Annotated in this window: 43 protein-coding genes; all 43 read left to right on the plus strand. The window is 67.7% G+C overall.

All coding sequences use genetic code 11. The features are described 5' to 3' along the window. Positions 1-351 precede the first annotated feature (351 nt). Positions 352-1,569, plus strand: a complete 1,218-nt coding sequence (locus tag AC5P7S_RS15020; RefSeq protein ID WP_005416451.1) for a flagellin — start codon at positions 352-354, stop codon at positions 1,567-1,569. Between the two features lie 72 nt (positions 1,570-1,641). After that, positions 1,642-2,832 (plus strand): flagellin, encoded by a 1,191-nt coding sequence (locus tag AC5P7S_RS15025; protein ID WP_095377991.1) that lies wholly within the window; start codon positions 1,642-1,644, stop codon positions 2,830-2,832. 86 nt (positions 2,833-2,918) lie between these two features. Further along, entirely contained in the window at positions 2,919-4,097 is a 1,179-nt protein-coding gene (locus AC5P7S_RS15030) for a flagellin (protein ID WP_111127724.1), read from the plus strand. A gap of 441 nt (positions 4,098-4,538) precedes the next feature. Continuing rightward, complete coding sequence (gene fliD, locus AC5P7S_RS15035; RefSeq protein WP_095377989.1) at positions 4,539-5,954, plus strand: flagellar filament capping protein FliD; 1,416 nt, start codon at positions 4,539-4,541, stop codon at positions 5,952-5,954. Between the two features lie 128 nt (positions 5,955-6,082). Further along, positions 6,083-6,499, plus strand: coding sequence for a flagellar export chaperone FliS (gene fliS, locus AC5P7S_RS15040; RefSeq protein ID WP_005416447.1), 417 nt, complete (start codon positions 6,083-6,085; stop codon positions 6,497-6,499). Beyond that, entirely contained in the window at positions 6,496-6,789 is a 294-nt protein-coding gene (locus AC5P7S_RS15045; RefSeq protein ID WP_095377988.1) for a hypothetical protein, read from the plus strand. The genes fliS and AC5P7S_RS15045 overlap by 4 nt, the downstream gene beginning before the upstream one ends. Further along, complete coding sequence (locus tag AC5P7S_RS15050; protein WP_005416445.1) at positions 6,786-7,364, plus strand: PilZ domain-containing protein; 579 nt, start codon at positions 6,786-6,788, stop codon at positions 7,362-7,364. Before AC5P7S_RS15045 ends, AC5P7S_RS15050 begins: the two co-directional genes overlap by 4 nt. Positions 7,365-7,456: 92 nt before the next feature. Further along, positions 7,457-8,089 carry a response regulator gene (locus AC5P7S_RS15055; protein WP_005413261.1) on the plus strand — a complete coding sequence of 211 codons (633 nt, stop codon included), beginning with the start codon at positions 7,457-7,459 and terminating at the stop codon, positions 8,087-8,089. A 323-nt stretch (positions 8,090-8,412) separates the two neighbouring features. Then, positions 8,413-9,822, plus strand: coding sequence for an RNA polymerase factor sigma-54 (rpoN, locus tag AC5P7S_RS15060; protein ID WP_005416444.1), 1,410 nt, complete (start codon positions 8,413-8,415; stop codon positions 9,820-9,822). A 14-nt stretch (positions 9,823-9,836) separates the two neighbouring features. Further along, positions 9,837-10,214 carry a response regulator gene (locus AC5P7S_RS15065; RefSeq protein WP_005409556.1) on the plus strand — a complete coding sequence of 126 codons (378 nt, stop codon included), beginning with the start codon at positions 9,837-9,839 and terminating at the stop codon, positions 10,212-10,214. Then, complete coding sequence (locus tag AC5P7S_RS15070) at positions 10,211-11,713, plus strand: sigma-54 dependent transcriptional regulator (protein ID WP_005416443.1); 1,503 nt, start codon at positions 10,211-10,213, stop codon at positions 11,711-11,713. The genes AC5P7S_RS15065 and AC5P7S_RS15070 overlap by 4 nt, the downstream gene beginning before the upstream one ends. A 186-nt stretch (positions 11,714-11,899) precedes the next feature. Next, positions 11,900-12,316 (plus strand): hypothetical protein, encoded by a 417-nt coding sequence (locus tag AC5P7S_RS15075; RefSeq protein ID WP_095377987.1) that lies wholly within the window; start codon positions 11,900-11,902, stop codon positions 12,314-12,316. Positions 12,317-12,645: 329 nt separating this feature from the next. Next, positions 12,646-13,011: a flagellar hook-basal body complex protein FliE gene (gene fliE, locus AC5P7S_RS15080; protein ID WP_005409552.1), complete on the plus strand. Its 366-nt coding sequence runs from the start codon at positions 12,646-12,648 to the stop codon at positions 13,009-13,011. A 13-nt stretch (positions 13,012-13,024) separates the two neighbouring features. Continuing rightward, positions 13,025-14,671: a flagellar basal-body MS-ring/collar protein FliF gene (fliF, locus tag AC5P7S_RS15085; protein WP_095377986.1), complete on the plus strand. Its 1,647-nt coding sequence runs from the start codon at positions 13,025-13,027 to the stop codon at positions 14,669-14,671. Between the two features lie 7 nt (positions 14,672-14,678). Next, a complete protein-coding gene (fliG, locus tag AC5P7S_RS15090) occupies positions 14,679-15,665 on the plus strand; it encodes a flagellar motor switch protein FliG (RefSeq protein ID WP_024958226.1) in 987 nt (328 codons plus the stop codon). Then, positions 15,662-16,303: a FliH/SctL family protein gene (locus tag AC5P7S_RS15095; RefSeq protein ID WP_095377985.1), complete on the plus strand. Its 642-nt coding sequence runs from the start codon at positions 15,662-15,664 to the stop codon at positions 16,301-16,303. Before fliG ends, AC5P7S_RS15095 begins: the two co-directional genes overlap by 4 nt. Continuing rightward, positions 16,300-17,685, plus strand: coding sequence for a flagellar protein export ATPase FliI (gene fliI / locus AC5P7S_RS15100; protein ID WP_095377984.1), 1,386 nt, complete (start codon positions 16,300-16,302; stop codon positions 17,683-17,685). Before AC5P7S_RS15095 ends, fliI begins: the two co-directional genes overlap by 4 nt. A gap of 3 nt (positions 17,686-17,688) precedes the next feature. Further along, entirely contained in the window at positions 17,689-18,156 is a 468-nt protein-coding gene (gene fliJ, locus AC5P7S_RS15105) for a flagellar export protein FliJ (protein ID WP_005416437.1), read from the plus strand. Next, positions 18,156-19,325, plus strand: coding sequence for a flagellar hook-length control protein FliK (locus AC5P7S_RS15110; RefSeq protein WP_095377983.1), 1,170 nt, complete (start codon positions 18,156-18,158; stop codon positions 19,323-19,325). Before fliJ ends, AC5P7S_RS15110 begins: the two co-directional genes overlap by 1 nt. 127 nt (positions 19,326-19,452) lie before the next feature. Beyond that, the gene (locus AC5P7S_RS15115; protein WP_005416435.1) at positions 19,453-19,968 is read left to right on the plus strand and encodes a flagellar basal body-associated FliL family protein; all 516 of its coding nucleotides are present in this window, start codon (positions 19,453-19,455) and stop codon (positions 19,966-19,968) included. A gap of 10 nt (positions 19,969-19,978) precedes the next feature. After that, positions 19,979-20,983 (plus strand): flagellar motor switch protein FliM, encoded by a 1,005-nt coding sequence (gene fliM, locus AC5P7S_RS15120; RefSeq protein WP_005416434.1) that lies wholly within the window; start codon positions 19,979-19,981, stop codon positions 20,981-20,983. Beyond that, complete coding sequence (fliN, locus tag AC5P7S_RS15125) at positions 20,980-21,315, plus strand: flagellar motor switch protein FliN (RefSeq protein ID WP_005409543.1); 336 nt, start codon at positions 20,980-20,982, stop codon at positions 21,313-21,315. The genes fliM and fliN overlap by 4 nt, the downstream gene beginning before the upstream one ends. 17 nt (positions 21,316-21,332) lie before the next feature. Beyond that, positions 21,333-21,731, plus strand: coding sequence for a flagellar biosynthetic protein FliO (gene fliO, locus AC5P7S_RS15130; protein WP_170944932.1), 399 nt, complete (start codon positions 21,333-21,335; stop codon positions 21,729-21,731). Position 21,732: 1 nt separating this feature from the next. Then, complete coding sequence (fliP, locus tag AC5P7S_RS15135; protein ID WP_095377981.1) at positions 21,733-22,512, plus strand: flagellar type III secretion system pore protein FliP; 780 nt, start codon at positions 21,733-21,735, stop codon at positions 22,510-22,512. Between the two features lie 59 nt (positions 22,513-22,571). After that, complete coding sequence (locus tag AC5P7S_RS15140) at positions 22,572-22,841, plus strand: flagellar biosynthetic protein FliQ (protein WP_005413254.1); 270 nt, start codon at positions 22,572-22,574, stop codon at positions 22,839-22,841. A 13-nt stretch (positions 22,842-22,854) separates the two neighbouring features. After that, positions 22,855-23,646 carry a flagellar biosynthetic protein FliR gene (gene fliR, locus AC5P7S_RS15145; RefSeq protein WP_049460577.1) on the plus strand — a complete coding sequence of 264 codons (792 nt, stop codon included), beginning with the start codon at positions 22,855-22,857 and terminating at the stop codon, positions 23,644-23,646. 167 nt (positions 23,647-23,813) lie between these two features. Then, a complete protein-coding gene (locus AC5P7S_RS15150) occupies positions 23,814-25,946 on the plus strand; it encodes a putative bifunctional diguanylate cyclase/phosphodiesterase (protein ID WP_095377980.1) in 2,133 nt (710 codons plus the stop codon). 204 nt (positions 25,947-26,150) lie between these two features. Continuing rightward, a complete protein-coding gene (flhB, locus tag AC5P7S_RS15155) occupies positions 26,151-27,281 on the plus strand; it encodes a flagellar biosynthesis protein FlhB (protein WP_095377979.1) in 1,131 nt (376 codons plus the stop codon). Beyond that, positions 27,278-29,386 (plus strand): flagellar biosynthesis protein FlhA, encoded by a 2,109-nt coding sequence (gene flhA / locus AC5P7S_RS15160; RefSeq protein WP_095377978.1) that lies wholly within the window; start codon positions 27,278-27,280, stop codon positions 29,384-29,386. The genes flhB and flhA overlap by 4 nt, the downstream gene beginning before the upstream one ends. Before the next feature lie 146 nt (positions 29,387-29,532). Continuing rightward, the gene (gene flhF / locus AC5P7S_RS15165) at positions 29,533-31,155 is read left to right on the plus strand and encodes a flagellar biosynthesis GTPase FlhF (protein WP_095377977.1); all 1,623 of its coding nucleotides are present in this window, start codon (positions 29,533-29,535) and stop codon (positions 31,153-31,155) included. Further along, positions 31,142-32,029, plus strand: coding sequence for a MinD/ParA family ATP-binding protein (locus AC5P7S_RS15170; RefSeq protein ID WP_005416424.1), 888 nt, complete (start codon positions 31,142-31,144; stop codon positions 32,027-32,029). Before flhF ends, AC5P7S_RS15170 begins: the two co-directional genes overlap by 14 nt. Next, a complete protein-coding gene (locus AC5P7S_RS15175) occupies positions 32,026-32,769 on the plus strand; it encodes an RNA polymerase sigma factor FliA (protein ID WP_053498623.1) in 744 nt (247 codons plus the stop codon). Before AC5P7S_RS15170 ends, AC5P7S_RS15175 begins: the two co-directional genes overlap by 4 nt. 57 nt (positions 32,770-32,826) lie before the next feature. After that, positions 32,827-33,219: a chemotaxis response regulator CheY gene (gene cheY / locus AC5P7S_RS15180; RefSeq protein WP_005413247.1), complete on the plus strand. Its 393-nt coding sequence runs from the start codon at positions 32,827-32,829 to the stop codon at positions 33,217-33,219. Beyond that, positions 33,219-33,824, plus strand: a complete 606-nt coding sequence (locus AC5P7S_RS15185; protein WP_005416422.1) for a protein phosphatase CheZ — start codon at positions 33,219-33,221, stop codon at positions 33,822-33,824. The genes cheY and AC5P7S_RS15185 overlap by 1 nt, the downstream gene beginning before the upstream one ends. A 2-nt stretch (positions 33,825-33,826) precedes the next feature. Next, positions 33,827-35,686: a chemotaxis protein CheA gene (locus tag AC5P7S_RS15190; RefSeq protein WP_088497672.1), complete on the plus strand. Its 1,860-nt coding sequence runs from the start codon at positions 33,827-33,829 to the stop codon at positions 35,684-35,686. A 90-nt stretch (positions 35,687-35,776) separates the two neighbouring features. Then, the gene (locus tag AC5P7S_RS15195) at positions 35,777-36,517 is read left to right on the plus strand and encodes a flagellar motor protein (RefSeq protein ID WP_049413360.1); all 741 of its coding nucleotides are present in this window, start codon (positions 35,777-35,779) and stop codon (positions 36,515-36,517) included. Position 36,518: 1 nt separating this feature from the next. Continuing rightward, positions 36,519-37,535, plus strand: coding sequence for a flagellar motor protein MotD (gene motD, locus AC5P7S_RS15200; protein WP_065178540.1), 1,017 nt, complete (start codon positions 36,519-36,521; stop codon positions 37,533-37,535). 4 nt (positions 37,536-37,539) lie between these two features. Then, complete coding sequence (locus AC5P7S_RS15205) at positions 37,540-38,322, plus strand: ParA family protein (protein WP_095377976.1); 783 nt, start codon at positions 37,540-37,542, stop codon at positions 38,320-38,322. Then, complete coding sequence (locus AC5P7S_RS15210) at positions 38,319-39,572, plus strand: chemotaxis protein CheW (RefSeq protein WP_095377975.1); 1,254 nt, start codon at positions 38,319-38,321, stop codon at positions 39,570-39,572. The genes AC5P7S_RS15205 and AC5P7S_RS15210 overlap by 4 nt, the downstream gene beginning before the upstream one ends. Before the next feature lie 289 nt (positions 39,573-39,861). Beyond that, entirely contained in the window at positions 39,862-40,170 is a 309-nt protein-coding gene (locus AC5P7S_RS15215) for an STAS domain-containing protein (protein WP_065184917.1), read from the plus strand. Beyond that, positions 40,167-40,532, plus strand: a complete 366-nt coding sequence (locus tag AC5P7S_RS15220; RefSeq protein ID WP_005409521.1) for a response regulator — start codon at positions 40,167-40,169, stop codon at positions 40,530-40,532. The genes AC5P7S_RS15215 and AC5P7S_RS15220 overlap by 4 nt, the downstream gene beginning before the upstream one ends. Positions 40,533-40,577: 45 nt before the next feature. Beyond that, positions 40,578-42,566, plus strand: coding sequence for a chemotaxis protein CheA (locus AC5P7S_RS15225; protein WP_005416415.1), 1,989 nt, complete (start codon positions 40,578-40,580; stop codon positions 42,564-42,566). 371 nt (positions 42,567-42,937) lie between these two features. Then, on the plus strand, positions 42,938-44,384 hold a 1,447-nt coding region (locus AC5P7S_RS15230), incomplete at its 3' end, for an MCP four helix bundle domain-containing protein (protein ID WP_495213640.1).

The raw sequence follows: 44,384 nt of genomic DNA on the forward strand, positions 1-44,384 counted from the left end.
CCTTTTTCGTTTGCGCGCCTGCCCGCCGCCACGCGGCCCTCTGGCCATCTCCGGCCGATTTTCCGTGATTGCCCATCAAGCCGGGTCGCACCCCGCCGATACCTTCATCAGCGCTGGTCAGGCCCTGCCCGACCGCCCCTCCCGGGGTCGCTTCCATCCTGGCAACAGGGCTGAAAACCCCGGGAAAACAGCTTCAGGCAACGAATTCCGGCTTCAGCGGAATTCACGGCTAAAGGTTGTTGACAAAGCGCCGTTATTCATTTGGCAACGGCGAAGCACACAGCCACACAAAAAAACAGGCGGCGCTTCGTTTCATTCACCAACGGGTTCCATATAAGAGGAGACGACCCCATGGCACAGGTAATCAACACCAATACGATGTCGCTCAACGCTCAGCGCAACCTGAGCACCAGCGGCAGCTCGCTCGCTACCACCATCCAGCGCCTCTCGTCCGGCCTGCGCATCAACAGCGCGAAGGACGACGCGGCCGGCCTGGCCATCAGCGAGCGCTTCACCACCCAGATCCGCGGTCTGGACGTGGCCATCCGCAACGCCAACGACGGCATCTCGCTGGCCCAGGTCGCCGAGGGTTCGCTGAACGAAGTCGGCAACAACCTGCAGCGCATCCGCGAACTGGGTGTGCAGGCCTCCAACGCCACCAACTCGGCCAGCGACCGCAAGGCCCTGCAGGCGGAAGTGACCCAGCTGGTCTCGGAAATCGATCGTGTGGCCAAGCAGGCCGACTTCAACGGTACCAAGCTGCTGGACGGCAGCTTCACCAGCCAGCTGTTCCAGGTGGGCGCCAACGCCGGCCAGGCCATTGCCATCAACAGCGTGGTCAACGCCAAGGCCGATTCGCTGGGGGCTGCCACCTTCGCCAACGGCTACACCGGCACCGCGCTGGCGGTGGACAAGGCCACGGCCGACACCACCTACTCCGGCCTGCAGGTCTCGGTCACCCCGCCGGGCGGCACCGCCACCACGGTCACCATCAGCGACTTCACCGTGAAGGCCGGCGAGTCGATCACCTCGGCCACCGCTGCGGCGATCAACAACAAGCTGGGTGAAACCGGCGTGGTGGCCTCGGTCAATGCCGGCGTCATCAGCCTGGCTTCGGTCAAGGATGGCCAGACCTTCGCCCTGGGCGTCAGCGCGGCAACCCCGCCGGCCGGCGTCACCGCCGCGACCATCGCCGGCCTGGGCCTGACCGAGACCAGCACCAACGGCGGCACCTTGACCGGTGCAGCGGCCAGCTTCGTCAAGGACCTGAACGTCACCACCGCCGAAGGCGCACAGAAGGCGATGTCGATCGTCGACAAGGCCCTGGAATCGGTCAACAGCGTCCGCGCCGACCTCGGCGCGATCCAGAACCGCTTCACCTCGGTGGTGGCCAACCTGCAGACCTCCTCGGAGAACCTGTCCGCATCGCGCAGCCGCATCCGCGATACCGACTTCGCCAAGGAAACCGCCGAACTGACCCGCACCCAGATCCTGCAGCAGGCCGGTACGGCCATGCTGGCCCAGGCCAACCAGGTACCGCAGAACGTGCTCAGCCTGTTGCAGCGCTGACATGAGCCGCCCCCGGGGCACGTCGGGGGCGTCTGACCCAACTCACGTGCAACCGCTCAAGGACCTCTCCTCATGGCACAAGTCATCAACACCAATACGATGTCGTTGAATGCTCAGCGTAACCTGAGCACCAGCGGCAGCTCGCTGGCTACCACCATCCAGCGCCTGTCCTCCGGTTCGCGCATCAACAGCGCCAAGGACGACGCCGCCGGCCTGGCGATCTCCGAGCGCTTCGGCACGCAGATCCGCGGTACCGACGTCGCCATCCGCAACGCCAACGACGGCATCTCGCTGGCCCAGGTCGCCGAAGGTTCGCTGACCGAAATCGGCAACAACCTGCAGCGCGTCCGCGAGCTGTCGGTGCAGGCCGCCAACGCCACCAACTCGGCCAGCGACCGCAAGGCCCTGCAGGCCGAAGTGACCCAGCTGGTCTCGGAAATCGACCGCGTCGCCAAGCAGTCGGACTTCAACGGCACCAAGCTGCTGGACGGTTCGTTCTCCAGCCAGCTGTTCCAGGTCGGTGCCAACGCCGGCCAGGCCATCGCCATCGACAAGACCATCGATGCCAAGGCCAACGCCCTGGGCGGCGCCAAGTTCGACACCAACTCGCTGGCCCTGGCCGACCCGGGCACCAACGCCGACTTCAAGGTCACTGGCCTGCAGATCAATGGCGTCACCATCGCCGACGTCGATGTCAAGCAGGGTGCCGACGCCGCTGCTACCGGCAAGGCCTCCCGCGAGGCGCTGGTGACTGCCATCAACGCCAAGATCGGTGAGACCGGTGTCTACGCCGAAGTGAACGGCACCGCTGGCGTCACCCTGACCTCGGTCAAGGACAGCGTCAACGCCGATGGCTCGTTCAAGGCCATCACCGCTTCGGTGGGCACCTGGACCGGCGCCACCGCCCCGACCTTCACCGCCACCACTGCTGCTGCAGCGCCGGCCGCGAAGTACGCCAGCAACCTGGACGTCAGCACCGTGAAGGGCGCCCAGCAGGCGATGGAAATCGTCGACAAGGCCCTGGGTGCGATCAACAGCACTCGTGCCGACCTGGGCGCCGTGCAGAACCGCTTCACCTCGGTGGTGGCCAACCTGCAGACCTCGTCGGAGAACCTGTCGGCTTCGCGTAGCCGCATCAAGGACACCGACTTCGCCAAGGAAACCGCAGAACTGACCCGCACCCAGATCCTGCAGCAGGCCGGTACGGCCATGCTGGCCCAGGCCAACCAGGTGCCGCAGGGCGTGCTCAGCCTGCTGCGCTGATCCGCCTACTGATCGACCTCCGGGCGCTGCATGACGCCGCGCTCGGATCCTGAAACACGTTCCAGCTTCGCCAAAGGAAATGCACCATGGCACAAGTCATCAACACCAACACCATGTCCCTGAATGCTCAGCGCAACCTGAGCACCAGCGGCAGCTCGCTGGCCACCACCATCCAGCGCCTGTCCTCCGGTTCGCGCATCAACAGCGCCAAGGACGACGCCGCCGGCCTGGCGATCTCCGAGCGCTTCGGCACGCAGATCCGCGGTACCGACGTCGCCATCCGCAACGCCAACGACGGTATTTCGCTGGCCCAGGTCGCCGAAGGTTCGCTGACCGAAATCGGCAACAATCTGCAGCGCGTCCGCGAGCTGTCGGTGCAGGCCTCCAACGCCACCAACTCGGCCAGCGACCGCAAGGCGCTGCAGGCCGAAGTGACCCAGCTGGTCTCGGAAATCGACCGCGTCGCCAAGCAGTCGGACTTCAACGGCACGAAGCTGCTGGACGGCACCTTCTCCAGCCAGCTGTTCCAGGTCGGCGCCAATGCCGGCCAGGCCATCGCCATCGACAAGACCATCGATGCCAAGGCCGGCTCGCTGGGCACCTCGACCTTCGCCACCGGCGCGACCGCCGCCCTGGCCGCCAGCACCGACGGCGCACGCTTCTCCGGCACCGTCATGGGCGTGGACATCGGCACGGTTGAAGTGAAGGCCGGCGCCACCACGGCGGATGCCTCCAAGGCCGTCGCCACCGCCATCAACGCCAAGATCGGCGAGGCCGGCATCTACGCCGAAGCCAATGCCGACGGCTCCCTGAAGCTGAGCTCGGTGAAGGAAGGCAAGGCCGTTGCCGCTGCCGATATCGCCCTGATGCGCAGCGACTACGACGCCACCGCCAAGACCTGGGGCGCCGCAGCGGCTGCCGGCGCCTACACTGCTGGCACCGACACCTCGGCCAACGTGCAGAAGCTGGACGTGAGCACCGTGCTCGGTGCCCAGCAGGCCCTGGAAGTGGTCGACAAGGCCCTGGGTGCGATCAACAGCACCCGCGCCGACCTCGGTGCGATCCAGAACCGCTTCACCTCGGTCGTGGCCAACCTGCAGACCTCGTCGGAAAACCTGTCGGCTTCGCGCAGCCGCATCAAGGACACCGACTTTGCCAAGGAAACCGCAGAGCTGACCCGCACCCAGATCCTGCAGCAGGCCGGTACGGCCATGCTGGCCCAGGCCAACCAGGTGCCGCAGGGCGTGCTCAGCCTGCTGCGCTGATCCACGGCAAGAAGGCGCCGCTACCGTCGGGTCGAACCGACGGTAGCGGCAACCGGGAAGCCACGATGCACGAAGGCGCGGGCCATGCCCGGCCCGGGATCAGTCCCGAACCGGCTTGGCATCGCCCGCTCCTGCGGACCTCTCTTTCAGCGCTGTACCTTTGACTGTACGTACCGGGCGGCTTCGTCTCCCCCCGATTGTCAGTAGTCTGATCCCTCCCCTGCATTGGGGGAGGGCTTTTTGCAGACTCCCGGCAGCCCGCGGTGAACCCACCCGCACCCTGCCCCAGCCCTCCTGCAACCCGCGTGCCAGAACCTGCGCCAGGCGATTGGCACGGCACGTGCATCAACGAAGTCCTCAAGACCCAGCGGCGCAGGCCGCTATTTTCGTTGACGACGGGCCACCGCACGACGGCCGGGCCCGGATACCAGGAGAAACGACGTGGCAGACTTTGGATACGGTGGCATTGGCTCGGGGCTCAACATCTCGGACATCGTCAACCAGCTGGTCGCAGCCGACCGCAAGCCCGCCGACAATGCGCTGAACCTGCAGCAGTCCAAGGCCAAGATGCAGCTGTCGTCGATCGGCACCATCACCTCGGCCTTCGACAAGCTGAAGACGGCGCTGACCGCACTGAAGGCCACCACGGCGTTCGACACGCGCACCGTGACCGCAAGCAAAGGCGGCGACAAGGGCACCGACGAGATCCTGACGGCGTCGGTCGCGCTGTATGACGTCGGCACAACCAAGGCTGCGGCCTCCAACGGCACGCACGTGGTCAATGTCACCTCGCTGGCCACCGCGCACAAACTGATCGCCGATACCTCGGTACCCAAGACCGACACGTTTGCTGCCGGAACCTTGACGCTGACCGTTGGCGTGGGCGACAAGGCCAAGACCATGAACGTGGAGGTGGAGGACGGCGACACGCTGACCACCATCCGCAACAAGATCGATGCGGCTGGCCGCAAGGAAGGCGTGCAGGCCACCCTTATCAGCTCCGGCGACAACCAGTACCTGTCGATCGCCCAGGAGAAGACCGGTGCCGCCAACGCGATCAAGCTCGAATACGCAGGCAGCGACGCCAAGCTGGGGGGACTGGTCAACAGCCTCAAGCAGAACACCGCCGCCGCCGACGCCGAGCTGACCATCGATGGCGTGAAGGTCGTAAGCGCCAGCAATACGGTGGCCGATGCGGTTCCGGGCCTGACCCTGAACCTGAAGATGCCGGGCACCAGCACGGTGACCATCAGCACCGACACTGCGGCAGCCACCAAGGTGATGCAGGAGTTCGTCACCGCCTACAACGCCGCACTGGCGGCGATCAACACCGAAACCAAGTACGACGCCAAGACCAAGGAAGCCTCCACGCTGACCGGTGATGCGCAGATGCGCGGCGCCATCAGCCAACTGCGCTCGGTGATGTCGAGCGTGCTCAAGGACCTGGCTGGTGACAAGCTCGATGCCAAGGCGATCGGTCTGGATACCCGCGGCTACCCCAATGCCGACGGCACGCTGATCCTGGACACCACCAAGTTCGCCGCCGCACTGGCCAGCCAGCCGGAGAAGATGCGCCAAGCGATCACCGGAGATACCGGCGGTGCCGGCAAGCTGTACACGCTGGTCGACGGCTATGTCAGCACCACGGTCGGCAAGGAAGGCGCGTTCGTCGCGCGGACCAAGGGACTGAACACCACGCTGGACAACATCGACAAGCGCCGCAAGGATCTCGACACGCGGATGAAGAGCGTGGAAGAGCGCTACAAGAAGCAGTTCATCGCGCTGGACAGCCTGATGGGCAAGTTGCAGCAGAGCAACACGGCGCTGCAGCAGCAGCTGGCACAGTTGAACCGCTGACGATGCGTGCGTGGCACTCAAGTTTGCCGCGCAATGCACCGATAACGGACGCAACAGCAATCATCGCCGCGCCGCCGGCACCGATCCCCACGATCGCCCGACGGCACCCCGCGCAAGGAGAATCACGAATGTACGGTTCCAGCCGTCAATATGCCGAGCAGTACCGCCAGGTGGGAGTGACCAGTGCGGTCGCCGATGCCGATCCGCACAAGCTGGTGGCGATGCTGCTGGCCGGCGCGCTGGAGCGCGTGCGTCGCGCCCTGGCCAGCCTCGAGCGCGGCGACCAGGCCGGCAAGGGCAAGGCGATCGGCGAAGTCTGCGCGATCGTCGGCCACCTCAACGGCTCGCTGGACCATGAGGCCGGCGGCGAGATCGCCGGCAACCTGTCGGCCCTGTACGATTACGTGCTGCAGCGCCTGACCGAAGCCAACCTGCACAACGACCGCGCCGCGCTGGATGAATCGCTGCAGCTGCTGGGCGAGATCGACAGCGCCTGGAACGCGATCCCGCACGAACAGCGCCGCCCGGCCGCGGTGGCGCCATGAGCCTGCCCGAACTGCACGCGCAGCTGGATGCCTTCGAGAAGGCACTGGGCGATGACGCCCTGGACCAGGCGGACAGCCTGCTCGACGGGCACTACAGCACCCTCCATGCCCTGCTCAGCCAGCCGCTGACCGCTGCGGACCACGCGCCGCTGAGCGCCCTGTTCGAGCGCCAGCAGAGCCTTCTGGGCCTGCTGCGCCAGCGCCGCGATGCAGCAGCCGCACTGATGAATGACGGCCAGCGCTCTCTTCGCGCCGCCCATGCCTACCTGCAGGCAGAATCGCTGGCATGACCCAGCTGCCGGCCACGTCGCTGCACCATCCTGCCGAAAGCGAGCTGTTCGACGAAACGCTCAGCTGCGAGCTGGCCCTGCCGGCCGAGTTCCAGGCGGGCAGCGCGGCCGGACGCACCAGCGGTGCCGAAGGCCTGCTGCGCAGCTTGGCACTGGTCGAAGACAGCCGTGTTGACGAGCACGACGAGCGCAACGAGGCCACCCTGCAGCTGCAACGCCTTGAAGCCAAGCTGGACCTGGCGATGGTGCTGCTCGGCCGCTTGGTGCGCCAGCAGGGCCTGGAACTGCCCCTGCGCCCGGTGCGCTGGTCGCGCCGTGGCATCCGCCTGCAGCTGGGCCCGCGCAGTGGTGCCAGCCCCGGACAGGCCGGCGTGGTGCGCCTGCAGCCCAGCGACTGGCTGCCCGACCACATCGACCTGCCGGTGGAAGTGATCGCCGAGGCAGCCGACGGCAGCGGCGGCCACTTCCTGTGGCTGCGCTTCCAGCGCCTGGGCGACGGCCTGGAAATGGCAATGGAACGGCACCTGTTCCGACTGCACCGCCGCCAGGTGGCCGAGGCGCGCCGGGCGCGCTGAAAGCTGCCACCATCACGCTTGGCGGGCAAGCCTTGGCGCGCCCGTTCAGCTAAGTTAAGGTGGACTCCCCTACACGGATCTGTTGCGTGCCTGTGCGAGTTCTCATCGTCGACGATCACACCCTCGTCCGCGCCGGCCTGGCGCGGCTGCTGCAGGGGTTTGCCGACGTGCAGCTCGTCGCCGAGGCCAGCAACGCCGAACAGGCACTGCAGCTGGCCCTGCAGCATGCGCCGGATGTGGTGCTGATGGATCTCTCGTTGCCGGGCCGCACCGGCCTGGAAGCGCTCAGCGACATCCGCCTGCGCGCCCCGGGCACCCGGGTGGTGATGATGACCATGCACGACGATGCCGCCCATGTGCGCGACGCCCTGGATCGCGGTGCGGTCGGGTTCGTGGTGAAGGATGCAGCACCGCAGGAGCTGGAACTGGCGCTGCGCGCCGCGCATGCCGGCCAGGTGTTCCTGAGTCCCCAGATCTCGGCCAAGATGCTGGCACCCATGCTGGGCCGCGAGAAGCCTACCGGCATTGCCGCGCTGTCGCCGCGTCAGCGCGAGATCCTGCGCCGCATCGGCAAGGGCGAAAGCAACAAGGAAATCGCCGCCGACCTCGGCATCAGCGTGAAGACGGTGGAAACCCACCGCGCACGCATGATGGAGTCATTGGGCTGCCGCCGCGCCAATGACCTGTTGCTGCTGGCCGCGCGCCACCAGCACGAGCTGGAGTGATTGCCTGCGAATGGGGTCAGATCCCTTTCCGCAGGAAAGGGATCTGACCCCTGCCCGGCACTGCACCGGCGACGGATTCCCGTCACCCTGACACGCCCCGACAGGAACCCGTACACGGCACAGCCCGGTCAACCCGGCAACCACACCGAAAATCAGCAGCTTAGGCGCGATCATCGTCAACATTCCGCGCCGATGTAGGGAATACCCCTACATCCTGTCGGGACAACCACGAATCCCCTCAGGAACCCCCCGATTCCGCCCACGCCGGATCAAAAGCAAGATGCGTTCCACAAGGCGCCGGGGAGCGGCGCCGGGGAACCACGATGAAGGCTGCACTCTCGACCCAGCTGGGCCAACAACTTCACCTCACCCCGCAGCTGCTGCAGTCGATACGGCTGTTGCAGCTTGATGGCCTGCACCTGGAACAGGAAATCCAGCGCCTGCTGGACTCCAACCCGCTGCTGGAGATCGAAGAGGCCGAAGCGCCTGCCGCTGATGCCACCGAGGCCGCCGCCACCACGCTGGACACCGCCGCTTTCGACGAGCTGCCGGAGTCTTCGATGTGGGACGTGGCCGGCGCCAGCTGGCAGGACGGCGACGACGACCGCATGGCGCGCATTGCCGCCGGTGAGTCGACCGACCCTCAGCTGCGCGTGCTGCAGCGCCTGGCGCTGGACATGGACGACAGCGAACTGGCGGTGGCCGCGTTCTGGCTCGACCACTGCGACGAGGCCGGCTACCTGCAGGCGCCACTGGCGCAGCTGCAGCTGCTGGCCAGCGCCCAGTTCGACATCGCCGCCGAAGGCGTCGAGGCCATCCGCCAGCAGCTGCTGCACGGTGAACCGGCTGGCATGGCTGCGCAGGACCTGCGCGAAGGCCTGCAGGCACAACTGCGCAGCCTGCACGGCGTGGTCCCCGCGCGTCACCTGGCCGCCCGCATCCTCGATGGCGCGCTCGAGGCACTGGCCGCGCACGACTACCCCGCCCTCGCCCGCCAGCACGACGCCGAGATCGACGACGTGCGCGAGGCGGTGCGCCTGATCCTCTCGCTGCAGCCGCGCCCCGGCGACAGCCTGCTGCCCGAACGCAATGCGGTGGTGGTACCGGACGTGGTCGCCTGGCATGCCGATGGGCAGTGGAAGGTGGCACTGAACCCGGCCACCAGCCGCCGCGTCTCGATCAACAGCCAGTACGAACAGGCGCTGGCCGAAACCAGCGAAGCCGCGCCGGCACTGCGCGAGATGCTGCAGGAGGCGCGCTGGTTCAGCCGCGGCCTGTCGATGCGCTACGACACCCTGCTGCGCACCGCGCGTGTGATCGTCGAGCGCCAGGCCGCCTTCCTGGTGCGTGGCGAAGAGGCGATGGCCCCGCTGACCCTGAAGGAAGTGGCCGAGGAAATCGGCATGCACGAGTCCACCGTCTCGCGCATCACCACCGGCAAGTTCCTGCAGACCCCGCGCGGCACCTTCGAACTGAAGCACTTCTTCGCGGTGCGCCTGGAAGGCGCCAGCGTCTCCGGCCAGGCGGTGAAAGCCATGGTCCGCCGCCTGATCGACGCCGAACCCGCCGGCCGTCCGCTGGCCGACGAGGCCATTGCCGGCCTGCTGTCACGCCAGGGGGTGAACATTGCCCGCCGAACCGTCGCAAAATACCGAGAACAACTGGATATCGCCCCGGCCCGCGAACGGCGCCGGCTCAGCGCCAGGCAACCGCAGCTGGCCCGGGTGGGCTGAAAAGGATGTTGGACATGAACAAGCTCACGGTCCTGCTGGTCGATGACCACGAGGGCTTCATCAACGCGGCGATGCGCCATTTCCGCAAGATCGACTGGCTGCAGATCGTCGGCAGTGCCGGCAACGGCCTGGAAGCGATCGAGCGCTCGGAAACGCTGCGCCCGCAGGTGGTGCTGATGGACCTGGCCATGCCGGAGATGGGCGGCCTGCAGGCCACCCGCCTGATCAAGTCGCAGGACGATGCACCGTACATCGTGATCGCCAGCCACTTCGACGACGCCGAGCACCGCGAACACGCGCTGCGTGCCGGTGCCGACAACTTTGTCAGCAAGCTGTCCTACATCCAGGAAGTCATGCCGATCCTGGAAGGCCTCAGGGAGGAACAGTCGTGAGTGAATCGCGCATCCTGGTGCTGGACAACGACGCCGTGCGCGCAGAGCGCACCGTTGCCCTGCTGGAATTCATGGACTTCAATCCGCGCTGGGTCTCCGACGCGGCCGACTTCGACCTGGGCCGGCAGCGCCAGAACGACTGGATGGCGGTGATCGTCGGCAGCCTGGACGACAGCCCCGCCAGCACCGCGCTGTACAACTGGCTGGGCGGCAGCAGCCTGCCGCCTCCGGTGCTGCTGGCCGATGGTGATGCCGCAGTGTTTGCCCAGCAGCACGGGCTGCATGAAGCGAATATCTGGCCGCTGGAAACGCCGCTGCGCCACGCGCAGATGGAAGCCCTGCTGCGCCGCGCCAGCCTCAAGCGCCTGGATGCCGAGCATCAGGCCGGCGCCGCGCAGGACCAGGGACCCACCGGCAACGGCCCGGCAGTGAGCGCCCTGCGCACCATGATCGAGCAGGTGGCCGCATTCGATACCACCGTGCTGGTGCTGGGTGAATCCGGTACCGGCAAGGAAGTGGTGTCGCGCGCCATCCACCAGCGTTCGCCCCGCCGTGACGGACCGTTCGTGGCGATCAACTGCGGCGCCATTCCGGCCGACCTGCTGGAAAGCGAACTGTTCGGCCATGAGAAGGGCGCCTTCACCGGCGCGCTCACCGCGCGCAAGGGCCGTTTCGAAATGGCCGAGGGCGGCACCCTGCTGCTCGACGAAATCGGCGACATGAGCCTGCCGATGCAGGTGAAGCTGCTGCGCGTGCTGCAGGAGCGCAGTTTCGAGCGCGTGGGTGGCAACCAGACCATCCGCTGCAACGTGCGCGTGGTGGCCGCGACCCATCGCGACCTGGAGACCCGCATCGCTGAGGGCAAGTTCCGCGAGGATCTGTTCTACCGCCTCAACGTGTTCCCGATTGAAGTACCCGCGCTGCGCGAGCGTCGCGAAGACCTGCCGGCACTGGTGGAAACCATCGCCGCGCAGCTGGCCCGCACTGGCCGTGGCGAAGTGCGCTTCACCCCGGAAGCCCTGCAGGCGCTGGCCGGCTACGAATGGCCGGGCAACGTGCGCGAGCTGACCAACCTGGTCGAGCGCCTGGCGGTGCTGCATCCGGGTGGCTCGGTGCGCGTGCAGGACCTGCCGGCCCGTTACCGTGGCGATGCGGCACTGGCCGCCGCCACGCCGGCACCGGCACAGCCGGCCGCCAGCGAAGAACGCCTGGACCTGCGCAGTTTCTCCTTCCACACCCCGGGCAGCGGCAACCAGCCGGCACTGGAGCACGGCATTGCGGTCAATCGCCCGGCGGCACCGGCAGCGCTGCCCGACGAAGGCATGGACCTGCGCAACCACATGGCCAACATCGAACTTGGCCTGATCAACGAAGCACTGGAACGCACCCAGGGCGTGGTCGCCCACGCCGCCCAGCTGCTCGGCCTGCGCCGCACCACCCTGGTGGAAAAGCTGCGCAAGTACGGCATCGAGCGCGAGCAGGCCGAACTGGCCGGCTGAAACGCATTGCCAGCATGAAGGGGGCACGAACGCCTGGGCTCGCCCGGGCGTTGGTGCTTCTGGCGCCTGGGCTCACATCCCTTTGCTGCGGAACGCGATCTGAGCCCATTGCTTTTGCATGTTTTCCTAGAGACAACACGGCCGCAGTGCGGAGCATGGCAAGGACACACCCATGGAGGTTCCACCATGCATCGCCTTGCCCTGCTCGCCAGCCTGCTCTACCCGGCCCTGGTCACTGCCGCCAACTGCACCCTGCCCGCAACGCTGGACCAGCGCCAGTTCACCAACCTCAGCGACCCGCTGTACGCGCCGGACAACCCCAACGCCGGACGCATGGTGCAGCTCAGCTTTGCCGGCAGCCAGTACGTGCTGGACATCCTCGGCACTGACTTGCGCATCGGCGGCAGCTACCGCTACCAGCGCCTGGCCCCGCATATCGCGGAAATCCAGATGACCGAGGCCCACCCGGCCGGTCCCGCCCACTACACCCTGCTGCTGACCTGCCAGAGCGACCGCCAGGGTCGCTTCATCTACACCCAGCACGACGGCCCCATCGCGCCGCGCCAGCGCCAGAATTCCGGCCACTGGACCCTGCAGCCGTAGGCCAGAAAACCGACGCCGGATAAATGGCGCCTTCAATGGGGTCAGAGCCCGTTGCGTCGCAACGGGATCCGACCCCGTGCCGACCAACGGTCGGCACCCACCATCAGTAGCAGGTTCCAACAGATCGCGGCCACCTGTCGCCGGACCCAGCCCGCCACCCCACGGATAGCCCGATTTTGACGTTGACGTTGATTCGGCGAGTGCAGGGCGCAGCCCTGCCAGCACACACACACCAGACCCTCACGTCACTGAATCGAAAACCGGTTTCGGCACGGCACTTGCACCTGCTCCAGCAGACAACCCCATCCCTGTTTCTGGAACCGTTGCAGATGTCCCACTCCGTCACTTCGATCCTTTCGCAGATCCGCTCCTATCAGACCCAGATGGGGCAGCCGGCGCTCAACCCGCTGGGCGAAACGCCGCGCAGCAACGCCCTGCCGGGCACGGTGCTGGACGCGCCGCAGGCCCAGCCGGCCAGCTTCACCGAAACCCTGCGTGGTGCGATTGCCGGCGTCAACGATGCGCAGCAGAAGTCCGGCGCCCTCGCCAAGGCCTTTGAAATGGGCGACCCCAGCGCCGACCTGGCCAAGGTGATGGTCGCCTCGCAGCAGTCCCAGATCGCCTTCCGCGCCACCGTGGAAGTCCGCAACCGTCTCGTCCAGGCCTACCAGGACGTGATGAACATGCCGCTGTAAGGAATAGAGACGCATGGCACTGACGCTCTCCAAGGACAGCCTGAACGCCGAGAAGGCCGGGCAATGGTTCGACCGCCTGCAGAGTCTGCAGATCACCCGTCGGCTGGGCCTGATGGCGATGATCGCGGTGGCGGTGGCGGCAGGCCTGTCCGTGTTCTTCTGGTCACAGAAGCCGGGCATGGTCCCGCTGTACACCGGCCTGGACCAGAAGGCCACCGCTGAGGCGACCGACCTGCTGCGCGCCGCGCAGATTCCGTTCGCGCTCGATCCGGCCACCGGTGGCATCACCGTCCCGGAAAAGAACCTGCACGACGCCCGCCTGAAGCTGGCCGGCTCCGGCCTGACCGACAGTGGCAAGCTCGGCTTCGAGCTGATGGAACGCGACCCGGGCTTCGGCGTCAGCCAGTTCGTGGAAAGCGCGCGCTACCAGCACGCGCTGGAAACCGAGCTGTCGCGCACCATCAACACGCTGCGCCCGGTACGTGATTCACGCGTGCATCTGGCCATTCCCAAGCCCAGCGCCTTCACCCGCCAGCGTGACGTGGCCAGCGCCTCGGTCACCCTGGAACTGCGGGGCGGCCAGCAGCTGGAACGCAGCCAGGTGGACGCCATCGTGCACATGGTCGCGGCCAGCATTCCGGACCTGGCGCCGGAACGGGTGACCGTGGTCGACCAGAGCGGGCGCATGCTCAGCATCACCGACCCGAACAGCGAGGCGGCGGTCAACGCCGCGCAGTTCGAGCAGGTGCGGCGCCAGGAAACCTCGTTCAACCAGCGCATCCGCGAGCTGCTGGAGCCGATGACCGGCCCCGGCCGCGTCAACCCGGAAGTGAGCGTGGACATGGACTTCTCGGTGACCGAGGAAGCCCGTGAGCTCTACAACGGTGAACCGCAGAAGCTGCGCAGCGAGCAGATGAGCGAGAACACCACCAGCACGCCGGGTCCGCAGGGCGTGCCGGGTGCCACCAGCAACAGTCCGCCGGGCCAGCAGGCCGCGCCGGCCACCGCGCAGACCCCGACCGAAAGCAGCAAGAACGCCACCCGCAACTACGAGCTGGACCGCACCCTGCAGCACACCCGCCAGCCGGCCGGCCGTATCAAGCGCGTGTCGGTGGCGGTGCTGGTGGACAACGTGCCGCGCGCCGGCGCCAACGGCAAGATGAGCCCGCAGCCGCTGTCGGCCGCCGAACTGATCCGCGTCGAGGCGCTGGTCAAGCAGGCCGTCGGCTTCAACGCCGAGCGTGGCGACACCGTGTCGGTGATGAATGCCCCGTTCGTGCGCGAGACCACGCCCGAACAAGGCCCGGCCTGGTGGGAGCTACCGTGGGTGCACGATGCCGGCCGCATGCTGCTGGGCGCGGTGGTGGTGCTGGCGCTGCTGTTCGGCGTGCTGCGCCCGGCGCTGCGCGCGATCACCGGCCAGAGCAGGAAGGCAGACGAGCAGGCGCTGGAGCCGCATACGGCGGATGTGCAGCTGGTCGATGACGATGGCATTGCGCTGCCAGCGCTGGGCACCGAGCGGGCAAGCCTGGGCGGACCGGATGCGCTCGCACTGCCGGTGGATTCATATGAGGAACGACTGCGGATGGCGCGTGAAGCCGTGAAGACCGACTCCAAGCGCGTGGCCCAGGTGGTCAAGGGCTGGGTGGCCAATGACTGAGGCACAACTGACCGGTGTACAGCGCGCGGCCGTGCTGCTGCTTTCGCTGGGTGAGCTGGATGCGGCCGAAGTGCTGCGCCACATGGAACCCAAGGAGGTGCAGAAGATCGGCATCGCCATGGCCACCATGACCGACATCACCCGCGAGCAGGTGGAGCGTGTGATGGACCAGTTCGGCCAGGAACTGGGCTCGAAGACCTCGCTGGGCGTGGGCTCGGATGACTACATCCGCAACATGCTGGTGCAGGCGCTGGGCAGCGAGAAGGCCGGCAACCTGATCGACCGCATCCTGCTCGGCCGCAACACCACCGGCCTGGACGCGCTGAAGTGGATGGACCCGCGTGCAGTGGCCGACCTGGTGCGCAACGAGCACCCGCAGATCATCGCCATCGTGATGGCGCACCTGGAAACCGACCAGGCCGCCGACGCGCTGAAGCTGCTGCCGGACCGTACCCGCGTGGATGTGCTGCTGCGCATCGCCACCCTCGACGGTATTCCGCCGAACGCGCTCAATGAACTCAACGAGATCATGGAGCGCCAGTTCGCCGGCAACCAGAACCTGAAGTCGTCGAACATCGGCGGCGTGCAGTGCGCGGCCAACATCCTGAACTTCATGGACAGCGGCCAGGACCAGGCAATCCTGGGCGAAATCGCGCGCATCGATGCGCCGTTGAGCAACCGCATCCAGGACCTGATGTTCGTGTTCGACGACCTGGTCGACCTGGACGATCGCGAGATGCAGCTGGTGCTGCGCGAGGTGAGCGGCGAGCGCCTGGGCCTGGCCCTGCGCGGCGCCGACATCAAGGTGCGCGACAAGATCACCCGCAACATGTCGCAGCGCGCGGCCGAGATCCTGCTGGAGGACATGGAAGCCCGCGGCCCGGTGCGCCTGTCCGACGTGGAAGGCGCACAGCGCGAGATCCTGGCGATCGTCAAGCGCATGGCCGATGAAGGCACCGTCACCATCGGTGGCAGCGCGGAGGCCATGCTGTGAGCAACGTCGTGCGCTGGCTTGCCCCGGACCTGCTGGCCCAGCCCGAACCAGTGCTGGAGCAGGAGGATGCGTTCGAACTCACCGAGCCGGATCCGGAACACGAACCGGAGCCGCCGCTGCAGCTGCCGACCCTTGAAGAGATCCAGGCGATCCAGGACAGCGCCGAGAAGGAAGGATTCGAACAGGGCCATGCCGACGGCTACGGCCAGGGCCAGGCCGAAGTACGTCGCCTCGCCGCGCAGATCGAAGGGATCCTGGACAACTTCAGCCGGCCGCTGGTGCGGCTGGAGAACGAAGTGGTCGGTGCACTCGGCGAACTGGCGGTTCGCATCGCCGGCGCACTGGTCGGCCGCGCCTACGAAGCCGAGCCGGCACTGCTGGCGCAGCTGGTCGGCGAAGCGATCGACGCCGTGGGCGGCAGCACCCGCGAGGTGGAAGTGCGGCTGCATCCGGATGACATCGCTGCCCTCGCCCCGCTGCTGAACCTTTCACCGGTGCAGCGCCTGGTACCGGATACCAGCCTCAGCCGTGGCGACCTGCGCGTGCACGCCGAAGCCGTGCGCATCGACGGCACCCTGGAAGCCCGCCTGCGCGGGGCCCTGGATGCGGTGATCCGCCAGACCGGAGCCACCGCATGAGCGTCGGACCGCAAACCACTCCGCCGCCGGCCGACTGGGCCGTAGCCCGCAACCTGCGCCTGGCGCGGCGCCTGGATGGCCTGCGCGTGGACACCGCGCATGGTCGTGGCCTGATCCGCGAGGGCGTGTTGCGCCGTGCGGTCGGGCTCACCCTGGAGGCGGTCGGCTGCGAAGCGCCGCTGGGTGCCAGCTGCAAGGTGGAAGTGGTCGATGGTGGCTGGGTCGACGCCGAAGTGGTCGGCTTCGCCGGCGAGCGCACCTACCTGATGCCCAGCTCCGAACTGCATGGCCTGCTGCCCAATGCCCGGGTGGTGCCATCGGCGCGCCGGGGCGGCGTGGAAGTGGGCGAAGGCCTGCTCGGCCGCGTCATCGACAGCGACGGCGTGCCGCTGGATGGCAAGGGCCCGATCCGCGCCGAAGGCCATGTTGGCATGGCCGGCGTGTCGATCAATCCGCTGGCGCGTGAACCGATCACCCAGCCGCTGGACGTGGGCGTGCGCGCGATCAACGCGCTGCTGCCGATCGGCCGCGGCCAGCGTGTCGGCCTGTTCGCCGGCTCCGGCGTCGGCAAGTCGACGCTGCTGGGCATGATGACCCGCTACACCGCCGCCGACGTGATCGTGGTCGGCCTGATCGGTGAACGTGGCCGCGAAGTACGCGATTTCGTCGAAACCACGCTGGGCGAAGAAGGCCTGCGCCGCGCCGTGGTGGTGGCCAGCCCCGCCGACCGACCGCCACTGGCGCGCCTGCACGGCGCCTACCGTGCCACCGCCATCGCCGAATGGTTCCGCGACCAGGGCCTGAACGTGCTGCTGCTGATGGACTCACTGACCCGCTTCGCCCAGGCGCAGCGCGAGATCGGCCTGTCGGTCGGCGAGCCGCCGACCACCCGCGGTTACCCACCGTCGGTGTTCGCCAAGCTGCCGGCACTGGTCGAACGCGCCGGCAACGGCGCCAAGGGACGTGGCTCGATCACCGCGTTCTACACGGTGCTGACCGAAGGCGATGATCCGCAGGATCCGATCGCCGATGCCGCGCGCGCGATCCTCGACGGCCACATCCTGCTCTCGCGCCGCGTGGCCGACAGCGGCTTGTACCCGGCCATCGACGTCGAGTCGTCGGTCAGCCGCGTGGTCACGGAAATCGCCGACGAACCGTGGCGCCTGCGCATCCGCAAGTTGAAGCGACTGGTCTCGGCCTACTCGGCCAACCGGGACCTGATCGCGATCGGTGCTTACCAGCGCGGCAACGACGCGGCCACCGACGAAGCCCTGGAACGCTGGCCGGAAATCATGGAGTTCCTCGGCCAGGACGTTGCCAAGGCCGCAGATCTCCCGCACAGCCAGGCGGCGCTGCAGCGCCTGGTGGAACAAGAGAGTTAAGCCATGAACCAGTCCAAGCGCATCGATCCCCTGCTCAAGCGGGCCCAGGAACATGAGGACGCAGTCGCCCGCGACCTGGCCGAACGCCAGCGCGTGCTCGACACCCATCTGTCGCGACTGGACGAACTGCGCCGCTATGCCGAGGAGTACGCCAACGCACAGATGGCGGCGACCAGCCCGGCACAGTTGCTCAACCGCCGCGCCTTCCTCGATCGACTGGACAGCGCGGTCGAGCAGCAGCAGGCCACGGTCAATGGCAACCGCGAAAAAGTGGAGGCCGAGCGCGCACGCCTGATCCTGGCCAGCCGTGACAAGGCGGTGCTGGAGCAGCTGGCCGCCAGCTACCGGGCGCAGGAAAAGGTGGTGACCGACCGCCGCGACCAGCGCGAGATGGACGACATTGGCGCACGGCGTGCACGCCTGGTGCAGGCCGAAGACCAGGACGGCGCCGAGCAGGGAGGCCGCTCGTGATGCCCGCCCCGCTCGCCAGCAGCGCCAACACGGCCACGCCCGCCACCAGCAACAGTGCCGCACGCGCCTCGCGCAGCGAAGGCGGAAAGGACTTCAGCCAGCTGCTGCAGGGCGGTGCGCCCTGCGCGCCCGCGTCTGCGGGAAACGCCACGACGCCGACGCCATCCACGCCGAGCCCGCCATCGACCGCCGACAGCAATGGCCAGGCACCGGGTGAACGCAATGCGGGCGCCGAAGCGGCAACTGCTGAAACGCCGTCGCTGCCGCCCGTTGCCGTGACCCCGGCTGGACCCGGCACCGAAAAGGACAAGCCCGCCCCGACCGAGGACGCCCCGTGGCCACCGCCCGGCCTGGCCGGCCTGGTGCTGGCGATGCCGATGCCTGCCGATCCGGCCGCTGCTCTGCCGACCACCGCTGCACCGGCGCTGGCCAGCGACGGTAGCGCGCTGCCTGCTGCTGCCCCCGCCACGAACCCGACACTGCCTGCAGACGCACCGGCGACGGCCACCACAACCCCAGTGGCGGCTGACGCCAAACCGGCGGCGACCAGTGCGGACGATGCCACGGCGCTGCCACTGCCGGAGATGATCCTGCCCGGCAAGCGCAGCGAGCGCGGCGAAGGCAGTGACGTGGCCGCCGTTGGCGACCGCGCCAGCACACCCCTGCTGCACGCCCCGGCAGCAGCCGCCGTACAGGACCTCAAGGCGGCGCTCGCCGCCGGCAATGCGATCTTCAATGGCGAGCCGACGCCGAAACCCGTGCTGGGTGACGATGGCTTCGACCAGGCCATCGGCGCACGCCTGGGTTGGCTGGCCGACCAGAAGATCGGCCACGCCCACATCCGCCTGAGCCCGGACGACATGGGCCCGGTCGACGTGCGCCTGCAGTTGAACGGCGACAAGGTGCATGCCAGCTTCAGCAGCCCGCACGTGGACGTGCGGCAAGCGCTGGAAAGCAGCCTGCCGCGCCTGCGCGAGCTGCTGGGCGAACAGGGCTTCCAGCTGGCCCACGCCGATGTCGGCCACCAGTCCCCGGGTGGTGAGGGCAATGCGCCGGGCCAGCCCGGTGGCAGCGGCATCATCGGCGACGGAGAACCGACGCCGGGCGATGCCAGCGTGTCGTCGGCGCAGTTGATCCGCCAGCGCGGACTGCTGGACGCCTACGCCTGACAGCCGTGCCGACCAGGGTCGGCACCCACCAGCGCAGGTTTCCGACGGAATTCCGTCGCATCCCGCTGCCCGGCCTTCGGCACGCCCCTTGCATATCCCGGTGAAGCAACCCTCAGGAGCTTCACCCGTGGCCGCAGCCGCTGACAAAACCAAGAAGACCGCAGAGAAGGACAAGGCCGCCAAGCCGCGTAGTCCAATCCTGATCACCGCGCTGGTGGCCGTACTGGCCGCCGCTGCCGCCGGTGGCGGCGTGTGGTTCTTCACCCAGTCCAAGCACGAAGAGAAGACCGCGCAGGCGCCGAAGAAGAGCGCGACCCCAGCCCCGGCACAGTACTTCGCGCTGGACCCAGCCTTCGTGGTCAACCTCAATGGCCCGGTCGACGGCCCGCGTTACCTGCAGCTGGAGGTCCAGCTGATGACCCGCGACCCGGCCGCGCTGGAAGCGATCAAGACCCACGCCCCGGCCATCCGTGCGCGCCTGCTGATGCTGTTCTCGCAGGTCAGCCCGGACCAGATCGCCGATGTCGCCGGCAAGCAGAAGCTGCAGGCCGCCTCATTGGCCGAGGTGCAGAAGGTACTCAAGGCCGAGACCGGCAGCAACGGCGCCGACGATCTGCTGTTCACCAGCTTCGTGACCCAGTAAGGGCCCACCGATGAATGATCTGCTGTCCCAGGACGAGATCGATGCCCTGCTCCACGGCGTGGACAGTGGCGCGGTCGAGACCGATGCGGAACCCCCGTCAGGCGAAGCGCGCTCGTACGACTTCGCCAGCCAGGACCGCATCATCCGTGGTCGCATGCCGACCCTGGAAATGGTCCATGAGCGCTTCGCGCGCCTGTGGCGGATCGGCCTGTTCAACCTGATCCGCCGCTCGGCCGAACTGTCGGTGCGCGGCATCGAACTGATCAAGTTCAACGACTACATGCACTCGCTGTATGTACCGACCAACCTGAACCTGATCCGCTTCAAGCCGCTGCGCGGCACCGGCCTGATCGTGTTCGAGCCGACCCTGGTGTTCGCCATCGTCGACAATTTCTTCGGCGGCGACGGGCGCTACCCCACCCGCATCGAGGGCCGCGAGTTCACGGCTACTGAAATGCGGGTGATCCACCTGCTGTTGAAGCAGACCTTCGCCGATCTGCGCGAAGCGTGGGCACCGGTGATGGATGTCGACTTCGAGTACATCAACTCGGAGATCAACCCGCATTTCGCCAACATCGTGACCCCGCGCGAATATGTGGTGGTGTGCCGCCTGCACGTCGAGCTCGACGGTGGCGGCGGCGACATCCACGTCACCCTGCCCTACTCGATGCTGGAACCGATCCGCGAACTGCTCGACGCCGGCATCCAGAGCGACCGCAACGACCGCGACGAGAGCTGGGGCAAGACCCTGCGTGAGCAGCTCAACGTCGCCGAAGTCACCCTGTCCAGCGTGCTGGCCAGCAAGCGCATGACCCTGCGCGACCTGACCCAGCTGAAGGTCGGCGACATCCTGCCGATCGAGCTCAGCCCGCAGGTGCCGCTGTGCGTGGAGAACATCCCCGTGTTCACCGGCGAGTTCGGCATCGCCAACGGCATGAACGCCGTGAAGATCACCGCTACCCATCCGCCGGGCACCCGCCCGCGCGTACCCGTCATCCAGGAAGACCCGCAATGAACGATATCGACGCCCTCGAACCGACCCCGGCCCAGTTCAGCAGCCTGCAGGCCGATGAGGCAAATGGTCCGGACCTGAACCTGGACGTGATCCTCGATGTGCCGGTGACCCTGTCGCTGGAAGTCGGTCGTGCCCGCCTGCCGATCCGCAACCTGCTGCAGCTCAACCAGGGCTCGGTGGTGGAACTGGAACGCGGTGCAGGCGAATCGCTGGACGTGTTCGTCAACGGCACCCTGATCGCCCACGGCGAAGTGGTGGTGATCAACGACCGCTTCGGCGTGCGCCTGACCGACGTGGTCAGCCCCAGCGAGCGTATCCGGAGACTGCGTTGAGCCTGCTGGCCTCCACCCTGCTCGCGGTCGGCAAGGCCGCCGCGCCGATCGGCCCGCAGGTCGGCCAGCATGCGGCCGCCGCACCCAGCCTGTTCGGTGCGGTGCTGGCGCTGCTGGCGGTGCTGGCGCTGGTGATCGGCCTGGGCTGGCTGCTCAAGCGCATGCCTGGCAGCGGCTTCCGCCCGGCCGAAGGCATGAAGCTGGTAGCCAGCCTCAGTGTCGGCGCCAAGGAGCGCGTGGTGGTGGTGGAGGTCAATGGCCAGCAACTGCTGCTGGGCGTCACCGCCGGCGGCATCAATACCCTGCATACCCTGCCCGAGCCGCTGCCGCCACCGGCACCGGTGCGCGTGCCGGACTTCAAGAAACTGCCGAATTTCGCCCAGCTGCTGCAGCAGCGGCTGCGCAAGGATCCCTGACATGCGTGTCACCCGTACCCGACTTGCCACCCTGATGCCGTGGCTGCTGTTGCTTGCCCTGTGCCTGTTGCCGGCGCTGGCGTTGGCCGCGCCCGGCGCGCCGGCCACCCCTCTGCCGGACGTCAACGTCGGCAAGATCGGCGGTGCACCGGTCAGCCTGCCGCTGCAGACCCTGCTGCTGATGACCGCGATCACGCTGATCCCGTCGATGCTGCTGGTGCTGACCTCGTTCACCCGCATCATCATCGTGCTGGGCCTGCTGCGCCAGGCGCTGGGCACCGGCCAGACGCCGTCCAACCAGGTGCTGCTGGGCCTGGCCCTGTTCCTCACCGCAATGGTGATGATGCCGACCTGGGACAAGGCGTGGAGCGCGGGCATGGCGCCCTACCTCAACGGCGACATCGACTTCCAGACCGCATGGACGCTGACCACGCAGCCACTGCGCGGCTTCATGCTGGCACAGATCCGCGAGACCGACCTGATGACCTTTGCCGGCATCGCCGGGCATGGCACCTACGCCAGCCCCGACGCGATCCCGTTCCCGGTGCTGGTCGCTTCGTTCGTCACCAGTGAACTGAAGACCGCCTTCGAGATCGGATTCCTGATCTTCATCCCGTTCGTGATCATCGACCTGGTCGTTGCCAGCGTGCTGATGTCGATGGGCATGATGATGCTGTCGCCGATGCTGGTATCGGCGCCCTTCAAGATCCTGCTGTTCGTGCTGGTCGATGGCTGGGTGCTGACCGTGGGTACGTTGGCGGCGAGCTTCAATCCGGCCTGATATCCCCCGTAACGCGCAGTCGAGCAGGGCTCGACTCTACATGAGCAGATGGAATCCGAATGTCTCCCGAACTTGCCTTGACTGAACTGCGTGGCGGCCTGATCACCGTGTTGTGGGTGGCCGGCCCGCTGCTGCTCACCGTACTGGTGGTGGGCGTGGTGGTTGGTGTCGTGCAGGCCGCGACCCAGCTCAATGAACCGACCATCGCCTTCGTCGCCAAAGCTGCAGCGCTGACCGCGGTGCTGTTCGCACTGGGCAGCCTGCTGATCGGCCACCTGGTTGAATTCACCACGCTGCTGTTCCAGCGAATTCCGCACCTGATCGGCTAGGACACGCGCTTCGATGGACGCCGCCACCCAGATGGCTGCCGACGGCCTTCAGGCCTTCGGCATGATCGGCACCGTACTGTGGACCATGCTGCGCATCGGCGCTGTGGCCATGGCCATGCCCATGGTCGGGACCCGCGCCGTCCCGTCACGGGTGCGCGTGGTGCTGGCTGGCACCCTGGCCATCGCCCTGGCACCGCTGCTGCCCCCGGTGCCGGACTGGACCGGCTTCGACGCCGCCACGGTGCTGACCATCGCGCGCGAGCTGGCCATCGGCGTATCCATCGGCTTCCTGCTGCGGCTTGTGTTCGAAGCCGGTGCGATGGCGGGCGAACTGATCGCGCAGGGCACCGGCCTGGCCTTCGCGCAGATGAGCGACCCGCTGCGCGGTGGTACCTCCGGCGTGATCGGACAGTGGTTCTATCTGCTGTTCGGGCTGCTGTTCTTCACCGCCAACGGCCACCTGGCGCTGATCTCGCTGCTGGTGGACAGCTATCGCGCGCTGCCGATTGGCGCCCCGCTGCCTGATCCCCATGCCTTCTTCAGCATCGCTCCGACCTTCCTGCTGACCGTGCTGCGCGGTGCGCTGACCCTGGCCATCCCGCTGACCGTGGCGATGCTGGCGGTGAACCTGGCCTTCGGTGTCCTGGCGCGAGCCGCCCCTGCGCTGAACCCGATCCAGCTGGGCCTGCCGGTTTCGCTGCTGCTGGGCCTGTTCCTCCTGGCGCTGCTGGCCGGGGAAATGGGGCCGCCGGTACAGCGCCTGTTCGACGCCGCCTTCCAGGCCGCGGACGCGGTCACACGCTGACCCGGTCATCACGTATTGCCGCTTGAAGTCCCCCCCGGTCTGCGCGTTAGAGTGAATGCGCGGCAACCGGGGGGATGCCGCACCTGGCCGGCGCCCGTTCGCGTTGGCCTGCCTCATGCATGCCCCACCGTGGTTTCCGTCGACAGGCAGGTCCGGGAGACTGACGAATGCTGGTAGGCACGTACAACCCGTGGCTGGTGGCGATCTCACTGCTGGTCGCCGTGATGGCGTCGTACACGGCGCTGGCCATGGCAGGACGCACGGTCACCGCCCCGGGCAGGGCAGCCGCCTGGTGGTGGCGCCTGGGGGGCGGATTCGCCATGGGCCTGGGTGTCTGGTCGATGCACTTCATCGGCATGCTGGCCTTCGATCTGCCCATTGCACTGGGCTACGACCTGCCCATCACCCTGCTCTCGCTGGCCCTGGCGATCGCCTCGTCGGTGTTCGCACTGTGGCTGGTCTCACTGCGTACCCTGCCCCATCCTCGATTGGCCGGTGGTGCCCTGCTGATGGGCACCGGCATTGCCGGCATGCACTACGTCGGCATGGCGGCGATGCGCATGCAGCCCGGGATCGACTACGACCCGGGCTGGCTGCTGCTCTCCCTGGTGGTGGCGGTGGCCGCTTCGTGGACCGCGCTGTACGTGGCGTTCCGCCTGCGCGCGCAGCGCACCCGCGTCGGTGACCGGTTGGCGGCCGCCGGCCTGCTCGGCCTGGCCATCGTCGGCATGCACTACACCGGCATGGCCGCCGCGCGTTTCCCGGAAGGCAGCATCTGCGGCGCCGCGGTCGGTGATGGCCTGCAGAGCGAGTGGCTGGCGATGCTGGTGGTGGTGTTGACGGTTGCGATCCTGGCGGTGGTGCTGGTGGTCTCGTGGCTGGACCAGCGTGTGGAGGCGCAGCTGCTGCGGCTTCGCAACTCGATGCTGAGCACCTCGTTGACCGATGCCCAGCAGGAATTGACCCAGGCCGCACTGCACGACCCGCTGACCCGCCTGCCGAACCGCCTGCTGCTGCAGCGGCGCATCGTGCAGGCGCTGGCCGAAGCCGAACAGGGCGGCAGCCGTTTCGCGGTGATGTTCATGGACCTGGACGGATTCAAGCAGGTCAATGATGCCTACGGCCATCAGGCCGGCGACGCACTGCTGGTGGCGGTGGCCGAGCGTACCCGCCAGCTGCTCCGGCCCAACGACATGCTGGCCCGTCTGGGCGGTGACGAATTCGTGCTGGTGGTGCGCATCGAGCACGACGAGGACCTGCCCACCCTCGCCCGGCGCATCCTGCAGGCGGTGGGCAGCGGCCCGTTGCTGCCGGACAACGAACTTCAAGTGACCGCCAGCATCGGCGTGGCGATCTGCCCCGACCACGCTGCCAGCGAGCGCCAGTTGATGGCCTTCGCCGACGCGGCGATGTACCAGGCCAAGGAATCCGGACGCAACGCCTTCGTGCTGTTCGCCGACTGGATGAACGACAGTGCCGAGCAGCAGTTCCGGCTGCTGGCCGACCTGCGCCGTGCGATCGGCAGCGAGCAGCTGTTCCTGCACTATCAGCCAAAGATCCGCGTGGCCACCCAGAAGGTGGCCGGTGCCGAAGCGCTGATCCGCTGGAAACACCCGGAGCACGGACTGATCCCACCGGACCGCTTCATCCGCCTGGCCGAACGCAGCGGCGCGATCAACGAGATCGGTCGCTGGGCACTGGACCAGGCCTGCCAGCAGCTGCGGCGCTGGCGCGACGCCGGGCATGAAGGCTGGTCGATGTCGGTGAACCTGTCGCCGGTGCAGTTCAGTTCGCCACACCTGCTGCAGGATGTGCGTGAAGTGATCGAACGCTATGACATTGCCCCGCGTCACCTGGTGCTGGAAATCACCGAAAGCACGGTCATGCGCGATACCGATACCAGCCTTCGCCTGCTGCAGGCGCTGTCGGCGCTGGGCGTGGGCATCTCCATCGATGATTTCGGAACCGGCTATTCCAGCCTGCTGTACCTGAAGCGGCTGCCCGCCACGGAGATCAAGATCGACCACGCGTTCGTGCGTGACCTGGAACACAGTGCGGAGGACGTGGTGATCGTCTCGGCGATCGTGGCGCTGGGCCATGCCCTGGACATGGACATCGTCGCCGAAGGCGTGGAAACCGCCGCGCAGCGCGCCTACCTGGAGCGCCTGGGCTGCGACTTCCTGCAGGGTTATCTGCTCGGCCGCCCGGTCGACGCGGCGCGCTTCATGCAGCTGCACGACCTGCCCCGGCCGCGGGTGGAACTGGCGCAGAGCCCACCGCCGCAACACCCGCCCGGCTGACACCGGGCCGCGCGCGCCCCATCACGCAACAGTTCCTGCGACACGTTCCTGTAGAGCCGAGCCGACGCTCGGCTGCGCTTCTCGCCTGGACCCAACCGCAGCCGAGCGTGGGCTCGGCCCTACAACACCAGCCGTCGGCAGCAGCACGCCACGCGTGGAACAGTTCTTGCACGCACCTGGGCAACCCCAGCCGCAGTGCCCGTGATGTCCGAGAACGAATCCGCCGGCGAAAAGACCGAACAACCGACCGAAAAACGCCTGCGCGACGCCCGTGAACAGGGCAACCTGCCGCGCTCGCGCGAACTCGGCACCGCCGCCGTGTTCGGCGCCGGTGTGCTGGCGGTGATGGCCATGAGCGGCTCGATCGGCCGTGGCGCCACGGCCTGGATGAAGCAGGCGCTCAGCCCGGAACAGAGCCTGCGGCAGAACCCGAAGGAACTGTTCGGCCACTTCGGCGACCTGCTGTTGCAGTTCCTGCTGGTGATCGCACCGCTGGTGCTGGTCTGCCTGCTGGCCAGCTTCGTCGCCCCGCTGGTGATGGGCGGCCTGCGCTGGTCGCAGAAGGCGTTGCTGCCTGACATCAACCGCATGAACCCGATGAGCGGGCTCAAGCGCCTGTATGGCCCCGAGGCGATTGCCGAGTTCACCAAGTCGCTGCTGCGCGTGGCCTTCGTCGGTGTGGCCGCCGGGCTGGTGGTCTGGACCGGCTTTGACACCCTGCGCGGGCTGATCCACCACCCGCTGGAGACCGCCATCACCGACGGCCTCGGCTTCACCCTGCGCCTGCTGCTGGCCACCGCCGGCGCCATGCTGGTGCTGGCCGCCATCGATGCCCCATACCAGCGCTGGAACTGGATGCGCAAGCTGAAGATGACCCGTGAAGAGCTGCGCCGGGAAATGAAGGAAAGCGAAGGCAGCCCCGAGGTGAAGGGCCGCATCCGCCAGCTGCAGCAGCAGATGGCCAACCGCCGGATGATGGAAGCGGTGCCCACCGCCGACGTGGTGGTGGTCAACCCCACCCATTACGCGGTGGCCCTGAAGTACGAAGGCGGCGCCATGAACGCTCCCACCGTGGTCGCGCTGGGCGTGGACGAGACCGCCCTGCGCATCCGTGAAGTGGCCGACGGCAACAAGGTCGCGATCGTCTCCGCCCCGCCTTTGGCACGCGCCTTGTATCGGGAAGGCCAACTCGGAAAGGAAATTCCCGTGAGACTGTATTCGGCCGTCGCCCAGGTCCTGTCCTACGTCTACCAGCTGCGCGCCTGGCGCACTGGCCCGATGCCGGACGCCCCGCACATCCAGGTGGATGAATTCGGCAAGGGAGGCCGCCCGTGAGCGCCCAGCCCGCCACCGGATTCAACACCCGCCGCGCCCTGGAAATGATCCGCCAGGGCCTTGGCGCGCCGCTGATCGTGCTGGCCCTGCTGGCCATGGTCGTGGTGCCACTGGCCGCGCCTGTCCTCGATGCGCTGTTCACCTTCAACATCGCCATCTCGCTGATGGTGCTGCTGGCGGTGGTCTACGTGAAGCGCCCGCTGGATTTCACCATCTTCCCGATCGTGCTGTTGATCACGACCATGCTGCGGCTGGCGCTGAACGTGGCCTCCACCCGCGTGATCCTGCTCAATGGCCAGAACGGGCACGATGCCGCGGGCAAGGTCATCGCCGCCTTCGGTGAATTCGTGATCGGCGGCAACTACGCGGTCGGCATCGTGGTGTTCGCGATCCTGACCATCATCAACTTCGTGGTCATCACCAAGGGCGCCGGCCGCGTCTCGGAAGTGACCGCGCGCTTCATCCTGGACGCGATGCCCGGCAAGCAGATGGCGATCGACGCCGACCTCAACGCCGGTTTGCTGACGCGTGAAGAAGCCAAGCTGCGCCGCGAGGAAGTCCGCGAGGAAGCCGACTTCTACGGTGCGATGGACGGTGCCAGCAAGTTCATCCGCGGCGACGCCATCGCCGGCATCCTGATCCTGTTCATCAACATGCTCGGCGGCCTGGCCGTGGGCGTGCTGCAGCATGGCATGCCGTTCGGCGAAGCCGCCGCCACCTATACCCTGCTGTCGATCGGTGACGGCCTGGTGGCACAGCTGCCGGCGCTGCTGGTCTCCAGCGCGGTGGCGATGCTGGTCACCCGCGCCTCGCGCTCGCAGGACATGGCCCAGGCCATGACCGGGCAGGTGTTCGGCCAGTACCGGGCGCTGGCGATCACCGCCGGCATCATCGGCCTGGTGGGCCTGGTGCCGGGCATGCCCAACGTCGCTTTCCTGACGCTGGCCTCGATCCTTGGCTTCATCGCCTGGAAGCTGTATCGCAAGACCAAGGCACCGGCTGCCGATGCGACAGGCAGTGGCACCGATGCCGCCGCGCTCACTGCGCTCGGCCGCCCGACCGCCGCGGCCCCCACCGCCGAACTGAGCTGGGACGAACTGCGCCCGGTCGATCCGCTGGGCCTGGAGGTCGGCTATCGGCTGATTCCGCTGGTGGACAGCAACCAGGGCGGCGAACTGATGGCGCGCATCAAGGGCGTGCGCCGCAAGCTGACCCAGGATGTCGGCTTCCTGATTCCCTCGGTGCACATCCGCGACAACCTGGAACTGCCTGCCAACGGCTACCGCGTGCTGGTGCATGGCGTGCCGGTGGCCACCGCCGAGATCCACCCCGACCGCGAGCTGGCCCTGGATCCGGGCAGCGCGCTCGGCGCACTGGAGGGCATTGCCGGCAAGGATCCCGCGTTCGGCCTGGATGCCACCTGGATCCAGCCGCATCAGCGCGCCCAGGCCGAAACGCTGGGCTACACGGTGGTCGACCCGGCCACCGTGGTCGCCACCCATCTGTCGCACCTGATCCGCGAACACGCACCCGAGCTGCTCGGCCATGAGGAAGTGCAGCACCTGCTGGCCAACCTGGCCAAGAGCGCACCCAAGCTCGTCGAAGATCTGACGCCGAAGGCGCTGCCGCTGTCGGCGGTGGTGCGCGTGCTGCAGAACCTGCTGGTCGAGCGCATTCCGATCCGCCAGCTGCGCAAGATCGCCGAGGCACTGGTCGAACATGCGCCCAGCAGCCAGGACCCGGCCGTGCTGACCGCCGCGGTGCGCACCGCACTGGGCCGCTTCATCGTGCAGGAGATCGCCGGAATGTCGGCGGAGCTGCCGGTGTTCACCCTCAACCCGCAATTGGAACGTGTCTTGCAGGAGTCCACGCAGGGCAACGGCGCCGCGCTGGAACCCGGACTCGCTGAGCGACTGCACCAGAGCCTGGCCGAATGTGTCAGCAAGCAGGAAGCCCGCAACGAGCCCGCGGTCGTGCTGGTACCTGGCCCGGTGCGCGCCGCGCTGGCCCGCCTGGTCCGCCACAGCGTTCCGTCGCTGTCGGTCCTGGCCTACAGCGAGGTGCCGGAGGACAAGCGCCTGAAGCTGGTCGGAACGATCAGCTGACGCCCGCCCGCCGATGCGCCAGAAAACAGACACCACTTTCGAACCAACGCAACTGACAGACACCAAGGGGAACCCGCACCGTGCAGACCACCGACCACCCGAGTTCCCCGACCGCCACCCCGCCGTCTTCGCCCCGTGACCACAGCATGAAAATCAAACGATTCGTCGCCGCCGACATGCGCTCGGCCATGAACCTGGTGCGCAAGGAACATGGTCCTGACGCCGTGATCCTGTCCAACCGCCGGATCGAGGAAGGCATCGAGATCGTCGCCGCCGCCAACTACGACGAGAGCGCGGTGCAGCGTGCGCTGGAAGCCTCGCGCCGTGACGTCGCACCGCCGCCGGCACCCAAGCCGCGCACCGCCGCCGACGCGGTGATCGCCGCCGTCACCCGCCGCCGCAGCAGCACCCCGGCACCGGAACCGATTGCCGCGACCACCTCGGCGGTGGCCGCCCTCGCCCGTGCAGCAGTGGGCGCTACCGGCCGCACCCTGGACAGCGCCGACGAGATCGTGCCGACCCGCGGCAGCACCGGCTTCGCCGCCACGCTGGCACGCGCCGCCGTCAATGAGCCGGCGCTGCCGGACCAGATCTTCGCCCCGTTCGCCGAAGCCATCGTCGCACCGGCACCCGCCAGCGCCACGCCGGCCAACCGCGCCCGCTTCCAGATCGACCCGCCGCACGAGGCGCATCACGAAAGCGCGGCCCCGGCCGTGCAGCCGCCGCCGCTGCCGACCGCAGCCCTGGCCGAAACGCGGCCGGAGGTCGCCGCAAGCGAACCGGCGCTGGCCGATGCCACCGTCGAAACCGCGCCGACGCCGACGCTCGCCCCAGCCCCGGTCCTGACCGTGGTCGCCCAGGACGACGCCGAGATCCGCCAGCTGCGCCAGGAAGTGGCCGGCATGCGCCAGGTGATCGAGCGCGAAATGAACCGCTTCACCGACGAGCGCCTGCGCGGCTGCCCGGTGCGCGCCACCGCGCTGGACCTGATGGACGAGTACGGCTTCGATGCTGGCCTGGCCCGCGACGTCGCCATGCAGATTCCGCTGGAGACCGAGGCGCACCGAGGCCGCGGCCTGATGCTGGGGCTGATCTCGCGCAAGCTGCCGATCGCCCCGGTCGACCCGCTGGAGGAAGGCGGCGTGATCGCGCTGGTAGGCCCGACCGGCGCCGGCAAGACCACCACCATCGCCAAGCTGGCCTCGCGCTTCGCCGAGAAGCACGCGCCGCGTGACGTCGCCCTGGTCACCACCGACACCACCCGCATCGGCGCCCGCGAGCAGCTGTATGGCTATGGCAGGCAGCTCGGCATCGCCGTCCACGAGGCCAACAGCGGCACCGACCTGGACCAGCTGCTGGAACGCCTGAAGGACTACAAGCTGGTACTGATCGACACCGCCGGGCTGGGCCCGCGCGACCGCGCGCTGGCCGCCCAGCTGCAGTGGCTGCGCGCCGCCCGCCAGGTGCGCACCCTGCTGGTGCTGCCGGCCAACACCAGCTTCGGCGACATGGACGAGGTGGTCCGCCGCTTCGGTGCCGCCAACCTGCAGGGCCTGGTGCTGAGCAAGCTGGACGAAACCGGCCGCTTCGGCAACGCCCTGTCGGTGGCCGTGGACCATGCCCTGCCGATCACCTGGGTGACCGATGGCCAGGACGTTCCGGACGACCTGCACCGGGCAAGTGCGGCCAATCTCGTACTTCGCCTTGAAGATTTGCGCCGAGCGGCCGATATGCCCTGCAACCCGGAGTTGAACCATGCCGTCGCGTGAGTACGCCAAGCTGACCAAGACCTTCCCGCTGTCGGCCACCCGCAGCGAGCCGCTCGGCCCTGTGCGCACCATCGCCGTGACCGGCGGCAAGGGCGGCGTGGGCAAGACCAACGTGTCGGCCAACCTGGCCGTGGCGCTGGCCGGCATGGGCAAGCGCACGCTGCTGCTGGACGCCGACCTCGGCCTGGCCAACATCGACGTGATCCTGGGCTTGAACCCCACCTTTACGCTGGCCGACCTGGTGGCCGGCCGCTGCTCGCTGGACGATGTCATCGTCGAAGGCCCGAACGGCGTGCTGGTGGTCCCGGCCGCGTCCGGCCGCCGGCACATGGCCGAGCTGGCCCCGGCCGAGCACGTCGGCCTGGTCAACGTGTTCTCCGAGCTGGAGCGCGAGCTGGACATCATGGTGGTGGACACCGCCGCGGGCATCACCGACGGCGTGCTGACCTTCTGCCAGGCCGCGCAGGACACCGTGGTCGTGGTCTGTGACGAGCCGGCTTCAATCACCGACGCCTACGCGCTGATCAAGGTGCTCTCGCGTGAACGGGGCGTGGACCGCATCCAGGTGGTGGCCAACATGGTGCGCGACCCCAATGAGGGCCGCGTGCTGTACGAGAAGCTGACCCGCGTCTGCGAGAAGTTCCTCGCCGATGTCTCGCTGAACTACCTGGGCTGCGTGCCGCAGGATGACTGGCTGCGCCTGTCGGTGCAGCGCCAGCAGCCGGTGGTGAAGGCCTACCCGTCCAGCCCGTCCGCACTGGCGATTACCGAGATCGCGCGCCGCACGGCCCGCTGGCAGGCGCCGACCGAACCACGCGGCGGCGTCGAGTTCTTCCTCGAACGCATCCTCAAGCAGCGCGGGGTGGCGGCATGAAGGGCGCGGCCCAGTACAGGGAAGTCCAGCGCTCGGCGGCCAACGACGTCATCGCCCAGCACTCGGACCTGGTGCGGCGCATCGCCCACCATCTGGCCGCGCGCCTGCCGGCCAGCGTCGAAGTCGACGACCTGATCCAGGCTGGCATGATGGGCCTGATCGAGGCTTCGCGCAGCTACGACGCCGACCAGGGCGCCTCGTTCGAGACCTATGCCTCGATCCGTATCCGTGGCTCGATGATCGACGAGATCCGCCGTGGCGACTGGGTGCCGCGCTCGGTGCACCGCCGTGCACGCGATGCTGCGGCCACCATCCGCCGCCTGGAACAGAGCAGCGGCCGCGCCGCCAGCGCCACCGAAGTGGCCGCCGCGATGGAGATGCCACTGCCCGAATACCTGCGCCTGATGGAAGACGCCGCGCGTGGCCAGGTGCTGAGCCTGGAGTCGCGCATTGAGGACCAGGGCGAGCTGGACACGGTCGCACAGGGTGGCCCGACCCCGCAGCAGGTGCTGGAGCGCAGCGAGTTCGGCCGCGAGCTGGGCAAGGCCATCGGCCATCTGCCCGAGCGCGAACAGCTGGTGCTCTCGCTCTACTACGAGCAGGAACTCAACCTGAAGGAGATCGGCGCGGTGCTAGGCGTAAGCGAGTCGCGGGTCTGCCAGATCCACGGCCAGGCCGTGCTGCGCCTGCGCGGCCGGCTGAAGGTATTCGAGGCCGTCGACGCCGGCCTCGAAGAATGAACATCCCCGAGGCAGCTGCCCCCGGCCGCCCGGAATGAACAACAAAGGAACTCTGCTTTGAACAAGAACATGCGCATCCTGATCGTCGACGACTTCTCGACCATGCGTCGCATCGTCAAGAACCTGCTGGGCGATCTGGGCTTCACCAACACCGCCGAAGCCGAGGACGGGCATGCCGCGCTGTCGCTGCTGCAGAGCCAGCCGTTCGATTTCGTGGTCACCGACTGGAACATGCCGGTAATGACCGGCATCGAGCTGCTCAAGGCGATTCGTGCCGACGCCAAGCTGAAGACCCTGCCGGTGCTGATGGTCACCGCCGAAGCCAAGCGCGAGCAGATCATCGAAGCGGCCCAGAACGGCGTGAACGGCTACATCATCAAGCCGTTCACCGCGCAGACGCTGGAAGAGAAGCTCGGCAAGATCTTCGAACGCCTGGCGGCCAGTGCCTGATGGATACCACGGTCGACAGGAATGCCCTCGCCCTGCGCCTGCAGGAAGCACTGGACGCACTGGAGTCCGGTGACGAAACCGCCTGGCGGCAACGCATCGACGGACTGGTCGCGCTGCGCACGCAGCCGATGATGAGCGGCCTCTCGCGGCTGGCCCGCGAGCTCGGGCAGGCCCTGGGTGAACTGCCGACCGTGCCCAGCGAGGCCGGCGAACTGGACGATGCCTGCGCACGCCTGGACCACGTGGTGGCGATGACCGAACAGGCGACGCACCGCACCCTGGACCTGGCCGAGGAATGCCGCAGCCTGACCGAACAGCTGCGCGCCGAAGGCCTGCAGCCCGGCCAGGATGCACAGCTCGAGCGCATCCGCCACAACCTCACCGAGATCGCCCTGACCCAGAGCTACCAGGACCTGACGGGGCAGATCATCCGTCGCGTGGTCGGCATCGTCCGCCGTGTGCATGAGGGCTTCGGCGCGCTCGGCCTGCCGCCGGAACAGCATCGCACCGATCCGGAACTGGCCGGGCCGGCACTGAAGGGACTGGACCGCCACGCGGTCTCGCAGAACGACGCCGACGACCTGCTGTCGGACCTGGGGCTGTAAGCATGAGCGCGGTATCCGACGACATCACTGCCGATTTCATCATCGAGGCGCAGGAAATCCTGGATCGCCTGGGCGAACAGCTGGTGTCGCTGGAGCAGGCACCACAGGACACCGAGCAGCTCAACGCGGTGTTCCGGGGCTACCACACGCTCAAGGGCGGCGCCGGCTTCCTCGGCGTCACCGCCATGGTCGAGTTGTGCCACGCCGCCGAAGAAGCGCTGGGCATCGCGCGCGCGGGCCAGGCCGTGCTGCAGGCCCATCACTTCGATGCCGCCCAGCAATCGCTGGACTACCTGCAAGCGATGCTGGATGCAGTTTCCTCCGGCACCGAGCCGGGCTATGCGCCGCCGGAGCTGATCGCCCAGTTCGACATGCACGGAGGCGCCACCGCGCCGGCCGCCCCGACCGCCGTAGCGGCGGCCGGTAGCGGCGACCTGATCACCGACGACGAATTCGAGGCCCTGCTCGACCAGCTGCACGGTGGTAACGCGCCGACTGCGGTCGCGCCGGCAAAGAAGGCTGACGACGGCCTGATCAGCGAAGACGAGTTCGAAGCCCTGCTCGACCAGCTGCACGGTGGCGCCGCACCCGGCGCCAAGCCCATCGCTGCGGTAGCGCCCGCACCGATCGCGGCACCACGCCCACTGGCCGCACCGGCCGCACCGGCAACTGCAGCGGCGACCAAGCCGGCCGCCAAGCCGCTGGCCGAGGCCGAACACACCGTGCGCGTGGACACCAAGCGCCTGGACGCGATCGTCAATCTGATCGGCGAACTGGTGCTGTCACGCAACCGGCTCAAGACCCTGCGTGCGCGCCTGCGCGACGAGGAACTGGACCGCGCCGTGTCCACCCTGGACATCGCCACCGCGCGCCTGCAGTCGGCGGTGATGCGTACCCGCATGCAGCCGGTAGGCAAGGTCTTCTCGCGCTTCCCCAAGGTCGCCCGAGACGTTGCCCGCTCGCTGAAGAAGGAAGTGGACCTGGAGCTGATCGGCGCCGAGACCGAGCTCGACCGCAACCTGGTCGAAGCGCTGGCCGACCCGCTGGTGCACCTGGTCCGCAACGCCATCGACCATGGCGTGGAAATGCCCGACCTGCGCGAAGCACAGGGCAAGCCGCGGATGGGCCATGTGCGGTTGTCGGCGCAGCAGGAAGGTGACTACGTCAGCATCGAGGTGCAGGACGATGGCGCCGGCATCGACCCGGAAAAGCTGCGCGCGAAGGCACGCGAGAAGGGCCTGATCGATCCGGAGGCCGCCGCCCGCCTGAGCAGCGAGGAGTGCCTGCACCTGGTATTCCTGCCCGGCTTCTCGACCAAGCAGCAGGTCACGGATATCTCCGGCCGCGGCGTTGGCATGGACGTGGTGCAGTCGCGCATCCGCGAACTGAGTGGCCAGATCCAGATCCAGTCGGAGCTGGGCCGCGGCAGCCGCTTCCTGATCCGCGTGCCGCTCACCCTGGCGATCCTGCCGACCCTGCTGGTGCAGGCCGGCGAAGACGTCTATGCGCTGCCGCTGGCGCGCGTGATGGAAGTGCTGCACGCACCGCGCACCTCGCTGGGCTGGTTCGATGGCCGCGCCGTGCTCGACCGCCGTTCGCACACGCTGCCACTGGTCGATCTGCGCCAGTGGCTGGATGTGACGCCCGCCGCGTCGACACTGCTGACGATCGTGGTGCTGCAGGCCGGCGAAGCGCGCTTCGGCCTGGTCGTGGACCAGGTCCGTGGGCGCGAGGAAGTGGTCATCAAGCCACTGCCGAAAGCCCTGCGCGGCCTGCGCGGTTACGCCGGTGCAACCCTGATCGGCGATGGTCGCATGGCGCTGATCCTGGATGTGGACGGCCTGCGCAGCCCGCACGACTGACCCGCTTGCTGAACCCGTAAAACCGTGAAGTCGCACCAGTAGCCTGTACCGGTGTCTCAAGTCCCATTCATACAAGCCGATACCGGATCCATGGATAGACTCAGCCTCATTGGACTCTTTCTCGCCCTGGCCTCGCTGGTCGGCGGCAGCATCCTCAAGGGCGCCGGCCTGGCGTCGCTGTGGTCGCCTGCGGCGTTTGTGATCGTCATCGTCGGCACCGTCGCCGCGATCCTGCTGCACACCTCGCCGGCGGTGTTCAAGCACGCGTTCAGCATCGTGCGCTGGGTCGTGCGTCCACCGCACAGCGACCGCCGCGAGCTGATCCAGCAGATCGTCGAGTGGAGCAACATCGCCCGCCGCCAGGGCCTGCTGGGCCTGGAATCGCAGGTGGAAGCACAGCAGGACCCGTTCCTGCGCAAGGGCCTGCAGCTGCTGGTGGACGGCGTCGAGCCCGAATCCATGCGGCACATGCTGGAAATCGAACTGGGCAGCCAGGAGCACCAGGACCAGGCCGGCGCCAAGGTGTTCGAGGCGATGGGCATCTATGCACCGACGCTCGGCATCATCGGTGCCGTGCTGGGCCTGATCGCGGTGATGAAGAACCTGGCCGACCCGAGCAAGCTCGGCCACGGCATCGCCGCCGCGTTCACCGCCACCATCTACGGCATCGCTTCGGCCAACCTGCTGTTCCTGCCGATCGCCGCCAAGCTCAAGAGTGTGATCTCGCACAACACGCGCGACCGCGAGATGGTCATCGAAGGCCTGATCTCGATCGCCCAGGGCGAGAACCCGCGCAACATCGAAACCAACCTCTCCGGCTTCCTGCACTGACATGGCCCGCCGCAAGCACCACGAAGAGCACGCCAACCACGAAGCATGGGCGATCCCCTATGCCGACCTGATGACGCTGCTGCTCGCCTTCTTCGTGGTCATGTATGCAATCTCCTCGGTGAACGAGGGCAAGTACCGGATCATGGCCGACGCGCTGACCGATGCCTTCGGTGGCGCACCGCGCACCATCAACCCGGTGCAGGTGGGCAACAAGCAGGTGCAGGGCGGCGGCTGGGACAGCCCCTCGGTGATCAAGTCCGGCACCAAGATCGGTCCCTCCGCGCCGGCGCCCTCGCACGACCCGACCCTGCTGCCGTCGATGGCCTCGCAGATGCGCATGCCGGTGTCAGTGCACAACCAGGAGCAGATCGCCCGTGCCGAGCGCCAGCTCAACACGATTGCCGATCGCCTCACCGCCGCACTGGCGCCGCTGATCGACCGCGGCATGATCAGCGTGCGCCGCACCGAACTGTGGATCGAAGTCGAGATCAACAGCGACATCCTGTTCCCCACCGGCTCGGCCGCGCTGGACGTGCATGCGCGGCAGACCCTGGCCAGCCTGGCCGAGGTGCTGCGCGACGTGCCCAACAGCGTGCGCGTGGAAGGCCACACCGACAACGTGCCGATCGCCACCGCCACTTTCCCGTCGAACTGGGAACTGTCGGCCGGGCGCGCAGCCAGCGTAGTGCACCTGTTCGCCGACCAGGGCGTGCAGCCGTCGCGGCTGGCGATGGTCGGCTATGGCCAGTTCCGCCCGCGCGAAGAGAACGACAGCGCGCAGGGTCGCAACCGCAACCGCCGGGTGATGGTCATCATCCTGGCCGACACGTCGCACTCGGTGGATCCGCTCGGCCAACGCCTGAACGCAGCCACCGGCGCCACCGACAGCACCGTCACCGAACAGGCCGACGCAACTCCGGCCAGCGCCCCCACCTCCCCCATCGCACCGGTGAAGTTGCCGCCGGTGCCGGCTGGCAGCCGCGTCGGCGCCGCCGTTCCCCCGGCAATGAAGGAGTAATCCGATGCGCATCTGGGCAGTCGCCAACCAGAAGGGCGGAGTCGGCAAGACCACCACCACCCTCGCCCTCGGCCGCGGCCTGGCCGCGCTCGGCCATCGCGTGCTGCTGATCGACCTCGATCCGCATGCCTCGCTCAGCCGCGCCTTCGGCGTGCCGGTGGACCCGCCGCCGGCCGGCGTACTGGAGCTGTTCGGCACACCGCCGGCGGACCTGTCCAGCCTGTGCCATGCCAGCAACATCCAGGGCCTGGACTACGTCTGCGCACAGTCGGCGCTGGCCACGCTGGAACGCCGCAGCGCCAACCAGCCCGGCCTCGGCCTGGCCCTGCAGAACGCGCTGGCGCGCCATCAGGGCCAGCACGACTACATCCTGCTGGACTGCGCACCGACCCTCGGCCTGCTGATGATCAACGCACTGGCCGCAGCGGACCGTCTCATCATTCCGACCCAGGCCGAGCCACTGGCCCTGCACGGCCTGGATGGCATGGTCCGCACCGGCGAGATGGTCGAGCGCTCGCGCCGCCGCTCGCTGCCGATCTCGATCCTGCCGACCCTGTTCGACCGACGCACCCGCGCCGGCAACGAGTCGCTGCGCACCATGCAGGACCGCCATGGCAGCCGCGTGTGGGAAGACGCCATTCCGATCGATACCCGCATCAGCAACGCCGCCGGGCTGACCCTGCCGAGCGCCGGCGAGGACTACCCGGGCCGTGGCCTGGCCGCCTACCGGCGCGCCTTGAACTGGATCCTCGGCGAGGATGCCCGCGCCCTGGAGCAGGCCGCATGAACAGCACCGGCATCCTCGACGATTACCTGGACGAACTGCTGGGCGAAGCGATGGTCGCGCCGCCGCCTGCCGTGCTGCCGCACGCAGGCGCCGGGCAAGGCCCGGCGATCGAAGCAGTCGCCGAACGCGAACCGACCTGGGACGACCTGCCGGCCGAAGTGATCTACGAAGCCGAAACCATCGCCGCCACGCCGAGCGGGGACAGCGCTGCGCTGGAAGCCGCCTTTGAGAGCGCCGCACCACCCACGCGCGAACCCACCTGGGATGACCTGCCCGCCGAGGTGATCTACGAAACAGAATCCGTCGCCGCCGCGCAAAGCCGGGACGACGCAGCACTGGAAGCGGCCTTCGAGAGCGCTGCCGCTTCCGGTAGCGCTGGGCAGGGTCCGGCGGGAGAAGCGGTTTCCGAACGCGAGCCGACCTGGGATGACCTGCCTGAGGAAGTCATCCACGAAACCGCGCCGGCACCCGCCGTCGTTGCAAACGCCGGTCCGGAACCTACCTGGGACGACCTGCCGGACGAGGTGATCTACGAGACCGATCCGGCCGACAGCCATCGCCTCGCCCACACCGACAGCCCCGGCCTGCAGGCCGCGTTCGAAGCGGCCGCCGGTGGCGAAGACGTAGCCACGCCACCGCCCGCCGTGGTCGCAGCTCCGGTGGCCCCGACGGTTGCACCTGCAGCCCCGGCCGCGCGCACCGCCACTCCGCCGCCGCGCGCCGCCGTCGATGCCCCGGCAGGCAACCGTCCCGGCACCTGGCAGGAGCTGCAGGCGCAGGCCCACCAACCGGCTCGCAGCCCGCATCCGCAGAACCGACGCGCCGGCGAACGCACTTCGCGCTGGCTGCGCCTTCGTTGCGGCACCCAGGCCTATGCGCTGGAACTGCTGAAGGTGCAGGAAGTGGTGCTGCCGGTGCCGCTGCTGCCACTGCGTGGCACTGCAGCGGCCATGCTCGGCATCATGAACCTGCGCGGCCAGGTGGTACCGGTGATGGATCTGGGCCTGCACCTTGGCGCCGCGGCCGCCGAAGACGACGCACAGACCCGCATCGTGGTCCTGGAGGAGGACGGCGAGACCATCGGCCTGCGCGTGTCAGCGGTCGAAGATGTCGCCAACCTCACCGATTCGCAGATCGAACCGCCCGATACCGCGCGCATCTGCCAGATCTCAAACGACCTGTTCCGCGGCGTGGCCCGGGTCAGCCAGCGGCCGATGATCCTGCTCGACGCCACCCGACTGTTGAGCTGAGCCGCCAAGAAAAAGGGGACGGAGGGGATTAAGTCGCGACTGACCCGGCGCTTTGCGCCGAAGGGGTGCCTGTCGGGGACGCAAGGAGTTGATCCGTTGGATCAACACCTTACGTCCCCACTGCGCGGTCGCCGTTGCCGAGGGAGCTGCAGTAGAGCCAGGTCGATTGCGACTTAATTCCCTCCGTCCCCTTTTAAGCAGCGACCGCATCGACGTACCGCGTCGATTCTTCTAAAGAACCCCACCGGGGTGCCGTTATGGATCACGGAACCGTTTGTCCGGAGCAACGATGAGCACTGTCGAACTGGGTGGGGATCTCGGCATCGAGAGCACTACCGAGCTCAAGAACCGCCTCGCCCCACTCGTGGACCAGGCTGGCGAGCTGACCCTGGATGCCAGCCAGGTCGCCCGCATCCACACGGCCGCCGTGCAGGTGCTGTGTGCGTTCGTGCAGGCCCGCCGCGAGGCAGGCCTGGGCACCGGCTTCCACGGTTGCACTGCAACCTTCAGTGACGCCGCGCGCCTGCTGGGCGTCACCCAGGCCCTGGGCCTGGACGTAACCCATGACAACCTGAAATCTGTGGAGAACGCTGCATGAGCGCACGTATCTTGGTGGTGGACGATTCGGCGTCGATGCGCCAGATGGTGTCCTTCGCCCTCACCTCGGCCGGTTTTGCCGTCGAAGAAGCTGAAGACGGCGCGGTCGCGCTCGGTCGTGCCAAGGGCCAGCGCTTCAATGCGGTGGTGACCGACGTCAACATGCCGAACATGGACGGCATCGCGCTGATCCGCGAACTGCGCCAGCTGCCGGACTACAAGTTCACCCCGCTGCTGATGCTGACCACCGAATCGGCCGCCGACAAGAAGTCCGAAGGCAAGGCCGCCGGTGCCACCGGCTGGCTGGTCAAGCCGTTCAATCCCGAACAGCTGGTCGCCACCGTGCAGAAAGTGCTGGGCTGATCGCCCGGCGCCGCTCCCCCTCTTCGCTTCCGGATCACCACTGCCATGAGCATGGACCTGCAACGCTTCCACGCCACCTTCTTCGAGGAGAGCCGCGAAGGCCTCGATGCGATGGAGGCTGGCCTGCTGGCCCTGGAATCGGGGCAGCAGGACGCGGAGATCATCAATTCGGTGTTCCGCGCCGCCCACTCGATCAAGGGCGGCGCCGGCACCTTCGGCTTCGACGCGATCGCCGGCCTGACCCACGTGCTGGAAACGCTGCTCGATGAGCTGCGCGCCGGCAAGCGGGCCCTGGAAGGCCACGCCGTCGACGCCATGCTGTCCTCGGTGGACGTGCTGCGCGCCCTGCTGCGCGAAGCCGAACACGGCCAGGCTGCCGATCCGGCTGCAGTCGCTGCGGTGAAGGCGCGCCTGGAAGCGGTTCTTTCCGGCCAGGCCGCAGCGAGCGCCCCGTCGGCCGCCGCAGCCAAGGTGGACGATACGCCGGAAGCCTGGCAGATCGGTTTCACTCCGGCGCCGTCGCTGTTCATGAGCGGCAACGATCCGCTTCGCATCATCCGCGAACTGGAACACCTCGGTTCGCTGCAGGTCGCCGCGCGCATGGAGCGCCTGCCGGGCTTCGCCCAGCTTGATCCGCTCGAAGCGCATCTTGCGTGGGACCTGGGCCTGGTTGGCAAGGTGCCGCGCAGCAAGATCGAAGACACCTTCGCCTGGGTGCTGGACGATTGCGAGCTGGACATCCGTCCCGCCGCGCCGCCGAGCCTGGCCACCCAGGCGCCGGCCGCAGCGGCTCCCGCTCCGGTCGCAGCGGCCCCGTCTGCACCTGCCACGCCTGCTGCCAACGGTGGTGCCAGCCAGGAAGCGGAAACCTCGATCCGCGTCAGCGTCGACAAGGTCGATGCGCTGATCAACCTGGTTGGCGAACTGGTCATCACCCAGGCCATGCTCAAGCAGGTCTCGCACGCACTGGACCCGGTCCACGCCGAGAGCCTGTTCGCTGGCCTGGACCAGCTTGAACGCAACACCCGCGACCTGCAGGAAGCGGTGATCGGCGTGCGCATGCTGCCCGTCGATGCGGTGTTCCGCCGCTTCCCGCGCCTGGTTCGTGACCTGTCCAGCCGCCTCGGCAAACAGGTGCGCCTGCGCACCGTCGGCGAAGGCACCGAACTGGACAAGGGTCTGATCGAAAAGATCGCCGATCCGCTGGTGCACCTGGTGCGCAACTCGATCGACCACGGCCTGGAAATGCCCGACGTCCGCCGCGGTGCAGGCAAGGACGAGACCGGCACGATCACGCTGGCAGCTTCGCATCAGGGCGGCCATATCGTCATCGAAGTCAGCGACGACGGTCGCGGCCTGGACCGCGCCAAGATCCTGGCCAAGGCTCACGAACGCGGCCTGGCCGTGCCGGACAACCCGACCGATTCGCAGGTCTGGGACCTGATCTTCCAACCCGGCTTCTCCACGGCCGATGCGGTCACCGACCTGTCCGGGCGTGGCGTCGGCATGGACGTGGTCCGCCGTAACATCCAGGCACTGGGCGGCGAGGTGCAGATCGAAAGCAGCCTCGGTACCGGCACCCGCACGCTGATCCGCCTGCCGCTGACCCTGGCCATCCTCGATGGCATGACGGTGGCCGTGGCCGGCGAAACCCTGATCCTGCCGCTTGCCTACGTGCTTGAGGCATTGCAGCCGCAGCCCGAGGATATCCGCAGCATGGCCGGCGAAGGCCGCGTGCTGCGCGTGCGCGGCGAGTACCTGCCGATCCTGTCGTTGAGCGAGTACTACGGCTACGGCAACCGCGCACCGGGCAGCGAATCGCTGGTGGTGGTGGTGGAAGGCGATGGCCAGAAAATCGCGCTGGAAGTGGACGAACTGGTCGGCCAGCAGCAGGTGGTGGTGAAGAACATCGAGAACAACTACCGCCGTATCGGCGGGGTGTCCGGTGCCACCATCCTTGGCGACGGCCGCGTCGCGTTGATCGTCGACATCGGCGGACTGGTGCGCTCGCTGCGGATGCCGCAGGCCGCCTGATCCACGCCGCATGCGGGTCATGGACCGCCGCCCTTCGGGGCGGCGGTTTTGTTTGTGTGCTCCATTCCAGCCGGGGTCAGATCCCTTTTCAGGGAAAAGGGATCTGGCCCCATCCCTTCTGTGAACTCCGTCGAGGCGATGGTTTCGCGCGCAACCACGTCATCCGAGCGCAAGCCCCGCCAGACCAGCACTTTCGCGCCGTCATCCCTACGCAACCGAATGTGATCTGCGTCCATAAAGTCCGCGCGGACGGCGCCGTTATTTCGCTTTGACGGTCGTCACCGAACCCCACCGGGCACCCCCGTTCGCTCTGCAACCACCCCCAAACCGGCGCACAGACGCCGGCACTCTGCCCACCTGGAGCACCCTGCATGAAGTGGTTCCAAGATCTGCCCATCGCCCGCAAGCTGGCCGTGGGGTTCACCCTCACCACCCTGATGACCCTGATCCTCGGCGCCTTCGCACTGCTGCGCCTGAGCGAGGCCAACGCGCAGTTGCGCGACATGGCTGGCAACGATATCCCCTCGGTCCAGCATCTGGGCGAGGCACGCTCGCAGCTGGGCGAGTTCCGCACCTACGAACTGGCCCAGCTGAGCATGCTCGACCAGCCGGACAAGGTCGCCGACTACAACAAGCGCATGGACGACACCGCCAAGGCCGTGCATGACGAGTTGGCGGCGTACGCGGCGCTGCCGGCGCTGGACAAGGAGCGTGAACTGTATCGCGCGGCCAGCGCGCAGCTGGATCGCTACTTCGCCGCAAACAAGGCGATGCGCGACGCCGTGGCCGCCGGTGATGGCGCACAGGCCCAGCAGATCTCCGACGAGCAGTCGCGCCCGGCGCGTCGCGACCTCTTCGCTGCAATGAAGGCACTGGGAACCCACATCGCCGGCCAGATGGACGGCAAGATTGCCGACGCCAACGCCACCCACCGCACCAGCATGATTGCCATCATCGGCTGCATCGTGCTGCTGTCGCTGGTCGCTGCCGCGCTGGCCATCGTCATCTCGCGGGCAGTGACCGGCCCACTCGGCAAGGCCGTGCATGCCATCCAGGCCGTTGCCCGCGGTGATCTCAGCGTCAGCACCCAGGCCACCAGCAACGATGAAGCCGGCAGGATGCTCGCTGCCACCGCCGAGATGACGGCGATGCTGCGACGCTTCAGCGAGCAGACACAGCTGATGGCACAGATGCACGCTGGCCCGGACATCAGCCATCGCATCCCGGAAGATTTCCCGGGTGTCTACGGCCAGCTGGCCAACGGCATCAACACGGTGATCTTCGAACACCTCGATGCGATCGTCGATGCCATTGAAGTACTCAACCAGTACGCCATCGGCAATCTGAACCCGGATGCACGCCGCCTGCCCGGCAGCCGCGCGATCCTGCACGAATCCATGGACGCGGCCAAGACCAGCCTGCTGGCCATCAATTCGCAGATCCAGCACCTGGCTGCGGCGGCCGCCGCCGGTGACTTCAGCCAGCGCGGCGACGCACAGCGGTTCCAGCACGACTTCAAGCTGATGATCGAGCACCTCAACACCATGATGCAGGTGGCTGACGGCAACCTGGGCCAGCTCTCGCAGCTGCTGCAGTCGATCGCCACCGGCGACCTGACCGCGCGCATGGAAGGCCAGTTCAATGGCGTGTTCGCCCGCATGCGTGATGATGCCAACACCACGGTCGCGCAGCTGACCCAGATCGTCGGCCAGATCCAGGCCAGCGCCTCCAGCATCACCCTGGCCGCCGGCGAGATCGCCTCGGGCAACAGCGACCTGTCGCGCCGTACCGAGCAGCAGGCCGCCAACCTGGAGGAAA

It is taken from the genome of Stenotrophomonas sp. YJH_SMC_32 (assembly GCF_059369975.1).

What these genes read in the sequence shown, in the direction of transcription:
- AC5P7S_RS15020 (WP_005416451.1), top strand. Translation starts at nt 352, where the DNA reads ATGGCACAGGTAATCAACACCAATACGATGTCGCTCAACGCTCAGCGC.
- AC5P7S_RS15025 (WP_095377991.1), top strand. Translation starts at nt 1,642, where the DNA reads ATGGCACAAGTCATCAACACCAATACGATGTCGTTGAATGCTCAGCGT.
- AC5P7S_RS15030 (WP_111127724.1), top strand. Translation starts at nt 2,919, where the DNA reads ATGGCACAAGTCATCAACACCAACACCATGTCCCTGAATGCTCAGCGC.
- fliS (WP_005416447.1), top strand. Translation starts at nt 6,083, where the DNA reads ATGTACGGTTCCAGCCGTCAATATGCCGAGCAGTACCGCCAGGTGGGA.
- AC5P7S_RS15045 (WP_095377988.1), top strand. Translation starts at nt 6,496, where the DNA reads ATGAGCCTGCCCGAACTGCACGCGCAGCTGGATGCCTTCGAGAAGGCA.
- AC5P7S_RS15050 (WP_005416445.1), top strand. Translation starts at nt 6,786, where the DNA reads ATGACCCAGCTGCCGGCCACGTCGCTGCACCATCCTGCCGAAAGCGAG.
- rpoN (WP_005416444.1), top strand. Translation starts at nt 8,413, where the DNA reads ATGAAGGCTGCACTCTCGACCCAGCTGGGCCAACAACTTCACCTCACC.
- AC5P7S_RS15065 (WP_005409556.1), top strand. Translation starts at nt 9,837, where the DNA reads ATGAACAAGCTCACGGTCCTGCTGGTCGATGACCACGAGGGCTTCATC.
- AC5P7S_RS15075 (WP_095377987.1), top strand. Translation starts at nt 11,900, where the DNA reads ATGCATCGCCTTGCCCTGCTCGCCAGCCTGCTCTACCCGGCCCTGGTC.
- fliE (WP_005409552.1), top strand. Translation starts at nt 12,646, where the DNA reads ATGTCCCACTCCGTCACTTCGATCCTTTCGCAGATCCGCTCCTATCAG.
- fliF (WP_095377986.1), top strand. Translation starts at nt 13,025, where the DNA reads ATGGCACTGACGCTCTCCAAGGACAGCCTGAACGCCGAGAAGGCCGGG.
- fliI (WP_095377984.1), top strand. Translation starts at nt 16,300, where the DNA reads ATGAGCGTCGGACCGCAAACCACTCCGCCGCCGGCCGACTGGGCCGTA.
- fliJ (WP_005416437.1), top strand. Translation starts at nt 17,689, where the DNA reads ATGAACCAGTCCAAGCGCATCGATCCCCTGCTCAAGCGGGCCCAGGAA.
- AC5P7S_RS15110 (WP_095377983.1), top strand. Translation starts at nt 18,156, where the DNA reads ATGCCCGCCCCGCTCGCCAGCAGCGCCAACACGGCCACGCCCGCCACC.
- fliM (WP_005416434.1), top strand. Translation starts at nt 19,979, where the DNA reads ATGAATGATCTGCTGTCCCAGGACGAGATCGATGCCCTGCTCCACGGC.
- fliN (WP_005409543.1), top strand. Translation starts at nt 20,980, where the DNA reads ATGAACGATATCGACGCCCTCGAACCGACCCCGGCCCAGTTCAGCAGC.
- fliP (WP_095377981.1), top strand. Translation starts at nt 21,733, where the DNA reads ATGCGTGTCACCCGTACCCGACTTGCCACCCTGATGCCGTGGCTGCTG.
- AC5P7S_RS15140 (WP_005413254.1), top strand. Translation starts at nt 22,572, where the DNA reads ATGTCTCCCGAACTTGCCTTGACTGAACTGCGTGGCGGCCTGATCACC.
- fliR (WP_049460577.1), top strand. Translation starts at nt 22,855, where the DNA reads ATGGACGCCGCCACCCAGATGGCTGCCGACGGCCTTCAGGCCTTCGGC.
- AC5P7S_RS15150 (WP_095377980.1), top strand. Translation starts at nt 23,814, where the DNA reads ATGCTGGTAGGCACGTACAACCCGTGGCTGGTGGCGATCTCACTGCTG.
- flhB (WP_095377979.1), top strand. Translation starts at nt 26,151, where the DNA reads ATGTCCGAGAACGAATCCGCCGGCGAAAAGACCGAACAACCGACCGAA.
- flhF (WP_095377977.1), top strand. Translation starts at nt 29,533, where the DNA reads ATGAAAATCAAACGATTCGTCGCCGCCGACATGCGCTCGGCCATGAAC.
- AC5P7S_RS15170 (WP_005416424.1), top strand. Translation starts at nt 31,142, where the DNA reads ATGCCGTCGCGTGAGTACGCCAAGCTGACCAAGACCTTCCCGCTGTCG.
- AC5P7S_RS15175 (WP_053498623.1), top strand. Translation starts at nt 32,026, where the DNA reads ATGAAGGGCGCGGCCCAGTACAGGGAAGTCCAGCGCTCGGCGGCCAAC.
- AC5P7S_RS15185 (WP_005416422.1), top strand. Translation starts at nt 33,219, where the DNA reads ATGGATACCACGGTCGACAGGAATGCCCTCGCCCTGCGCCTGCAGGAA.
- AC5P7S_RS15190 (WP_088497672.1), top strand. Translation starts at nt 33,827, where the DNA reads ATGAGCGCGGTATCCGACGACATCACTGCCGATTTCATCATCGAGGCG.
- AC5P7S_RS15195 (WP_049413360.1), top strand. Translation starts at nt 35,777, where the DNA reads ATGGATAGACTCAGCCTCATTGGACTCTTTCTCGCCCTGGCCTCGCTG.
- motD (WP_065178540.1), top strand. Translation starts at nt 36,519, where the DNA reads ATGGCCCGCCGCAAGCACCACGAAGAGCACGCCAACCACGAAGCATGG.
- AC5P7S_RS15205 (WP_095377976.1), top strand. Translation starts at nt 37,540, where the DNA reads ATGCGCATCTGGGCAGTCGCCAACCAGAAGGGCGGAGTCGGCAAGACC.
- AC5P7S_RS15210 (WP_095377975.1), top strand. Translation starts at nt 38,319, where the DNA reads ATGAACAGCACCGGCATCCTCGACGATTACCTGGACGAACTGCTGGGC.
- AC5P7S_RS15215 (WP_065184917.1), top strand. Translation starts at nt 39,862, where the DNA reads ATGAGCACTGTCGAACTGGGTGGGGATCTCGGCATCGAGAGCACTACC.
- AC5P7S_RS15220 (WP_005409521.1), top strand. Translation starts at nt 40,167, where the DNA reads ATGAGCGCACGTATCTTGGTGGTGGACGATTCGGCGTCGATGCGCCAG.
- AC5P7S_RS15225 (WP_005416415.1), top strand. Translation starts at nt 40,578, where the DNA reads ATGAGCATGGACCTGCAACGCTTCCACGCCACCTTCTTCGAGGAGAGC.